This is a genomic window from Mesorhizobium sp. ESP7-2 (assembly GCF_020164715.1).
Taxonomy (GTDB): Bacteria; Pseudomonadota; Alphaproteobacteria; order Rhizobiales; family Rhizobiaceae; genus Mesorhizobium.
Map to the genome: position 1 here is coordinate 1 of NZ_JAIUGQ010000043.1, position 53,580 is coordinate 53,580.

Annotated in this window: 60 protein-coding genes and 1 tRNA gene; 40 read left to right on the forward strand and 21 right to left on the reverse strand. The window is 63.4% G+C overall.

Translation table 11 applies throughout. From position 1 onward, the window contains the following. Positions 1 to 145 precede the first annotated feature (145 nt). A tRNA-Arg gene (locus LB543_RS28345) sits at positions 146 to 222 on the reverse strand. Positions 223 to 660: 438 nt separating this feature from the next. Here LB543_RS28345 and LB543_RS28350 point away from each other — a divergent pair. From LB543_RS28350 to LB543_RS28375, 6 genes are all read left to right on the forward strand, one after another. After that, a complete protein-coding gene (locus tag LB543_RS28350; RefSeq protein ID WP_140757278.1) occupies positions 661 to 1,506 on the forward strand; it encodes a cytochrome c oxidase subunit II in 846 nt (281 codons plus the stop codon). Between the two features lie 54 nt (positions 1,507 to 1,560). Continuing rightward, positions 1,561 to 3,336: a cbb3-type cytochrome c oxidase subunit I gene (locus LB543_RS28355; RefSeq protein ID WP_140757280.1), complete on the forward strand. Its 1,776-nt coding sequence runs from the start codon at positions 1,561 to 1,563 to the stop codon at positions 3,334 to 3,336. Continuing rightward, positions 3,333 to 4,037, forward strand: a complete 705-nt coding sequence (locus LB543_RS28360; RefSeq protein ID WP_140757282.1) for a cytochrome c oxidase subunit 3 — start codon at positions 3,333 to 3,335, stop codon at positions 4,035 to 4,037. The genes LB543_RS28355 and LB543_RS28360 overlap by 4 nt, the downstream gene beginning before the upstream one ends. A 54-nt stretch (positions 4,038 to 4,091) precedes the next feature. Then, positions 4,092 to 4,814 (forward strand): heme-copper oxidase subunit III family protein, encoded by a 723-nt coding sequence (locus tag LB543_RS28365; protein WP_140757284.1) that lies wholly within the window; start codon positions 4,092 to 4,094, stop codon positions 4,812 to 4,814. Between the two features lie 9 nt (positions 4,815 to 4,823). Further along, the gene (locus LB543_RS28370; RefSeq protein ID WP_224591148.1) at positions 4,824 to 5,204 is read left to right on the forward strand and encodes a cytochrome C oxidase subunit IV family protein; all 381 of its coding nucleotides are present in this window, start codon (positions 4,824 to 4,826) and stop codon (positions 5,202 to 5,204) included. Between the two features lie 104 nt (positions 5,205 to 5,308). After that, a complete protein-coding gene (locus tag LB543_RS28375; RefSeq protein WP_140757288.1) occupies positions 5,309 to 5,779 on the forward strand; it encodes an aminoacyl-tRNA deacylase in 471 nt (156 codons plus the stop codon). Between the two features lie 49 nt (positions 5,780 to 5,828). Here LB543_RS28375 and LB543_RS28380 read toward each other — a convergent pair whose 3' ends face one another. Beyond that, positions 5,829 to 6,671 (reverse strand): DUF2189 domain-containing protein, encoded by an 843-nt coding sequence (locus LB543_RS28380; protein WP_224616519.1) that lies wholly within the window; start codon positions 6,669 to 6,671, stop codon positions 5,829 to 5,831. 327 nt (positions 6,672 to 6,998) lie between these two features. Between LB543_RS28380 and LB543_RS28385 the strand changes: the two genes are divergently transcribed. The 4 genes from LB543_RS28385 to xth all read left to right on the forward strand — a co-directional run bounded on the left by LB543_RS28385 (position 6,999) and on the right by xth (position 9,385). Further along, on the forward strand, positions 6,999 to 7,385 hold the full coding sequence (locus LB543_RS28385; protein WP_140812301.1) for a c-type cytochrome: 387 nt from the start codon (positions 6,999 to 7,001) through the stop codon (positions 7,383 to 7,385). 322 nt (positions 7,386 to 7,707) lie between these two features. Beyond that, on the forward strand, positions 7,708 to 8,043 hold the full coding sequence (locus LB543_RS28390) for a hypothetical protein (protein ID WP_140757294.1): 336 nt from the start codon (positions 7,708 to 7,710) through the stop codon (positions 8,041 to 8,043). Beyond that, positions 8,040 to 8,321, forward strand: a complete 282-nt coding sequence (locus LB543_RS28395; RefSeq protein ID WP_140757296.1) for a hypothetical protein — start codon at positions 8,040 to 8,042, stop codon at positions 8,319 to 8,321. Before LB543_RS28390 ends, LB543_RS28395 begins: the two co-directional genes overlap by 4 nt. 290 nt (positions 8,322 to 8,611) lie before the next feature. Further along, the gene (gene xth / locus LB543_RS28400; protein WP_224616520.1) at positions 8,612 to 9,385 is read left to right on the forward strand and encodes an exodeoxyribonuclease III; all 774 of its coding nucleotides are present in this window, start codon (positions 8,612 to 8,614) and stop codon (positions 9,383 to 9,385) included. A 101-nt stretch (positions 9,386 to 9,486) separates the two neighbouring features. Here the strand turns inward: xth and LB543_RS28405 are convergent, their stop codons facing one another. Together LB543_RS28405 and LB543_RS28410 are read right to left on the reverse strand one after the other, a co-directional pair. After that, positions 9,487 to 10,410 (reverse strand): DUF1003 domain-containing protein, encoded by a 924-nt coding sequence (locus LB543_RS28405; RefSeq protein WP_224616521.1) that lies wholly within the window; start codon positions 10,408 to 10,410, stop codon positions 9,487 to 9,489. 256 nt (positions 10,411 to 10,666) lie between these two features. After that, positions 10,667 to 11,560 carry a D-alanyl-D-alanine carboxypeptidase family protein gene (locus LB543_RS28410; protein ID WP_224591140.1) on the reverse strand — a complete coding sequence of 298 codons (894 nt, stop codon included), beginning with the start codon at positions 11,558 to 11,560 and terminating at the stop codon, positions 10,667 to 10,669. A 324-nt stretch (positions 11,561 to 11,884) separates the two neighbouring features. Between LB543_RS28410 and LB543_RS28415 the strand changes: the two genes are divergently transcribed. The 3 genes from LB543_RS28415 (at position 11,885) to LB543_RS28425 (ending at position 14,188) form a co-directional block, all read left to right on the forward strand. Continuing rightward, on the forward strand, positions 11,885 to 12,982 hold the full coding sequence (locus LB543_RS28415; RefSeq protein ID WP_140812303.1) for a hypothetical protein: 1,098 nt from the start codon (positions 11,885 to 11,887) through the stop codon (positions 12,980 to 12,982). A gap of 138 nt (positions 12,983 to 13,120) precedes the next feature. Then, on the forward strand, positions 13,121 to 13,732 hold the full coding sequence (locus LB543_RS28420) for a nucleoside triphosphate hydrolase (protein ID WP_224591139.1): 612 nt from the start codon (positions 13,121 to 13,123) through the stop codon (positions 13,730 to 13,732). Positions 13,733 to 13,846: 114 nt separating this feature from the next. Beyond that, positions 13,847 to 14,188, forward strand: a complete 342-nt coding sequence (locus tag LB543_RS28425; protein WP_224591137.1) for a hypothetical protein — start codon at positions 13,847 to 13,849, stop codon at positions 14,186 to 14,188. 28 nt (positions 14,189 to 14,216) lie between these two features. Here the strand turns inward: LB543_RS28425 and LB543_RS28430 are convergent, their stop codons facing one another. From LB543_RS28430 to LB543_RS28440, 3 genes are all read right to left on the reverse strand, one after another. Next, on the reverse strand, positions 14,217 to 14,921 hold the full coding sequence (locus LB543_RS28430) for a glutathione S-transferase family protein (protein WP_224591135.1): 705 nt from the start codon (positions 14,919 to 14,921) through the stop codon (positions 14,217 to 14,219). 244 nt (positions 14,922 to 15,165) lie between these two features. Further along, positions 15,166 to 16,374, reverse strand: coding sequence for a beta-ketoacyl-[acyl-carrier-protein] synthase family protein (locus tag LB543_RS28435; RefSeq protein ID WP_224616522.1), 1,209 nt, complete (start codon positions 16,372 to 16,374; stop codon positions 15,166 to 15,168). 4 nt (positions 16,375 to 16,378) lie between these two features. Next, positions 16,379 to 16,633 carry an acyl carrier protein gene (locus LB543_RS28440; RefSeq protein WP_027145432.1) on the reverse strand — a complete coding sequence of 85 codons (255 nt, stop codon included), beginning with the start codon at positions 16,631 to 16,633 and terminating at the stop codon, positions 16,379 to 16,381. A 196-nt stretch (positions 16,634 to 16,829) separates the two neighbouring features. Here LB543_RS28440 and LB543_RS28445 point away from each other — a divergent pair, with 196 nt between their 5' ends. From LB543_RS28445 to LB543_RS28465, 5 genes are read left to right on the forward strand one after another with little or no spacing between them, the layout of a single operon-like run. After that, complete coding sequence (locus LB543_RS28445; protein WP_224616523.1) at positions 16,830 to 17,672, forward strand: urease accessory protein UreD; 843 nt, start codon at positions 16,830 to 16,832, stop codon at positions 17,670 to 17,672. Between the two features lie 28 nt (positions 17,673 to 17,700). Next, a complete protein-coding gene (locus tag LB543_RS28450) occupies positions 17,701 to 18,003 on the forward strand; it encodes an urease subunit gamma (protein WP_224616524.1) in 303 nt (100 codons plus the stop codon). 8 nt (positions 18,004 to 18,011) lie between these two features. After that, positions 18,012 to 18,266 (forward strand): DUF1272 domain-containing protein, encoded by a 255-nt coding sequence (locus tag LB543_RS28455; protein ID WP_149906915.1) that lies wholly within the window; start codon positions 18,012 to 18,014, stop codon positions 18,264 to 18,266. Positions 18,267 to 18,290: 24 nt separating this feature from the next. Beyond that, a complete protein-coding gene (locus LB543_RS28460) occupies positions 18,291 to 18,878 on the forward strand; it encodes a HupE/UreJ family protein (RefSeq protein WP_224616525.1) in 588 nt (195 codons plus the stop codon). A gap of 6 nt (positions 18,879 to 18,884) precedes the next feature. Then, complete coding sequence (locus tag LB543_RS28465) at positions 18,885 to 19,190, forward strand: urease subunit beta (protein ID WP_224591126.1); 306 nt, start codon at positions 18,885 to 18,887, stop codon at positions 19,188 to 19,190. Between the two features lie 74 nt (positions 19,191 to 19,264). Here LB543_RS28465 and LB543_RS28470 read toward each other — a convergent pair whose 3' ends face one another. Beyond that, entirely contained in the window at positions 19,265 to 19,759 is a 495-nt protein-coding gene (locus LB543_RS28470) for a hypothetical protein (RefSeq protein ID WP_224616526.1), read from the reverse strand. 114 nt (positions 19,760 to 19,873) lie between these two features. Beyond that, a complete protein-coding gene (locus tag LB543_RS28475) occupies positions 19,874 to 20,251 on the reverse strand; it encodes a hypothetical protein (RefSeq protein WP_140757311.1) in 378 nt (125 codons plus the stop codon). Positions 20,252 to 20,418: 167 nt separating this feature from the next. Between LB543_RS28475 and ureC the strand changes: the two genes are divergently transcribed. The 9 genes from ureC to LB543_RS28520 all read left to right on the forward strand — a co-directional run bounded on the left by ureC (position 20,419) and on the right by LB543_RS28520 (position 27,300). Beyond that, positions 20,419 to 22,131, forward strand: a complete 1,713-nt coding sequence (gene ureC, locus LB543_RS28480) for an urease subunit alpha (RefSeq protein WP_140757312.1) — start codon at positions 20,419 to 20,421, stop codon at positions 22,129 to 22,131. Positions 22,132 to 22,258: 127 nt separating this feature from the next. Next, positions 22,259 to 22,747 (forward strand): DUF29 domain-containing protein, encoded by a 489-nt coding sequence (locus tag LB543_RS28485; protein ID WP_140757313.1) that lies wholly within the window; start codon positions 22,259 to 22,261, stop codon positions 22,745 to 22,747. Positions 22,748 to 22,795: 48 nt separating this feature from the next. Then, positions 22,796 to 23,389 carry a hypothetical protein gene (locus LB543_RS28490; protein ID WP_140757314.1) on the forward strand — a complete coding sequence of 198 codons (594 nt, stop codon included), beginning with the start codon at positions 22,796 to 22,798 and terminating at the stop codon, positions 23,387 to 23,389. Positions 23,390 to 23,433: 44 nt separating this feature from the next. Then, positions 23,434 to 24,069, forward strand: a complete 636-nt coding sequence (locus tag LB543_RS28495) for a glutathione S-transferase family protein (RefSeq protein WP_318013018.1) — start codon at positions 23,434 to 23,436, stop codon at positions 24,067 to 24,069. A 68-nt stretch (positions 24,070 to 24,137) separates the two neighbouring features. Further along, the gene (gene ureE, locus LB543_RS28500) at positions 24,138 to 24,713 is read left to right on the forward strand and encodes an urease accessory protein UreE (protein WP_224616528.1); all 576 of its coding nucleotides are present in this window, start codon (positions 24,138 to 24,140) and stop codon (positions 24,711 to 24,713) included. Next, positions 24,706 to 25,377: an urease accessory protein UreF gene (locus LB543_RS28505; RefSeq protein WP_224616529.1), complete on the forward strand. Its 672-nt coding sequence runs from the start codon at positions 24,706 to 24,708 to the stop codon at positions 25,375 to 25,377. Before ureE ends, LB543_RS28505 begins: the two co-directional genes overlap by 8 nt. Then, positions 25,374 to 25,814, forward strand: coding sequence for a DUF3995 domain-containing protein (locus LB543_RS28510; RefSeq protein ID WP_224616530.1), 441 nt, complete (start codon positions 25,374 to 25,376; stop codon positions 25,812 to 25,814). The genes LB543_RS28505 and LB543_RS28510 overlap by 4 nt, the downstream gene beginning before the upstream one ends. Further along, positions 25,811 to 26,452 (forward strand): urease accessory protein UreG, encoded by a 642-nt coding sequence (gene ureG / locus LB543_RS28515; protein ID WP_224616531.1) that lies wholly within the window; start codon positions 25,811 to 25,813, stop codon positions 26,450 to 26,452. Before LB543_RS28510 ends, ureG begins: the two co-directional genes overlap by 4 nt. A gap of 80 nt (positions 26,453 to 26,532) precedes the next feature. Continuing rightward, positions 26,533 to 27,300 carry a class II aldolase and adducin N-terminal domain-containing protein gene (locus LB543_RS28520; protein ID WP_140508265.1) on the forward strand — a complete coding sequence of 256 codons (768 nt, stop codon included), beginning with the start codon at positions 26,533 to 26,535 and terminating at the stop codon, positions 27,298 to 27,300. Positions 27,301 to 27,303: 3 nt separating this feature from the next. Here the strand turns inward: LB543_RS28520 and LB543_RS28525 are convergent, their stop codons facing one another. After that, positions 27,304 to 27,936 carry an HAD family hydrolase gene (locus LB543_RS28525; protein ID WP_224616532.1) on the reverse strand — a complete coding sequence of 211 codons (633 nt, stop codon included), beginning with the start codon at positions 27,934 to 27,936 and terminating at the stop codon, positions 27,304 to 27,306. A 243-nt stretch (positions 27,937 to 28,179) separates the two neighbouring features. On the opposite strand from LB543_RS28525, the gene LB543_RS28530 reads away from it, so the two are divergent. After that, positions 28,180 to 29,139 (forward strand): sugar-binding transcriptional regulator, encoded by a 960-nt coding sequence (locus tag LB543_RS28530; protein ID WP_140757321.1) that lies wholly within the window; start codon positions 28,180 to 28,182, stop codon positions 29,137 to 29,139. Positions 29,140 to 29,164: 25 nt separating this feature from the next. On the opposite strand, the gene LB543_RS28535 is transcribed toward LB543_RS28530, so the two are convergent. Continuing rightward, complete coding sequence (locus LB543_RS28535) at positions 29,165 to 29,350, reverse strand: hypothetical protein (RefSeq protein WP_224616552.1); 186 nt, start codon at positions 29,348 to 29,350, stop codon at positions 29,165 to 29,167. Positions 29,351 to 29,460: 110 nt separating this feature from the next. Here LB543_RS28535 and gcvA (LB543_RS28540) point away from each other — a divergent pair, with 110 nt between their 5' ends. From gcvA (LB543_RS28540) to LB543_RS28580, 9 genes are all read left to right on the forward strand, one after another. After that, the gene (gene gcvA / locus LB543_RS28540; RefSeq protein ID WP_224616533.1) at positions 29,461 to 30,366 is read left to right on the forward strand and encodes a transcriptional regulator GcvA; all 906 of its coding nucleotides are present in this window, start codon (positions 29,461 to 29,463) and stop codon (positions 30,364 to 30,366) included. Between the two features lie 235 nt (positions 30,367 to 30,601). Continuing rightward, positions 30,602 to 31,912: an ABC transporter substrate-binding protein gene (locus LB543_RS28545; protein WP_224616534.1), complete on the forward strand. Its 1,311-nt coding sequence runs from the start codon at positions 30,602 to 30,604 to the stop codon at positions 31,910 to 31,912. A 122-nt stretch (positions 31,913 to 32,034) separates the two neighbouring features. Further along, positions 32,035 to 32,907 carry a carbohydrate ABC transporter permease gene (locus LB543_RS28550; RefSeq protein ID WP_140757325.1) on the forward strand — a complete coding sequence of 291 codons (873 nt, stop codon included), beginning with the start codon at positions 32,035 to 32,037 and terminating at the stop codon, positions 32,905 to 32,907. A gap of 11 nt (positions 32,908 to 32,918) precedes the next feature. After that, entirely contained in the window at positions 32,919 to 33,743 is an 825-nt protein-coding gene (locus LB543_RS28555) for a carbohydrate ABC transporter permease (protein ID WP_224616535.1), read from the forward strand. A 50-nt stretch (positions 33,744 to 33,793) separates the two neighbouring features. Beyond that, the gene (locus LB543_RS28560) at positions 33,794 to 34,798 is read left to right on the forward strand and encodes an ABC transporter ATP-binding protein (RefSeq protein ID WP_224616536.1); all 1,005 of its coding nucleotides are present in this window, start codon (positions 33,794 to 33,796) and stop codon (positions 34,796 to 34,798) included. Between the two features lie 11 nt (positions 34,799 to 34,809). Then, a complete protein-coding gene (locus LB543_RS28565) occupies positions 34,810 to 35,580 on the forward strand; it encodes an L-iditol 2-dehydrogenase (RefSeq protein ID WP_224616537.1) in 771 nt (256 codons plus the stop codon). Positions 35,581 to 35,745: 165 nt separating this feature from the next. Beyond that, positions 35,746 to 37,224, forward strand: a complete 1,479-nt coding sequence (locus LB543_RS28570) for a mannitol dehydrogenase family protein (protein WP_224616538.1) — start codon at positions 35,746 to 35,748, stop codon at positions 37,222 to 37,224. Between the two features lie 15 nt (positions 37,225 to 37,239). Next, a complete protein-coding gene (locus tag LB543_RS28575; RefSeq protein ID WP_224616539.1) occupies positions 37,240 to 37,923 on the forward strand; it encodes an HAD family hydrolase in 684 nt (227 codons plus the stop codon). After that, positions 37,920 to 39,506, forward strand: a complete 1,587-nt coding sequence (locus tag LB543_RS28580) for an FGGY-family carbohydrate kinase (RefSeq protein WP_224616540.1) — start codon at positions 37,920 to 37,922, stop codon at positions 39,504 to 39,506. The genes LB543_RS28575 and LB543_RS28580 overlap by 4 nt, the downstream gene beginning before the upstream one ends. Positions 39,507 to 39,515: 9 nt before the next feature. Here LB543_RS28580 and LB543_RS28585 read toward each other — a convergent pair whose 3' ends face one another. The 6 genes from LB543_RS28585 to LB543_RS28610 form a co-directional block, all read right to left on the reverse strand. Then, on the reverse strand, positions 39,516 to 40,601 hold the full coding sequence (locus LB543_RS28585) for an ABC transporter ATP-binding protein (RefSeq protein ID WP_224616541.1): 1,086 nt from the start codon (positions 40,599 to 40,601) through the stop codon (positions 39,516 to 39,518). A gap of 2 nt (positions 40,602 to 40,603) precedes the next feature. Then, a complete protein-coding gene (locus tag LB543_RS28590) occupies positions 40,604 to 41,650 on the reverse strand; it encodes an NAD(P)-dependent alcohol dehydrogenase (protein WP_224616542.1) in 1,047 nt (348 codons plus the stop codon). Between the two features lie 16 nt (positions 41,651 to 41,666). Then, positions 41,667 to 42,479: a carbohydrate ABC transporter permease gene (locus tag LB543_RS28595; RefSeq protein ID WP_224616543.1), complete on the reverse strand. Its 813-nt coding sequence runs from the start codon at positions 42,477 to 42,479 to the stop codon at positions 41,667 to 41,669. Continuing rightward, positions 42,476 to 43,342, reverse strand: a complete 867-nt coding sequence (locus tag LB543_RS28600; RefSeq protein WP_224616544.1) for a carbohydrate ABC transporter permease — start codon at positions 43,340 to 43,342, stop codon at positions 42,476 to 42,478. The genes LB543_RS28595 and LB543_RS28600 overlap by 4 nt, the downstream gene beginning before the upstream one ends. Before the next feature lie 138 nt (positions 43,343 to 43,480). Further along, the gene (locus tag LB543_RS28605) at positions 43,481 to 44,752 is read right to left on the reverse strand and encodes an ABC transporter substrate-binding protein (protein ID WP_224616545.1); all 1,272 of its coding nucleotides are present in this window, start codon (positions 44,750 to 44,752) and stop codon (positions 43,481 to 43,483) included. Positions 44,753 to 44,993: 241 nt separating this feature from the next. Beyond that, positions 44,994 to 45,911 carry an AraC family transcriptional regulator gene (locus tag LB543_RS28610; protein ID WP_224616546.1) on the reverse strand — a complete coding sequence of 306 codons (918 nt, stop codon included), beginning with the start codon at positions 45,909 to 45,911 and terminating at the stop codon, positions 44,994 to 44,996. Positions 45,912 to 46,143: 232 nt separating this feature from the next. On the opposite strand from LB543_RS28610, the gene LB543_RS28615 reads away from it, so the two are divergent. After that, positions 46,144 to 47,547, forward strand: a complete 1,404-nt coding sequence (locus tag LB543_RS28615) for an MATE family efflux transporter (protein ID WP_224616547.1) — start codon at positions 46,144 to 46,146, stop codon at positions 47,545 to 47,547. A 43-nt stretch (positions 47,548 to 47,590) separates the two neighbouring features. Here LB543_RS28615 and LB543_RS28620 read toward each other — a convergent pair whose 3' ends face one another. From LB543_RS28620 to speB, 4 genes are all read right to left on the reverse strand, one after another. Next, positions 47,591 to 48,238, reverse strand: coding sequence for an amino acid ABC transporter permease (locus LB543_RS28620; protein WP_224616548.1), 648 nt, complete (start codon positions 48,236 to 48,238; stop codon positions 47,591 to 47,593). Further along, on the reverse strand, positions 48,235 to 48,891 hold the full coding sequence (locus LB543_RS28625) for an amino acid ABC transporter permease (RefSeq protein WP_140812338.1): 657 nt from the start codon (positions 48,889 to 48,891) through the stop codon (positions 48,235 to 48,237). Before LB543_RS28625 ends, LB543_RS28620 begins: the two co-directional genes overlap by 4 nt. Before the next feature lie 6 nt (positions 48,892 to 48,897). Further along, a complete protein-coding gene (locus tag LB543_RS28630) occupies positions 48,898 to 49,707 on the reverse strand; it encodes a transporter substrate-binding domain-containing protein (RefSeq protein WP_224616549.1) in 810 nt (269 codons plus the stop codon). Between the two features lie 83 nt (positions 49,708 to 49,790). Further along, the gene (gene speB, locus LB543_RS28635) at positions 49,791 to 50,852 is read right to left on the reverse strand and encodes an agmatinase (protein ID WP_140812339.1); all 1,062 of its coding nucleotides are present in this window, start codon (positions 50,850 to 50,852) and stop codon (positions 49,791 to 49,793) included. A gap of 209 nt (positions 50,853 to 51,061) precedes the next feature. On the opposite strand from speB, the gene gcvA (LB543_RS28640) reads away from it, so the two are divergent. Both gcvA (LB543_RS28640) and pncB read left to right on the forward strand, forming a co-directional pair. Continuing rightward, entirely contained in the window at positions 51,062 to 52,033 is a 972-nt protein-coding gene (gcvA, locus tag LB543_RS28640; RefSeq protein WP_224616550.1) for a transcriptional regulator GcvA, read from the forward strand. Between the two features lie 119 nt (positions 52,034 to 52,152). Next, entirely contained in the window at positions 52,153 to 53,457 is a 1,305-nt protein-coding gene (pncB, locus tag LB543_RS28645) for a nicotinate phosphoribosyltransferase (protein WP_224616551.1), read from the forward strand. The last annotated feature ends 123 nt before the right edge of the window (positions 53,458 to 53,580 follow it).

Sequence of the window (53,580 nt, forward strand, 5' to 3'; positions counted from 1 at the left end):
GCTCCGAATCATGGGACCCCCATGGAATCAGATCAGCCGCAATCCCCAAAGCGCGTTAACCCGAGTTCGCAGCCCTGGCCCATACCGCCATCCGGTTGATCTTAAATCAGAATATAAGATATATTGTGCGGCTGTCGGCGGAACGTGGCGCACCCGACAGGATTCGAACCTGTGACCTCTGCCTTCGGAGGGCAGCGCTCTATCCAGCTGAGCTACGGGTGCTTTCAGGACGAAGGGTCCGGAAAACGAACCAGCCGGTGAACCGGCAAGTCACGGCTTCTTAGCGGAAGCGGGGGCGGGCTTCAACGGGCAATTGAGGATTGGAGATTTCCCTTCGTGAGGCGAGGACTCTGTCGAGCATGACGCTCCCGTCTCCATGTCCGCTTCGCCGAGCCACCTTGCCGGGCGAACCACGGGTCTCGCCCGTCGAGGAATCCGAGCCTTTCCGAGGGCGCCGGCAGCCCGCTTCGTCCGGTCGATCCGCGCTGTCCCTCACTGCCCCGCCTCGCTCTCCACCGTCCGTCGCGCGCGCGTCGCCCCTGCAAAGTATGACGTTCCCCCCGCCAGCCACGTGCCCTAGTATTTCCGAAGTAAGTCGCGCATAATGGGCGCGGCCTTCCTGCGGGACAGAGTCCCTCGGAACGCCGGGAGGAACCGAGGATGGCCGTTGTGCTCGTACTCGTTCTGATTGTCGTCGGCTCGGTGCTGTTCCATGTGCTGAGCCCTTGGTGGTGGACGCCGATAGCCTCCAACTGGGGCTATATCGACAGCACTCTCGTCATCACGTTCTGGATCACCGGGACGGTCTTCTCCGCTGTCGTGCTGTTCATGGCATATTGCGTGTACCGCTTCCGGCACAAGGAAGGGCAGAAGGCGCACTACGAGCCCGAAAGCAGGAAGCTCGAATCCTGGCTGACCGTGGTCACCGCTGTCGGCGTCGCGGCATTGCTGGCGCCCGGGCTGTTCGTGTGGAGCCAGTTCGTCACCGTTCCCAAGGACGCGACCGAGATCGAGGTCGTTGCGCAGCAATGGCAATGGAGCTTCCGCTTGCCTGGCGCGGACGGCAAGCTTGGCACCTCGAACGCCCGGCTCATCGGTTCCGAGAACCCGCTTGGCATCAACCCGCAGGACCCGAACGGTCAGGACGATGTCGTCGTCGTGGCGACCGATCTGCATCTGCCGATAGGCAAGCCGGTCAAGGTGTTGCTGCGCTCGATCGACGTGCTGCACGATTTTTACGTGCCGGAGTTCCGCGCCAAGATGGACATGGTTCCCGGCACGGTCACCTATTTCTGGTTCACCCCCACCAAGACAGGGAGTTTCGAAGTTCTTTGCGCCGAGCTTTGCGGCGTCGGTCACGCCTTCATGCGTGGCGTCGTGAAGGTCGACACCCCAGAGGATTATCTGGCCTGGCTGCAGCAGCAGTCGACCTTTGCCCAGATGTCGGCACCCGCCAAGGTGGGCGTGCTTGCTGCGCCGGCGACGGCACGGGCGAAGGCAGAGTAAGGCATCGATGAAACCGGCCCCGAGGAGGACCGGAAAGAGCGGAGAGGTTCAGGGATGGTCGACGTCACGCCTCATGGAGCAGATTTCATTCCGGCCGCGGAAGTGGCGGAGGTGGAACTCTATCACCCGCACAGCTGGTGGACGAGATACGTCTTTTCACAAGATGCCAAGGTCATCGCCATCCAATATGCCGGCACGGCGCTGTCCATCGGGCTCGTCGCGCTGGTGCTGTCCTGGCTGATGCGCCTGAAGCTTGGCTTTCCCGACACTTTCGCGTCCATCTCGCCGGACATGTATTATCAATTCATGACCATGCACGGCATGATCATGGTGATCTACCTGTTGACCGCGCTGTTCCTTGGCGGCTTCGGCAATTATCTCATTCCGTTGATGGTCGGCGCGCGCGACATGGTGTTTCCCTATGTCAACATGCTGAGCTACTGGATCTATCTGCTTGCCGTTTTGGTGCTCGTCGGCAGCTTCTTTGCGCCGGGGGGACCGACAGGCGCCGGTTGGACGCTCTATCCGCCGCAGGCCATTACCTCGGGCACGCCCGGCGGACAGGATTGGGGCATCATCCTGATGCTCGTGTCGCTGATCCTGTTCATCATCGGTTTCACCATGGGCGGCCTCAACTATGTGGTGACCGTGCTTCAGGGTCGCACGCGCGGCATGACGCTGATGCGCCTGCCGCTGACCGTCTGGGGTATTTTCACCGCCACGGTCATGGCGCTGCTGGCCTTCCCGGCGCTCTTCGTCGCCTGCGTCATGATGCTGTTCGACCGCGCGATCGGCTCGAGTTTCTTCATGCCGGCGATCGTGGAAATGGGCACCACCCCACTACCGCACGATGGCGGCAGCCCGATCATGTTCCAGCACCTGTTCTGGTTCTTCGGCCATCCTGAAGTCTACATCGTGGCGCTGCCTGCCTTCGGCATCGTCTCCGACCTCATCAGCACGCATGCGCGCAAGAACATCTTCGGCTATCGCATGATGGTGTGGGCGATCGTCAGCATCGGCGCCCTCTCCTTCGTCGTCTGGGCGCACCACATGTATGTCTCGGGCATGCATCCCTATTTCGGCTTCTTCTTCGCCACCACCACGCTGATCATCGCCATCCCCACCGCCATCAAGGTCTACAATTGGGTGCTGACATTGTGGCGCGGCGACATCCACCTGACCATCCCGATGCTGTTTGCGCTCTCTTTCATCGTCACCTTCGTCAATGGCGGGCTGACCGGGCTGTTCCTCGGCAATGTGGTGGTCGACGTGCCGCTGTCGGATACGATGTTCGTCGTCGCGCATTTTCATATGGTGATGGGCGTGGCGCCGATCATGGTGGTATTCGGCGCAATCTATCATTGGTACCCCAAGATCACCGGCCGGATGCTCAACGAGGCGATGGGCCGCTTCCACTTCTGGGTGACCTTCATCGGTACCTACATGATCTTCTTCCCGATGCACTATATCGGGCTGGTCGGCGTGCCGCGCCGCTATCCCGAGCTCGGCGATACGGCCTTCGTCCCGCCTTCGGTGCATACACTGAACGAGTTCATCACCGTGGCCGCGCTGATCGTCGGCTTCGCCCAGATGGTGTTCCTGTTCAACCTGCTGTGGAGCATTCGCCATGGACGGCCAGCAGGCGACAATCCGTGGCGGGCGACGACGCTCGAGTGGCAGACGGCCGGCACGCCGCCGCCACACGGCAATTTCGGCAAGGAACTGCCGGTGGTCTACCGCTGGGCCTATGACTATAGCGTGCCCGGCGCGCCGGAAGACTTCATTGCACAGAACGATCCGCGTCCATTGACGCAAGGCGGCCCCGCATGATCGCGATCCTGATCTTCCTGGCCGCCGTAACCGGCGTTGTCGGCTGGTGGCTGTCGCGCCAGCGGCTGATGTCCAAGCCGTGGCTCGAGGCCGGGCCGGTCACGGCGTTTCCGCAGACGGAAGCGTCGCTCATGCATCCGGCCAAGATCGGGCTCGGCGTGTTCCTTGCCGTGGTCGGCGCGCTGTTCGCGCTCATGATCAGCGCCTATGTCATGCGCATGGACTATGCCGACTGGCAGGCCGCTCCAGCCCCGAGGCTGCTGTGGCTCAACACCGCCATGCTGGTGCTGGCGAGCTTGGCGCTGCAAGGCGCGGTGTCTGCCGCGCACAAAGCCCAACTGGACAATCTCCGGCTTGCCCTTCTCGCCGGCGCCCTGGCATCGTTGGCGTTTCTGGCTGGGCAATTGCTCGCCTGGCGCGATTTCGCCGCCGAAGGCTATTTCGCGACAGAGAACCCGGCTGCCAGCTTCTTCTATCTCCTGACCGCGATGCACGGCCTTCACATCATCGGCGGATTGGTGGCGCTCGGCCGGGTCAATGTGCGCGCATGGCGAGGCGTCCGGTCCGGAAGCCTCGTTCTGTCGACCGAGCTCTGCGCGATATACTGGCACATCCTGCTTGCCGTCTGGCTGGTGCTTTTTTGCGTGCTCATGGGCTGGGCGGATAACGTGATCGACATCTGCCGGGGGCTCTTGACCTAGACGGCCGCGCGCCGGGCCGTACCCACGGAGGCCGTACCCAAGGAGGAAATGCTCATGGCCGAGACCACGCTGCAACACGCCGCACCGGTCGCTCCGCGGCCGCCAGGCCTGCGCGGCATCGCGGCCGACTGGTCATCCGACCAGAGGGCGTTCAAGAACGTCTCCTGGGGCAAGGCCATGATGTGGATCTTCCTGCTCAGCGACACGTTCATCTTCGGCTGCTTCCTGTTGTCCTACATGACCGCGCGCATGTCGACGACGGTGCCTTGGCCCAACCCGAGCGAGGTTTTCGCGCTGCACATGTTCGGCCAGGACATTCCGCTGATCCTGATCGCGATCATGACCTTCGTGCTGATCTCGTCGAGCGGCACGATGGCCATGGCGGTCAATTTCGGCTACCGGCACGATCGCAGGAAGACCGCGGCGTTGATGCTGCTCACCGCCGCTCTGGGCGCGACCTTCGTCGGCATGCAGGCTTTCGAGTGGACGAAGCTCATCACCGAGGGCGTGCGGCCCTGGGGAAATCCCTGGGGTGCCGTGCAATTCGGTTCATCTTTCTTCATGATCACCGGGTTCCACGGCACCCATGTGACCATCGGTGTGATCTTCCTGTTGATCACCGCGCGCAAGGTGTGGCGCGGCGACTTCGAAGCCGGCGCGCGCGGGTTCTTCACCAGCCGGCGCGGCCGGTACGAGAGCGTCGAGATCATGGGGCTCTACTGGCACTTCGTCGATCTGGTGTGGGTATTCATCTTCGCATTCTTCTATCTTTGGTGAGGTGGAGCGATGGCACAGGCAGAAGCGCAGGAACGAGGGCTGCAAGGACACGCTCCCTCGCAGGCGGTGGGACACGCGGAAGGCCAGCAGCACCCGATCAGGCTCTATCTCGTCGTCTGGGGCTGGCTGTTCATCCTCAGCGCCGGCTCCTACAGCATCGACTATTTCGGCCTCCAGGGCCATCTCAGATGGGGCCTGATCATCACCTTCATGATGCTCAAGGCCGGGCTGATCGTCGCCGTGTTCATGCACATGGCCTGGGAGCGGCTGGCGCTTGCCTATGCGATCCTGGTGCCGCCGCTGCTGATCCTGGTGTTCGTGTGGATCATGGTTCTCGAGTCCGGTTACACCGAACTGACCCGTGTCCTGTCATTCGGCATGGGGCCATAGACGACTCGTCGGATCGCGTTTCTTCGTTGACAGGAAAAATGACGGGAGGACAATGGTTGCCACGTTCTCAGACGCGTCCCACCTCCAACAGAAAGGCGCCTACGATGACGATCGCAAGGAAACTCCAGGACTATATTGCCGGCAGGGGCATCGCCTACGATACCGTTGCCCACCACCGAACCGCGACCAGCAGCCAGACGGCGCAGGCAGCGCATGTTCCGGGCCGACGACTCGCCAAATCGGTGCTGGTCCATCACGAGATGGGTTATGCGCTGGCGGTGGTTCCGAGCAGCCACCGGGTCGAGTTCAATACGTTGCAGGACGTGGTCGACAGACGGCTTGGCCTCGCTTCCGAAGATGAAATCGGCGAGGTGTTCAGCGACTGCGACATTGGCGCCGTGCCGCCCCTGGGCGCCGCCTATGGCGTGCCGGTCATTCTCGACGAAAGCTTTGGCGCCGAAGACGATGTCTATTTCGAAGCCGGCGATCACAAGACGCTGGTGCATGTCACGGGCGGCGACTTCCGCAATCTGTTGAGGGATGCGCGGGTCGCTCGCTTCAGCCATCCGGCGTGAACCAGGAGCGCCCGCCTCTTTACGGGGTGGGCGCCTCTCCTTCGTCGGATCAGCTCCCTTTGCGTGTTTTTGCCTTGGCTGGGGCAGGGGCTGGCGCCGGTTCGATCAGCTTGCGGTAAAGGTGCCAGGTCGAATGGCCGAGCACGGGCAGCACCACGGCCAGCCCGACGAGCAGCGGCAGCGAGCCGAGACCCAGCGCAACGGCGACGATGAGACCCCACAGCAGCAGCGGCACCGGGTTCGTCATGACCGCTCGCGCCGAAGTCTCGACTGCCGCGTAGGCGCCGATGTCGCGGTCGAGCAGCAGCGGGAAGGCGACGACCGTGGTGCTGAGCACGACAAGGGCAAACAGAAAACCGATGAGGTTGCCCAGAATGATCAGCGTCCAGCCGCGCTGCGTGGTCAGCACATCCGCGATAAAGCTGAAGAACGATGCCGGCGCGGCATCGCCATAGAGGTAGGCATAGAGCGCGCGCGCGGTTACCAGCCAGGCGATGAACAGCACCCCCAGCATGATCCCGAGAGCGGCGATAGCCGGCATGGCGGGCGATTTTCGGACGTCGAAGGCATGTCGCCACGACGCGTCGAGTTGCTGTTCGCGCCGGCGGCTGATCTCGTAGAGGCCAAGCGCGGCGAAGGGGCCTAGAAGCGCGAAGCCGGTCATCAGTGGATAGACGAGCTGAAGCGCGTTGCCGCCGGAGCTCCAGGTGATCAGCACGATGCCGGCAACCGGATAGATCAGGCATAAAAAGACGTAGTGCGAGGGTTTTTCCCAAAAATCGTCAAATCCCCGGCGAAGCGCGTCAAGAACATCCGCAACCCCTATCCGGCGGATAGCGGGATGTTCGAGCTTGCTGCCGGTGCCTGCTGCGTAGACATGGAAATTTGCCATGACCATTCCCTCCAGGATCGGGCCCGGTTCGGTCGCGGTTTTCGGTGCTGCCGTCTGCGTGACTGGCCACGCGAAACCGCGACCTGCACCGCCGGTATCATAGCATTGTTCCCCGGCCTTGTCGCGTTCGGCCGCCCGGTCTGCAACCTAAATACCACTTGATGCGTTACCGTGCGCGGCATTGAAGCGCGTGGCGTCGAAAAGGGGGCGTGCGGCCCGCTAATTTTAGCCTTATCCATGTCGCTGTACCAAAATCGAGGTTACTTTCGGGCGACATGCGCTAGCATCCACGGCGCGGACGGCGCCGATTTGAGGGAGGAGAATGCCATGAGACTGAACGCGGCCCTTCTTGCGATTTCATTTATCGCGACCACCCCGGCCTTTGCAGCGGGCGATGCCGACGCCGGCAAGAAGATCTTCACCAAATGCATGGTCTGCCATGAAGCGACGACCGACAAGGACAAGATCGGTCCATCCTTGCATGGCGTCATCGGCCGAAAGGCAGGTTCTCTGCCGAGCTTCCAGGCAAAATATTCCGACGCGATGAAGAAGGCAGGTGCGGGCGGCCTGGTCTGGGACGAGGCCAATCTCGCTGAATACATCAAGTCGCCGAAGACAAAGGTGCCCGGCAACAAGATGCCCTTCGCCGGGCTCCCGAACGATGCCGACGTCGCCAATGTGATCGCCTACCTGGAAGCCGCCGCCAAGCAGTAGAGGCCGGCGGAACTGGGATGCGTGAGCCTTTGCTGGACTCGGAGGCGGGCGATGCTTGCCGAGGCCGTAGCGAATTCATGCCAGACTGATACGAAAGTTGCCGCACCCGAGGCGATCGGGGCGGACCTTTTCGAAGGGCTTCGCAACACTCCCCAATGCGCCCCGATGTTCCGTTTTTACGCGGGGCAAAGCGCGCGCGCGGCCTCAGACACAATTCAGAAATAAACCAGAAAAACTCCAGAAATCGTTCGGGCGTAGAATTGGCTGGAGAGGGTTTCATCGGCTGCCGCACTGCGGCACTTGTTCGGATTGGCGACAAGCGATGCAAAGGTTCTCGATCAGCTTGATGAGTGCGTTGCTCGGCATTTCGCTCGCTACCAGTCCGGTCGAAGCTGGCGAGGCAAAGGTTGCGGCGACCCGAACCGAGCGCTGCACCAATCTCAGCCGCCAAGTTGACGAAGCCCTCGAAACCCATGCCGCGTCAACGCAGGTCACCGCGGCGAAAGCGCTGCAAAGAAAGGGAAATCGGTTCTGCGCCAACAAGAAGCAGGCACAGGGAATCCGAATGCTCGCAAATGCTGTGAAGCTGCTTGGCGTGACGCCGATCGATCCGGATGCAGTGAAAACCGACCTGCATAGCAAGGAGAAAAAACCATGAACAAGTCCCTTCTCTCCGCCCTCGGTCTCGCCGTTGCGCTGGCTTTGTCGATGCCAGCTCCCGGTACCGCCGCCGCCACCAAGACGACCGCTCCAGCTGCGACCGCAACGACCACCATGACCAAGGCGGCAACGACTGCGAAGCCGCACGCGAAGAACGTTACGACCAAGAAGGCTTGCAAGCCGACGAAGAAGCACAAGTGCCCGGTTAAGCACAAGAGCCCGGTGAAGCACAAGAAGCACACCGCGAAGACCGCGGCATCCAAAAAAGCCTATTAACACCGCTATGCCATGAGAAGGCTGTTCCATCTGCATTCGGTTGGAGCGGCCTTTTCTATGGCGGCCGACGCGGAGCGGCCCATTGGCTCCTCGGCTGCTTCGGGGGACGCCCTTTGCGAGTTGCTCACGGCGCCTCCTGGGCCGATTTGACTGGCTCAGGGGCATTGGATCGTCAGACGCCAAGAAACAACTGCATCCGGTTCCGTTGAACCTCCCGATTTTGCACTTAGACCGGGATCGTAGTGAACGGTCCGGCGTTGAGAAGCGCTGCCTAGCCTACGGAAAGTCCAATGACTCGCATCGCAACGTTCAACGTGAACGGCGTCAACAGCCGCCTGCCGGTGCTGCTCAAATGGCTGAGTGAAACCACGTACGACATTGTCTGCCTTCAAGAGCTAAAGACATCCGACGACAAGTTCCCTGCTGATGCGATCCTGGACGCGGGTTACGGCGCAATCTGGCAGGGGCAGAAGTCTTACAACGGTGTAGCTATCCTAGCTCGAGGGACAAAACCACTAGAACGTCGGCGAGGTCTGCCCGGGGATCCAGACGACACGCATAGCCGCTACATCGAGGCCGAGGTGAATGGGCTTGTCGTGGGTTGTCTCTACCTGCCCAATGGCAACCCGGCGCCAGGTCCAAAATTCGACTACAAGCTCCGCTGGTTCGATCGCCTGATCAGCTACGGTCGGCTGCTGGTCACAGACGGCGCTAGCATTCTCTGCGGCGACTATAACGTCGTTCCAACCGCAATCGACGCCGTGGTGCCCCAACGATGGCTGGGGGACGCGGTGTACTTTCCGGAGAGCCGCCAAGCCTACGCCGAAATGCTGGGGAATGGTTGGATCGACGCCGTCAGGTGCATCCACCCCGAGAAGGGCATCTACACATACTGGAACTTCTCATACCGGGGCGGCTACGATCGAAGTTCCGGCCTCCGAATGGACCACCTGCTCGTGAGCCCTTCCCTTTCGGACAAACTGCGCAATGCCGGGGTGGACGTCGAATTGCGCGCCTGGGAGAAGCCAAGCGACCATGCGCCAGCTTGGATCGAGCTCGATTGAGTACTAAAGCAATTACAGGAATTATGCGTTTGCGTAACGCAAAGAGTTAGAGTGGTCGGGGTTTGGTGGTAGAGGCCTCGTCCGCTGCGCGGCACCGCCCCTCACTCCCCCGCCGGGCTCTTCACCGGCCGCCGCGCGCGCGTCGCCCGCTTCGCCTTCTTCGCACTCGCCAGTTCATGCATGGCATCGAGCTGCATCTGCTGCATCTCCGCCAGCCGCGTCCATTGGCGCGAGATGAGGTAGTCGAGTTTTTCGTGCAGATGGCGCACTTCGAGCTCGGCCTTGAGGTTGACGCGGTAGTCGTTGAAGGAGCGCAGGCGGTCTTTCACCTCCTGGCGCTTCTGGCTCATCATGATGATCGGCGCCTGGATGGCGGCGATGCAGGAGAGCAGCAGGTTGAGCAGGATGAAGGGGTAGGGATCGAAGGCGCCGGTCGTGCCTTCGAACAGGTTGATGCCGATCCACACCAGAAGCACGCTGCCGAACGAGATCAGGAACCACCAGCTGCCGCCGAAGGCGGCCATGCCGTCGGAGACGCGGTCGGCGAACGTCCGGTGCTCCTCGAATTCTTCTTCGCTGTTTTCCGAAATCGTGTCCTGCCGGGCGATCGATTCCACCACCTGCCGGTCGAGCTCGGAGAATTCGCCGTGCTCCTGCTGCAGCAGCTCCTCCATGTAGCGCATGCGGTAGCGGCCGAGTTCCTCGCGGCTGATGCGGGCGCCTTTGGGCAGGTCGGGGTGGTCCGAGTGAATGCGGTCGGCGAGACTCGGGCGCAGCGTGTCGATGCGCACGAGGTCGCGCTTGCGGAATTTACGGCCCGAGATCGCCGACGGCTTTTTCTTCGGCTTCAGCCGCGATGTGCCAGGCCCTGACGGTTCGGAATCCGGCACTTCGGGCGTGTCGAAATGCTCGTCGGAAACGCCGTGCAGATCCGCATCGGTGGTCGGTGCCTCGAAATATTCGCCACCGCTGTCGTTCTCATTGTCGGCCGACTTCTGCTCGGATGCCTTGGGAACGGTGCTCATGATGGGCTCCTGCTGTCGTGCTTAGTTTAGAATACGCCATCGCGGTGGGGCATATCCACCGTCGGATTCCGCAGCCTATGCCACGTCTTCCGCACGATTGCGTGACAGTCGCAAGACAATAGCCGGCTGCGGGTGCAGCGGAGGATCCGCACCGTCGCGGCGCCCCGAGGTCGCGGCATGGATCCTCGGGTCTGCGCCACATCGCTTCGCTCCTTGCTCCGCCGTGGATGACGAAGAGATGGGGAGGCTCCCCACCTCACTGCTGTTCGGCGAACATCAGCCTGGTTTTGGTGTCGGCCATGGTGGGCGACAGGCTGCGCTGGATCAGCGCTTCGACATGGTCGTTGCGCTGGCGGGCGCTGTCGGCGCCCATCACCACCACGATCAACTGGCGGCCGTCGGCGTCGTAGGAGGTGACGATGTTGAAGCCGGAGGCCCTGATATAGCCGGTCTTGATGCCGTTGACGCCGCGCACGCGACCGAGCATGTCGTTGTGGCCGCGTACCAGCCTGCCACGGAACATGAAGTCGCTTTCGGAGAAATAGTGGAAGTGCTGCGGGAAGCGTCGCTGCAACGACATGCCGAGCACCGCCATGTCGTGCGCGGTCGTCATCTGGCCGTCGTCGGGCAGGCCCGACGCGTTGCGGAAGGTAGTGCTGCTCATGCCGAGCTGGCGCGCCTTGGAGGTCATCATGGCGGCGAACTGGTCCTCCGAGCCGCCGAGATATTCGCCCACCGCCACCGCCACGTCATTGGCCGATTTGACGACGATGGCGCGGATGGCGGAATCGACGTCGATCGTCTCGCCACGCCGGAAGCGCATCTTGGTCGGCGGCTGCGAGGCGGCGTGGTCGGAAACCGGGATCTGCGTCTCCTTGGTGACGCGGCCGGTGTCCATCGCCTCGAACAGCAGGTAGAGCGTCATCATCTTGGTCAGCGACGCCGGATAGCGCGGCGCCGTCGAATTGACCTCGAACAGCTGCTTGCCGCTCCGTCCATCGACGACGATGGCCGCGTATTTCTGCGGCGGTGCCGGAACGGCCAGCACGCTGTCGGGCGGGGTTATGGTCGAGCAGCCGGCAACCATGGCCGCCAAGGTGAGGGCAGCCAGGATTTTCTGGAGGAGCGGAAAGAGACGCGAAAAGGACAAGGGCTGGACTGTTCTGGCAATGCTGTTGCTGAGATAAGGCGAAGCTAACGTAACGCGGCGGATGCGTCCATTTGGTTAATGCCGGTTAGCCCTGGGAATGTCGAGTGCAGCACGACCTGGTTTCCTCGCCCCTGCCGAAGGCGGGGGAGAGGTGGCCGCGTAGCGGCCGGAGAGGGGGCTTCGTAGGGCGCTAGCCTCGAAAGGAAATCCGCTTCACGTTCGACAATACATCCCTCCACCCTGATGCAAAATGCCTGACGCTGCGCTTGCGCAATCCACACGGAACGGGTTCTGTTCGCACCGTCAGATTCGGGTGAGAGCGCCATGGATACAGTCACGATCAACGCCAAGGGCATCTCGGTTTCGCTCGACCTCACGGTCGGCCACATCGCCGACATGGTCATTGAAAGTAACGGGCGCAAGCTCAGGCCACTGCACCGCGCACCTTGGGTCGACGCCGGCGAGACGCTGCCTCCTGACCTGCCGCAGGGCACCGTCCGGCTCTCCGGCGACTTTCTCTGCGCGCCGTTTTCGCGCAGCGATGTCGAGGAGGCACCGCTGCATGGCTGGCCGGCCAACAGTGCCTGGGATGTGGTCGACAGCGGCGCCACGGATGGCGGATGGCGCGCTGTCTTCCGGCTGCGCCACAAGGTGATGGGTGCCGGCGTCGACAAGATTTTCACGCTGCGCGACGACCATCCCTTCCTCTACCAGGAACATGTGTTTTCCGGTGGGTCCGGCGCGATCTCGGTCGCCCACCACCCGATGACGGCGATGGAAGGCGGCGGCAGGCTGGCGTTCTCGCCGAAGCGGTTTGCCGCCACCCCGGCCGATCCGCTGGAGCCGGACCCCGGGCGCGGCCGCTTCATGCTGGCGTATCCGGCGCGGTCGTCCGACCTCGCGCATTTTCCCGCTGCCGGCGGCGGCACGCTGGATCTCACGAACTACCGCATAGAGCACCGGCGCGAGGATTTCCTCACTCTGGTCGAGGCCGACCATGGCGGCCCGGGCTGGACCGCGCTTGCCCGCCACGCCGAGGACGATCTGGTGCTGGTGCTGAAGAACCCGGCCGAACTGCCGGTCACCATGCTGTGGTTCAGCAATGGCGGGCGCGACTACGCGCCGTGGAGCGGCCGCCATCTCGGTGTGCTCGGCATCGAGGATGGGCGCACGGCGATTGGCCACGCCGCCTCGCTCGGCGACAACTGGCTGAAGCGCGAAGGCGTGGCGACGGCATTCGCGCTTGGCGAGGACCGCGGCGTCTCGTTCCGCCATGTCATCGGCGCGTTACCGCTGTCGGGCGGCGAGCCACCACGGGAGATCACCACGGCGGATGGCCGTCTGCGGTTGGCTGGCGCGGCGGCATCGGAGGTCCCGTTCGACAGCGAATTCCTGCGCATCGGCCTGCCAGCGGCACGCTGAAGGGCAAAGCCGTAAGGATTAATCGCATTCGCCAGCGCTGACTTCCACGCCTGTTCGCTCTAAATCGTGCAAATCGCGGTTTGAAATTTCCAGCGACCGCCGACAAGATGCGTCTGAAATCGTGCGGAAGGAGCCAAAATGTCCGAAATCGCCCACCTCGCCGCCACCATCTTCAAGCGCGCCGGCAAGGCGAAGCGCTTCATCGTCGCCATTGCCGGGCCGCCGGGCGCCGGCAAGTCGGCATTATCGGCAAGTCTGCATGATCTTTTGCCGGAAGGCGCGGTGGAAGTCGTGCCCATGGATGGCTTCCACTATGACGACATCGTGCTCGAGCAGCGCGGCCTGCGCGCGCGGAAGGGCGCGCCCGACACGTTCGACTTCGGCGGCTTCGAGGCGCTTCTGAAGCGCATCCGCGCCGGCGAGCCCGAAATCGCCATACCGGTCTTCGACCGCGGTATGGAATTGTCGCGCGCCGCCGCGGCGATCGTCGGCGCCGAGACCAAGTTCATCCTGGTCGAAGGCAATTACCTGTTGCTCGACGAGGAGCCTTGGTCGCGGCTGGCGCCGCTGTTCGATTTCTCGATCTTCGTCGACGTGCCGCGCAACGAGCTCGAACGCCGCCTGATGGAACGCTGGCACGAGCATGGCCGTTCCGAGGCGGATGCGCGCGCCTGGATCGCCTCCAACGACATGCCCAACATCGAACGCGTGCTGGCACGGCGCCGGGCGGCCGACCTGGTCATTGGTTAACGCGGGTTAATCTCGATCAACCTGTTTAATTTTCGGTATTTTTCGACGGGAACCTTAAGACTTACAAGGCGTTATCCCGATCAGGCAATCATGCCAGAAGAGGGATTCCGTCCGATGGCAACCAAAGCAAAAAAGCCCGCCAGGGGCAAGTCAGCCCAACCGAAAGCGCCGCAATCGACGGCCGGGGCTGGCCCGGCGGTCGCCCAGCGCTCCAAGGATACAAAGGCCTTCGGCAAGGCGCCGCCGAAGAAGGTCGTACCAGGTGGCGCGCCGAAAGTGACCGCGCCAAAAGCGGCTGCCAAGACAGCCCAAGCGAGGAAGCCGGCCGCAGGCGGCTCGAAGGTTCGCACGGCGGCCAACATTGCCGCTGGAGCGGTCGTGGCCACGGCGCGAGGCGTGGCGTCCCTCGCCGCCTCCGTGGTCGGCAAGGGCGGATCCAAGGCGAAAGCAAAGTAGGGCCTTGTCCCCGTGGGGCCGGCGGGGTTCAGCTCCGCGCCGGAATGGTCAGGCCCTTCTGCACTGCCGGCCGCGCCAGACCGCGCTCCAGCCACGCTGCCAGATTGGTGAAATCATCGAAGCCAACCAGATCGCGCGCCTCGTAAAAGCCGATCAGGTTGCGCACCCAGCCGAGCAGCGAGATGTCGGCGATGGTGTAGTCATTGTCCATGATCCACTTGCGGCCCTTCAGCCTGACGTCGAGAACGCCGAGCAGGCGGCGCGATTCGTCGCGGTAACGCTCCAGCGGCCGCTTGTCGGCGATCTCGCGGCCGGCGAATTTGTGGAAGAAACCGACCTGGCCGAACATCGGCCCGACGGAGGCCATCTGGAAGAAGACCCACTGGATCGTTTCGTAGCGCCGTGCTGCATCCGCTGGGATGAGCAGGCCGGTCTTTTCAGCGAGGTAGAGCAGGATGGCGCCGGATTCGAACAGGCCGATCGGCGCGCCGTCAGGGCCGTTGGGATCGATGATCGCCGGAATCTTGCCGTTGGGATTGAGCGACAGGAATTCCGGGGTCCAGCTCTCGTTCTTGCCGATGTTGATCAGATGCGGCTCATAGGGCAGGCCGAGTTCCTCCAGCGCGATCGATATCTTCACTCCGTTCGGCGTCGTTGCCGAATAGAGCTGAATCTGGTCCGGATGCTTCGCTGGCCAACGGGTTGCGATCGGAAAGGCGGACAAGTCGGCCATCGAGAACTCCTGAGCGGGGGGATTTGCGCCAAGCGGCGCGGGGGCGGCGGGTCTGCCAAGAATTAGCTAGGGCTGCGGTCGGATGGGATCAATATGGCGGCGACGCTTTCACCATGCACGGATAGTCAACCGTTCCGGACCGCCTGGGGCAGGTGGTGACCGACCGGGACGGTGGTGACTGCCCGGGGAGGTAGTAACCGCCCGGGAGGTAGTAACCGCCCGGGGCAGGTAGTAACCGCCAGGATTAGATGGCCTTGAAGGCCAGCACCGCATTGGTGCCGCCAAAGGCAAAGCTATTGCTGATGGCGGCGCGCACCTTGCGCTCGCGCGCGACATTCGGCGTCACGTCAAGATCGCAGTCGGGATCGGCCTCGCGGTAATTTGCCGTCGGCGGCACAACGCCTTCGCGGATCGCCATGACGCAGGCGATCATCTCCAGCCCGCCCGAGGCGCCGAGGCAATGCGCATGCATCGACTTGGTCGAGGAGACGGAGAGCGCCCGCGCATGGTCGCCGAAGACGCGCTTGATCGCGGTGGTCTCGATCTGGTCGTTGGCCTTGGTGCCGGTGCCGTGCGCGTTGAGGTAGTCGACATCCTGGGGATTGAGCCCGGCATCGGCCAGGCAGAAGCGCATCGCCGCTTCCGGTCCCTCGACGGTAGGCGCGACTATGTCCGAGGCATCGGCCGAAAGGCCGGCGCCGGCGATCTCGGCCAAAATGGTGGCGCCGCGCGCCATCGCATGGTCGTAGCTTTCCAGAACCGCCATGCCGGCACCCTCGCCCAGCACCAAGCCCTGGCGGTCGGCAGAAAATGGCCTGCACGTGTCGGGCGACAACACACGCAGTGCCTCCCAGCCCTTCAGCACGCCCCACACCAGCGGCGCCTCGGTGCCGCCGGCCACCATGACGTCGGCGCGGCCGAGCCTGATCTGGTCGACCGCCGATGCGATGGCATGATTGGCCGACGAACAGGCCGACGTGACGCCGAACACCGGTCCGCGCAAACCCAGATGCATGCTGATCTGGCCGGAGGCGGCGCCCGGCATGACCCTGGGAACGGTGAAGATGCCGGCGCGATTCTTGCCCTCGATCAGGATGGCGCGATAGTTCTCCTCGACCGTCTCGAACCCGCAGACGCCAACACCGACAATGGTTCCCATCCGATAGGTATTGTCCGCATGCGGAGCCAATCCGGACTGCCGCATGGCTTCTTTCGCCGCGAGCACCGCCAGCAGGCTGAAGCGGTCCATCGACACCAGTTGCTTGCGCTCGATGCCGTGATCCGGCAGCGCCTTGATCTCGCAGCCGGTCTTGACCTTCAGATCGTGCAGGAAGGGATTGTCGATGGGCCCGATCGCCGATCGGCCGGCCCGCATCTCGGCCCAGATTGCCTGTGCATCGGTGCCCAATCCGCACAGCCCGCCGATGCCGGTAATGACGACGCGCTTCAGCATTCGGTCAGGCTTTTTTCGCGATCAGAGCGCGAACGGCCTCAACCATGTCGCCGACATTCTTCAGATTGCTCCAGGCGTCGACCGTGTTCATCTCGATCTCGATGCCATATTGCTCCTCGAGGTCGAAGATGATCTCGGTCAGCTCCAGCGAATGGATGCCCAGCGCCGTCAATTCGGTCGTGGTGGTGATTTCCTCGCCGCCCGGCTCGGCATGGGCCTTGATCTTCTCGATGATGTCCGTTGCCAGCTGGTCAGCCATTCGGTTTCTTCCCCACTTGTCGTTTCCGACGCTGAACAGCGTCTTCTTGTCCTCGATAGCAGGCCGCGATCTTCGCCTTATACCCCCGCCAAGCGTCGCCTGACCGTACCAAGGTGGTTCCCTCTATAGAAACGGAAACGTCATCAAGCAACAAGCTATATGTCGACAAAAGCGCCACAGTGCTTAACCTGACGGCGTGGATACGATCGAAAATACGAAGTTCTCGGGTAAGCTGGCCCAGCGTGCGGCCGGCAAGGCGCAGCTTGGTTGCGCCAGCATCGACGGACACACGCGGCTGCGGCGCCTCTATCAGGACGGCTCCGCCAAGATAAGGCTGCCGGCCGTTTCGGCCGGTCCGCTGGAGGCGGTCCTGATCAACACCGCCGGCGGGCTGACCGGCGGCGACCGCCTCGGCTGGGATGTCGATGTCGGCGCGGATGCCAGCGCCACGATAACGACCCAGGCCTGCGAAAAAGTCTATCGCGCTGCGTCGGACCATGCCGAAGTGCGGGTCAAGCTGACCGTCGGTCAGAACGGCAGCATCGCCTGGTTGCCGCAGGAAACCATCGTCTTCGACCGCGCCGCGTTTGTTCGTACGTTGGATGTCGAGCTTGCCGTGGGGGCCGAGGCGCTGGTGCTGGAAGCGGCCGTTTTCGGCCGCCTGGCCATGGGCGAACGTGCCGCGCAGGGCACTTTTCGCGACCGCTGGCGTATCCGCAGGGAAGGAATTCTCATTCATGCCGAGGATTTCCGCATCGGACCCGATATCGCCGACACTCTGGCCCGTCCGGCGACATCAGGCGGCGCGATCGCCGTGGCTACGCTGCTGCTGGTGTCGCCGCGCGCGGAAGCCTTGCTCGACCCGGTTCGGGAGATCATTGGCGACCGGGGCGGCGCCAGCGTCTGGACAGTGAAGACATCTGGCAAGCTTCTTGCGAGGCTTTACGCCGGGGACGGCTACCACCTGCGCCAGCGGCTGGTCCCGCTCGTCGAATTGCTCAACGGAAGGGCGGGGTTGCCCAAATTATGGTCACTGTGACTGTGGCCGCATCATTTCAGGAAGACGCATGAACCTGACGCCAAGGGAAAAGGACAAGCTGCTGATCGCCATGGCGGCGATCGTGGCGCGCAAGCGGCTCGAGCGCGGCGTCAAGCTCAACCATCCGGAAGCCATCGCGCTGATCACCGATTTCGTCGTCGAGGGCGCCCGCGATGGCCGCCCGGTCGCCGAGCTGATGGAGGCCGGCGCTCATGTCGTCAGCCGCGCGCAGGTGATGGAAGGCATCGCCGAGATGATCCATGACGTGCAGGTGGAAGTGACTTTTCCCGACGGCACCAAGCTGGTGACCGTGCACGAACCGATCCGGTGAGGAAAAAAATGCTTGAGCTGCGCCCGAACTGCGAATGCTGTGACAAGGATCTGCCGCCGGAAGCGAAGGATGCGCTGATCTGCACCTTCGAGTGCACCTTCTGCGCCGGCTGCGTCGAAAACGTGCTTGGCGGCGTCTGCCCAAACTGCGGCGGCAATTTTACAGCCCGGCCGATTCGCCCGGCCGCGATGCTGAAGAAATATCCGGCTTCGACCAAACGCGTGCTCAAGGCCGAGGGCTGCGGCCCCCGCAGGGCCGCCTGACACCGCAAACGAAAGGCAAGTAAAATGATCCCTGTCAAACGCCTGTGCCTCTCGGCGACACTGCTCGTGGCGGCAGCCATGCCTGCCTACGCCCATGTCGGCATTGGCACGACATCCTCCTTCATGGCCGGCTTCACGCATCCGCTGTCCGGCCTCGACCATATGACGGTGATGCTCGCTGTCGGTCTGTGGGCGGCCCTCAAGGGCGGCAAGGCGATCTGGGCCTGGCCTGCGGCGTTCGTCGCCGTCATGCTCGGTGGCGCGGCCCTTGGTATGGCTCATATGCCGTTGCCGTTCGTCGAGCCGGGGATACTGGCCTCCGTCGTGGCGGTTGGACTGCTGGTGGCGTTGGCGGTCGATCTGCCCGTTTCGGCCAGTGTCGCCATCATCGGTCTGTTCGCGCTGTTTCACGGCCACGCCCATGGCACGGAAGTGCCGGAAAATGCCGGCGGGCTCGAATATATGACCGGCTTTGCCATCGCCACCGTGCTGCTCCATGCCATCGGCATCGCCGCTGGTCTGAGCCTCGGCCTGAGGTTCCGTGGTGTGGCCCGTATCGCGGGTGCCGCCTGCGCGGCGATCGGCGTCGGCCTCGCCTTCGGCGTCGTGTGAGGTCCCATGATCCCCGGCGAAATCATCCCTGCTCGAGGCGACATCGAACTCAACAAGGGTCTGCCGACCGTCACCCTGAAAGTCGCCAACAGTGGCGACCGCCCGGTCCAGGTCGGCAGCCACTACCATTTCTTCGAAACCAACGAGGCGCTGAAATTCGACCGCGAGCGCGCGCGCGGCATGCGCCTCGACATCGCCGCCGGCACCGCCACGCGCTTCGAACCGGGGCAGGAACGCGACGTCACGCTGGTGCCGCTCGGCGGCAAGCGCGAGGTCTATGGATTTCAGCAGAAGGTGATGGGCAAGCTGTGAGGGCGTCTCATGCCTGGTGCGCAAGGCCGGCCAACGGCTTCGGGGCAAACCTGAAAGCAAACGATGCCTTCGGCTCAGCCAGACGGTTTGGCGGCCGCATAGATGACGATCTTTCCGGGATCGTCGAACTCGACGGCGAGAACGTCCTCGGCAAGCACGCGCCGCGACTCGATGGCATTGAAGAGCAGGGCGTTGGCTTCGATCTCCTTGCGCAGTTCGGTAACATCGTCCTGATGCTGCCGAACCTTGTTCTCGATGGCCGGTGGCGGGCCGCCCTCGCTGCGCGCCGCGTCGGTCAGGAACACGATATCGACCTTGTCGAGCTTGGATGTCTTGCGCACCGTGCTGATATTTTCACGCGTGCGGTCGATCGCCGAATTGACCTTTCCAATCTCGGCGGTCGTCTTGGCCTCTTCCTGGTTGACGTGCGAGCCGACGATGCGGTCGACGGTCTCCGGACTTTGAAGGCCCTGCGCGTTCAGCGCCGCCGGGGGGAGACTCACCACCAGAAACGCAGCTGCGGCAACGGCGTGCAGCCAACGGACATCGGGCAAGTTGGTGTCGGTCATCGTCCACTTTCGCGGTTTGTTTCGACGCTCAGGAAACGAAACGACTCCGGCTCTGCCACGGTTCCCGTCACGATTCGGCGGGCGGACCGGATACCGGCCCGCCACGCCGGGTCTTTAACTCGCTTTCTTGGTGATCAGGGTCAGCGCGCCATTCGGCTCCATGCTGGCCGCGACCACTTGAGCCGAGGTCATTCCCTTGGCCTGGAGGGCGGATTTCACCTTGGGGGTGGCGTCGATCGAACTGCGCAGTTTCTGCAGGCCTGCGTCGCCACGCTGCGCGATCACCTGGTTGACCTGCGTCTGCGTGTCCTTCGGCAACTCGCTGATGTCGATGACGTTGACGCTCTGGATCGCCGGCGCGGCCTGCTGACCGCCAGGGGCGGCTGGAGCCGGCGCGCTTGGAGCGGGCTGTTGCGCGGGCTGCTGCTGGGCACTGGCGGCACCAACCAGCATCAGGGTGGCGGCAGTTGCAAGAACTATCGTTTTGCGCATGGATTTTCCTTCCATCGTTTTGGCAAACGGTCGTTTTGGGGTGGCGCCCCAACCTCAACCGCCAAATGGGTTCAGAAGGTGTCGCCGAGCGGGTCATTGCGTGACTATTGGATGGCGACAATGTGTAGCTGGGCTTCGATCACACCGCATTTCGGGAGCAATCGCTGATGGCCAGACTAACCCGTGCCGCCTACGCCCAGATGTATGGCCCGACCGTTGGCGACAAAGTGCGGCTTGCCGACACCGAGCTGATCATCGAGGTCGAGAAGGATTTCACCATTCATGGCGAGGAGGTGAAATTCGGCGGCGGCAAGGTCATTCGCGACGGCATGGGCCAGAGCCAGGTTTCCCGTGCTCAAGGCGCGGTCGACACCGTCATCACCAACGCGCTGGTGATCGATGCCAGCGCCGGCATCTTCAAGGCCGATATCGGCCTCAGGGATGGCCGCATCGCGGCAATAGGCAAGGCCGGCAATCCCGATACGCAGGATGGCGTCACCATCATCATCGGTCCCGGCACGGAAATCATCGCCGGCGAGGGCAAGATCCTCACCGCCGGTGGCTTCGACGCGCATATCCACTTCATCTGCCCGCAGCAGATCGAGGAGGCGCTGATGTCGGGCATCACCACCATGCTCGGCGGCGGCACCGGCCCGGCGCATGGCACGCTGGCCACCACCTGCACGCCGGGGCCATGGCACATGGCGCGCATGATCCAGTCCTTCGACGCCTTCCCGATGAATATCGGCCTGTCGGGCAAGGGCAACGCCTCTCTGCCTGCAGCACTCGAAGAGATGGTGCTGGGCGGCGCTTGCTCGCTCAAGCTCCACGAGGACTGGGGCACGACGCCGGCGGCAATCGACTGCTGCCTGTCGGTCGCCGACGACTACGACGTGCAGGTCATGATCCACACCGATACGCTCAACGAATCCGGCTTTGTCGAGAACACCGTGGCGGCCATCAAGGGCCGCACCATCCACGCCTTCCACACCGAGGGCGCCGGCGGCGGCCATGCACCGGATATCATCAAGGTCTGTGGCCTGCCCAACGTCATCCCGTCCTCGACCAACCCGACACGGCCCTACACGGTCAACACGCTGGCCGAGCATCTCGACATGCTGATGGTCTGCCATCATCTGTCGCCGTCGATCCCCGAGGACATCGCCTTTGCCGAAAGCCGCATCCGCAAGGAGACCATCGCGGCCGAGGACATCCTGCACGACATAGGCGCCTTCTCGATCATCTCGTCGGACAGCCAGGCCATGGGTCGCGTCGGCGAGGTGGCGATCCGCACCTGGCAGACCGCCGACAAGATGAAGCGCCAGCGCGGGTCATTGCCGCAGGAGACCGGCGACAACGACAATTTCCGCGTCCGCCGCTATATCGCCAAATACACCATCAATCCGGCCATCGCGCACGGGCTGTCGAAGGAGATCGGCTCGATCGCGGTCGGCAAACGCGCCGACCTGGTGCTGTGGAATCCGGCCTTCTTCGGCGTCAAGCCGGATATGGTGCTGATCGGCGGCATGATCGCCGCCGCCCCGATGGGCGATCCCAACGCCTCGATCCCGACGCCGCAGCCGATGCACTACCGGCCGATGTTCGGCGCCTATGGCAAAGCCCGGACCAACTCGTCCGTGACTTTCGTCTCGAAGGCCGCGCTCGAATCAGGTTTGCACGGCAGGCTCGGCGTCGACAAGCAATTCGTCGCCGTCGAAAACACGCGCGGCGGCATCGGCAAGCACTCGATGGTGCTCAACGACGCCACGCCGCATATCGAGGTCGATCCGGAAACCTACGAGGTACGCGCCGACGGCGAACTCTTGACCTGCGAGCCGGCGACCGTGCTGCCGATGGCGCAGCGGTATTTTCTGTTTTGATAGGATTATCGCGAGCCATGGCCTTCGTTAAATGCGGCGGTGAGTAGGTTGTGCGGGGCTGTCCGAATAGGCCCACTCGTTCTTCGCGGACTTGGAAATCGTACGCTTTGGGAGCAATATGTCCTCAATGAACAAGATATTCCGCAAACAGCAATTGACGCCCTACGAGGCCGACTATGCTCAGTGGTGCGCCGAACAGGGCGCGCTGCTGCGCGAAGGTCGTCTTTCCGACATCGATCGTGAGAATGTTGCTGAGGAGATCGAGAGCTTGGGGCGGAGCGACAAAAGGGAAATTGCGAGCAGGCTCGGCACTTTGGTCCTTCACTTGCTGAAATGGGAGTTTCAGCCTGAGCAGCGCAAAACGGGCTGGTTGCTGACAATTCGGGAGCAACGGCTTCGGATTGCGGGACTGCTTGATGAGAGTCCGAGCCTCAGAACATATCCTGCGCAGGTGCTCGATCGAGAGTTCAAGATAGCAAGATTGAAGGCACAGGACGAAACAGGCCTGAGGGATCGGGATTTCCCTGTCGATTGCCCCTATGGGATCAAGGAAATTTTAGACGATGACTATTTCCCAGGATCACCGTGGTCTTCGGACAACCTTATGCGAGAATAGACAGATAGTGGTTCTGACGGACGTTCCATCCCCCGGCGAGCGTTCGTCATGGCCACCGAAATAGCCTCCGCCCACGACATTTTCCCGCATATCCGCATCGTCATGGGCATGGTGATCGGGCTTGGCGTCGCCCGTTTGCTGTCGGGGGTGGCGCGCATCGTCCAGCATCCTGGCCAGTACCGGCTCTATCCCGTGCATCTGGCCTGGGTCGCCTCGGTGCTGTTGATGCTGGTGCATTTCTGGTGGTGGGAGTTCGGCCTCTACGCCATCGAAACGTGGACCTTCGGCAAATATCTTTTCATCATTTTCTACGCCATCACGCTGTTCCTGCTCTGCGCGATGCTGTTTCCGGACTCGATGCTCGACTACACCAGCTACGAGGATTTCTTCTATTCGCGCCGCGCCTGGTTCTTCGGACTGCTGGCGGCGACCTATCTGCTCGATATCATCGACACGCTGTTGAAAGGTCCCGAGCATTTCGCCCGCTTCGGCAACGAATATCTGTTCCGCACGCCGGTCTTCGTCGCGTTTTGCATCGCCGCGATCCTGGTGCGCGACCGCCGCTTCCACATCGCCTTCGTCGCGGCCGCGCTGATCTATCAGATATCGTTCATCCTGCGGCTCTTCGACACGATCGTATGAGATCGGCCGATGATCTAGAGTTCCGGGGAAAGGCAGGTTCAATGATGTACAAGGCCGTCGGATCGCGTGGCTCCCGGGTCAGTCGCGTCCTCTGGATGCTGGAGGAGCTCGGGCAGCCCTATGAATTCGTCGAGGTCAAGCTACGCTCGCCGGAAGCCTATGCGCTCAATCCGTCGGGCAAGGTGCCGATCCTCATCGACGGCGAGCTGACGGTGACGGATTCGGCGGCGATCTGTGTCTATCTCGCCGACAAGCACGCCGACAAAGGCCTGGGCGCCAATCCTGGGATCGCCGGCCGTGCCGAGATGGATTCCTGGATGCACTTCGCACAGTCGGAGTTCGAGGCGCCGCTGTGGAACAAATTGCGCCATCGCTTCCTCTTGCCCAGGGAAGTGCGGGTCGATGTCGGCCCCGCCGCGGCCTATGATTTTGCGTCGGAAGTCAAGGCGCTGGAGCGCAGGCTTGGAGACAAAACGTTTGCACTCGGCGACCGGTTCTCGGCCGTCGATGTGCTGCTTGGCGACATGGGCGGCTGGGCGCGTGCCGGCCGGTTCGCGATCGACTCCGACCGCGTCAACGCCTATTTCGACCGCGTGTTGTCGCGGCCTGCCCGTGCGCGGGCGCAAGCCAATGCATCGGCCCGAAAATCGGAATCGATTTTCGGAAAGCACGATGCATAGATTCAAAGTATTAGAGCGTCCTTTGCGCGTCCAAGAGGACGCGCGGCGCTCTAAGGAGGCTCCATGAAATGAAGCTCAACATCAACACCGACTTCACCAAATTTCCACGCGCCGTCTCGGTGCTGCCTGCTGGCAGTGTAGGAGCCACTGCACCATCCGGCCGTGCCGTTCTCGCCCATGACGAGCGGCATCTGCGCCGCCGCGCCATCGAACTTGCCGACGGCAGCAAGGTGCTCGTCGACCTGCCCGAACCTGTCGCCCTCAACGACGGCGACCGGCTCCTGCTGGAGGATGGCGGCCATATCGAGATCATCGCGGCGCCCGAAGAGGTCTATGACATCCGCGCCCGCGACGCCGTGCATCTGGCCGAACTCGCCTGGCATATCGGCAACCGCCATCTCGCGGCCGGCATCGAGGCGCACCGCATCCTCATCCTGCGCGACCACGTCATCAAGGCGATGCTGGAGGGGCTCGGAGCCACGGTGCGCGAGGTCTCCGAGCCGTTCAAACCGGTGCGCGGCGCCTATTCAGGAGGGCACGATCATGGCCATGCGCACAGCCATGCCGAAGCGCACAGCCATGGCCACGGCGAATCCCATTCGCACAGCCACGCGCATTCGCATCACGATCATCATCATGACTGACCAGCCCTCCGGCATCGCCCTGCTGCGGCTGATGGCATGGCTGTCGCCGGCCTTCCCGGTCGGCGGCTTTGCCTATAGCCATGGCCTGGAGCGCGCGGTGCATGATGGGTTGGTGACCGATGCCGCTGGCCTTGCCGGCTGGCTGGAGACGCTGGTCGAAATGGGTTCGGGCTGGAACGACGCCGTGCTGTTCGCAGAGAGCTGGCGCCGCGCCCGCGAAGGCGGCGATCTGACCGAAGTCGCAGCATTGGCCGAGGCATTGGCCGGCTCGCGCGAACGCCACACCGAGACCATGCTGCAAGGTGCGGCCTTCCTCAAAGCGGCCGGCGCCTGGCCCAATGCCGCGCTGGAGCGCTTGCCGGCCGAATGCGCCTATAGCGTCGCTGTCGGCACTGTCGCCGGCGGCAATGGCATTGCGCTGCGGGACGCGCTGTCCGCCTTCCTGCAGGCCTTCTTCTCCAACCTCGGCCAGGCTGCGATCCGGCTCGGCGTCATCGGCCAGAACGAGGCCACGACGCTGCTTGCCGGCTTCGAGCCGCTGGCGCTCTCGACCGCCGCCCGCGTATCCCGCTCGACATCGGACGATCTCGGCGGCTGCGCCTTCGTCTCCGACATCATGGCGATGATGCACGAAACCCAGTATTCGCGACTGTTCCGCTCATGATCCTCCTCGCCTTCGTCCTGTCATTGGTCCTGCTGCTGATCACGGCACTGCATGTCTATTGGGGCATCGGCGGCATCTGGCCGGGCAGGGATGCCGCGTCCTGCGCCCACGCCGTCGTCGGCTTTCGCGGCGTCGACGAAATGCCGACGCCGTTCGCCAGCTTCGCCGTTGCCGCTTGCCTTGGCCTGGCAACGCTGTGGCCGCTGGCGCTCATCGGTTTCTTTGCCTCGCCCTTTCCAAAGGAGGGGCTTGCCGCCACCTCGATGCTGATCGGTCTGGTGTTCCTGGGGCGCGGCATCGCCGGTTTCACGCCCTGGTGGCGCCGGCTGGCGCCGCAACAGCCTTTCGCGCGGCTCGATACCATTCTCTATTCGCCGCTGTGCCTGCTGATCGGGCTTAGTTTCGCGGTTCTCGCCATCACGGAGTTTCCGACATGACACAAGCTAACGGTCCTCTTCGCATCGGCATTGGCGGCCCCGTGGGTTCCGGCAAGACGACGCTCACCGAAAAACTCTGCAAGGCGCTGCGCGACGAGTTTTCCATCGCCGTCGTCACCAACGACATCTACACCAGGGAAGACGCCATGATGCTGGCCCGGCTGCAGGCGCTGCCCGAAGAGCGCATCGTCGGCGTCGAGACCGGCGGCTGTCCGCACACGGCCATCCGCGAGGACGCGTCGATCAATTTGCAGGCTATCGCCGAGCTGAACCGCAAATTCCCCGATCTCGACATCATCTTCATCGAATCCGGCGGCGACAACCTGGCCGCCACCTTCTCGCCTGATCTCGCCGACCTGACGCTCTATGTCATCTCGGTCTGCCAGGGCGAAGAGATCCCGCGCAAAGGCGGCCCGGCGATCACGCGCTCCGATTTCCTCATCATCAACAAGAGCGACCTTGCGCCCTATGTGAACGTCAATCTCGACGTCATGGAGAGCGATGCCGGACGCATGCGCGGCAAGCGGCCGTTCGGCTTCACCGATCTTTCGCGCGGCAAGGGGTTGCAGGAGGTCATCGATTTCATCGTCGAGCATGGCGGATTGCGGACCGTGGGCGCCGCAAGCACGGCGGCATAACTGGCCTTCTGCACCAAGCGAAAGCGGTTGCGGGCACCAGCGGAGCGCGGCATTCTTGCCGAAACCGGAGGATTTTTAAGATGAGCATTGCCCGCCTGCAGAAGGAGACGCTGACCAACCTGCCCTTCTACGAAGAGCGCGTCGATCTCGCATGCGCCTTCCGTTGGACGGCGCGGCTCAACATGCACGAAGCGGTGGCCAATCATTTTTCGCTGGCAGTCAATGATGACGGCACCAGGTTCCTGATGAACCCGAACCAAGTGCATTTCTCGCGCATCAAGGCGAGCGACCTGATCGAAATCGACGCCAACGACCCCGACACGCTTTCGGGGCCGAATGCACCAGACCCGACGGCATGGGGCCTGCATGGCGCCGTCCATCGCAATGTGCCGCACGCGCGCTGCGTCATGCATGTCCATTCGATCCACGCCACCGTGCTGGCCTCGCTTGCCGACTCGACTCTGCCGCCGATCGACCAGAATTCGGCGATGTTCTTCAACCGTCACGTCGTCGACGCGCATTATGGCGGGCTGGCCTTCGAGGAAGAGGGCGAGCGCTGCTCGCAGCTTCTCGCCGACCCCAAGGTCAAGGTAATGGTCATGGGCAACCATGGCGTGCTGGTCATCGGCGACACCGTCGCCGACGCCTTCAACCGCATGTTCTATTTCGAGCGCGCCGCCGAGACCTACATCAAGGCGCTCTGGACCGGCCGGCCGTTGCGCACGCTCTCCGACGCGATCGCCGAGAAGGCGGCGAGCGAGATGGACGATTATCCAGGCCAAGCCGAACGTCATCTCGCCGAGTTGAAGGCGATCCTCGACGAACAGGAGCCGGCGTACCGGAACTGAGGGCTACAGTCCGAGTTGAGCCCGCAATTCCGCGGCGCTGTTGATGACAATTGCCCCGGGCGGTCCTTCCATCGGCTTTTCAGGCCAGAAGATGGTCTTCATTCCCGCCGCCAGCCCCGCCATGGCGCCCGGCCAGCTGTCGTCGACCGCGACGGCGTGTGCGGGATCAACGTCGGCCAGATAGGCGGCACGCAGGAAAGGCTCGGCGTGCGGCTTGCCTTCCCGCACGTCGTTGCGGCTGATCGTCTTCATGCCGGGATAGGTGAGGCCGACCATGCGCAGGTTGGCGTCGACGATCATCCGGTCCGAATTGGAGACCACTGCCTGCTGTACGCCGAGCGCGCGCAATTCGTTGAAGACCTCGATCGCGCCAGGGCGCGGCTTCAGTCCCTCGACCAACGGCAGGTAATGCTCATATTTGTGAACGATCCATTCGTCGAAGGGCAGTTGCAGCCCGAACTCGCCGCGCATCATTTCGTAGACCGGCCAGGCGGCGACGCCGAGCACACGCTCGTGCAGATCGTCAGGCGGCGTGAGGCCGGCATTGCGCATCGCTGCAATGAGGGCCGCCGCGTGCAGCGGTTCGCTGTCGACCAGCGTGCCGTCCATGTCCCAGAAAACCGCCTTCGGTGTCATGCAGCGCTCCTTTTTGCGATCCCTTAAAGGGTTTGCGCCGGGAGATAAACCTTTGCCGGGCATGGAACATGCCTTCTGGTGGATACGGAACCAGCCGCGCTTGCCCTGGCCTGATGTTGGCGGAGAAAACCTCGGGTGCATCGGCGCAAGCATTTGCTCTTGAGATTGACAATTGCGCAGGCGGCCATTCCCTGCGAAAGTGATATGGACCGCCTGGTGACCGGCGGGTTCGGGAGGCAGGACGTGAATACCCGGCAGGATGGCGGCAGCAACAGGCTGGACGACGCGGCGCGCGCCGGCTGGCTCTATTATGTTGCCGGCAACACACAGGACCAGATCGCCGCCACGCTCGGCATATCGAGGCAGACGGCGCAGCGGCTGGTATCCCTGGCGGTGTCGGAAGGCCTGATCAAGGTTCGCGTCGATCATCCGATCGCCAACTGCCTGGACCTTGCCGCGCGGCTGAAATCGCGCTTCGCGCTCGACCTTGTCGAGGTGGTGCCGAGCGACCCCAATTCATCCTCCACCACCATCGGCATCGCCGAAGCGGCGGCCGCCGAGATCGAGCGGCGGCTGCGGTCGCCGACGCCGATCGTCATGGGCATCGGCACTGGGCGCACGCTGAAGGCGGCGATCGAGCAATTGCCGCCGATGGAATGCCCGCAGCACAAGGTGGTGTCCTTGACCGGAAACATCTCGCCGGACGGTTCGGCCGCCTTCTACAACGTCATCTTCACCATGGCCGACAGGGTCAAGGCGCGGTCCTTCCCGATGCCGCTGCCGGTCATCGCATCCTCGCCGCAGGAGCGCGAGATGCTGCTCAACCAGCCGATGATCCAGCCGACGCTGGCGCTTGCCGCCGAGGCCGATGTCACCTTCATCGGCATTGGCGACCTTGGCCCGAAGGCGCCGCTCTACGAGGATGGCTTCATTTCCGAAAGCGAGCTGAAAGCCTTGCAGAAAGCCGGCGGCGTCGCCGAAATCGTCGGCTGGGTGTTCGATCGCGAGGGCCGCATGATCGAAGGCATCACCAATGACCGGGTGTCGTCGGCGGCGCTGCCGTCACGCGAGAAGTCGCTCGTCATCGCGCTTGCCATGGGCGAGCGCAAGCTGCCCGGCATCCTGGCGGCCGTCAACCGCCGGCTGGTCAACGGGCTCATTACCGATGAGCGCACGGCGGCCGCCCTGCTGGCCAGCATTTGACGGCTTGGCGATAAAGCCAGCAAGGCTATTGATGCCGGCCGAAAGGGTCGTTGCCGTCGAGAAAACCGAGGTCGCGCAGCAGATGCGGCGACAGGTCCCTGATGTCGAGATGCGGCCTTTTTCTAACCGCGAACCAGCCAAATCCGTCCGCGAGCCACGAAATCCAGCGATGATCGGGAGCGGGAGTGCATTTTTGCTGCGCCATGGTCATGATCGTCAACCTTCGTTATCCTGAACCCGAATGACGGGTTGAGCATCAATGTCGGCCTTGCCGGTCGCCTTTGCCAATCGAACGTCGATAACGACCCATAAGGAGGCTTTATGCCTGACCTCAGCGCGCCGCAGGTTTCGCAACTGCCGCCGTTGCAAGCGATCCGGGTGTTCGAGGCGGTGGCGCGGCATCTTTCCTTCACCAAGGCCGCCGGGGAACTCGCCATGACGCAAGCGGCGGTCAGCTATCAGATCAAGGTGCTGGAGGAGCGCGTCGGCGCACCGCTGTTCCTGCGCCGGCCGCGACAGATCGAACTGACCGAAGCGGGCCAGCGCCTGGCGCCGGCTGTCAGCGAGGCCTTTGCCATTCTTGGCCAGGCCTATGCCGCCGCGCGCGGCGGCGCGGAGGGGCTGTTGTGTGTCACCACGGTGCTGACCTTTGCCTCCAACTGGCTGGCGCATCATCTCGGCGCGTTCCAGATCGCGCATCCGTCGCTTGCCGTGCGGCTCGAGACGTCGAGCCGGCTGACGGATTTCGCCCGCGAGGATGTCGATCTCGCCATCCGTTCGGGCGGCGGCAAATGGCCGGGGTTGGAAGCTTACAAGCTGCTCGATGCCGACTTCACGCCGATGCTGAGCCCCAAGCTCGCGGCGAGCATCGGCGGCGTCAACGAACCGGCCGATCTGCTTAAGCTGCCGATCCTCGATCCCAGCGATATCTGGTGGACGCAATGGTTCGAAGCCGCCGGCGTGCACAGTCACGACCTTGCCAAGCGTCCCGGCAGCAGCATGGGCGCCCAGGCCTATGAAGCCAACGCGGCCATATCGGGCCACGGGGTGGCGATCCTGACCAGGGCGCTGTTCAAGGCCGAACTCGCCGACGGCCGGCTGATCCAGCCGTTCGATCTGGTCGGCGACGACGGGCACGCCTACTGGCTGGTCTACCCCGAGGCGCGCCGCAACGTGCCCAAGATCCGCGCCTTCCGCGACTGGCTGCTGGCCGAGATCGCCTGCTGACCGGCAGACAAGCAGACCAAGACCGGCCAAGAAAACCACATATCGTTTGAGAGGCTTTGGGCCCGTCGCCTGGACTCCAGGGGGCGGCAATCCGAGCCCTGTCGCCAATCTCCGTCGCCATTCGCCGGTAGCGTGCTGCGCTGCAGCATCGAATCCGGCTTGACATAATTAAGACTAACTGAGTAATTGCTCACAGCCAAGGCAAATGCTCATCTTGGTTTATGGGAGGAATTTGATGAAACTTCGCACGCTCACCCTGGGCTTGTTGTCCGCCAGCGCGCTTGCGTTCGCCGCACACGCCGAATCCATCACCATCGCCACCGTCAACAATGGCGATATGGTCCGCATGCAGAAGCTGACCGACGACTTCACCAAGGCCAACCCCGACATCCAGCTCAACTGGGTCACGCTCGAAGAGAACGTGCTGCGCGAGCGCGTCACCACCGACATCGCCACCAAGGGCGGCCAGTATGACGTGATGACCATCGGCACCTACGAGGTTCCGATCTGGGCCAAGCAGAGCTGGCTCTTGCCGCTCGACAAGCTCGGCGCCGACTACGACGTCAAGGATATCATCCCGGCCATCGCCGGCGGCCTCTCGGTCGACGGCAAGCTCTATGCCGCGCCCTTCTACGGCGAAAGCTCCTTCGTCATGTACCGCAAGGACCTGATGGAGAAGGCTGGGCTCAAGATGCCCGACGCGCCGACCTGGGACTTCATCAAGCAGGCCGCCGACAAGATGACCGACCGCGCCAACGGCGTGAACGGCGTCTGCCTGCGCGGCAAGGCCGGCTGGGGCGAGAACATGGCCTTCCTGACCGCCATGTCGAACTCGTTCGGCGCCCGCTGGTTCGACATGGACTGGAAGCCGCAGTTCGACCAGCCCGAGTGGAAGAACACGCTGCAATTCTACGTCGATCTGATGAAGGCCGATGGCCCCGAGGGTGCGTCCTCCAACGGCTTCAACGAGAACCTGGCGCTCTTCCAGCAGGGCAAGTGCGGCATGTGGATCGACGCCACCGTCGCGGCGTCCTTCGTTTCCGATCCGAAGGCCTCGCAGGTCGCCGACAAGGTCGGCTATGCCCTGGCGCCGGATAACGGCCTCGGCAAGCGCGGCAACTGGCTGTGGGCCTGGTCGCTGGCCATCCCCGCTGGTACGCAGAAGGCTGATGCGGCCGAGAAGTTCGTGTCGTGGGCAACCAGCAAGCACTATGCGGAGCTCGTCGCGTCGAAGGAAGGCTGGGCCAACGTTCCTCCGGGCACGCGCTCCTCGCTCTACGCCAATCCCGAGTACCAGAAGGCGGCGCCGTTCGCCAAGATGACGCTGGACTCCATCAACGCCGCCGACCCGACGCATCCGACCGTCAAGCCGGTGCCCTATGTCGGCGTGCAGTTCGTCGCCATCCCTGAGTTCCAGGGCCTTGGCACCACCGTCGGCCAGCTCTTCTCGGCGGCTCTCGCCGGTCAGTCGAGCGTCGACGATGCGCTGAAGCAGGCCCAGGACGCCGCGACCGCGACAATGACCGAGGGCGGTTATATCAAGTAAGGCTCCTCCCGGTGCCGAATGCCGGCCGACGACCATGACCGGCAACGGCCGCCCGAAACCCAGTTCGGGCGGCCGCCTTCAACGCCTCTGAAATTCAGTTTGATCCTTGAAGGGTGACCGTCATGGCTACTCAGCAGACCCGTTCGCTTGCCCGCTTCATGATGGCGCCATCCGTGGTGCTGCTGCTGGTCTGGATGGTTGTTCCGCTCGCTCTCACGCTGTGGTTCTCCTTCCAGCAGTACAACCCGCTCAATCCGGTTCGCGATGGCTTCGTCGGCCTCTCGAACTACGCGCTGTTCTATTCCAATCCGGCTTTCCTGCAATCGATCCTCAACACGCTTGTCCTGGTGGTCAGCGTGCTGCTGATCACGGTGATCGGCGGCATCCTGCTGGCGCTGCTCATCGATCAGCCGATGTGGGGCCAAGGGATCGTGCGCATTCTCGTCATTTCGCCGTTCTTCGTCATGCCGCCGGTGGCAGCACTGGTGTGGAAGAACATGATCATGCACCCGCAATATGGCGTCTTCGCCGACATAGCGCGCTTCTTCGGGGCACAACCGATCGACTGGTTCGGGCAGCATCCGATGACGGCGATCATCATCATCGTCGCCTGGCAGTGGCTGCCTTTCGCGACATTGATCCTGCTCACCGCTCTGCAGTCGCTCGACGCCGAGCAGAAGGAAGCCGCCGAAATGGACGGCGCCGGCTTCATCAGCCGCTTCATCTATCTGACGCTGCCGCACATGTCGCGCGCGATCACCGTGGTCATCCTGATCCAGACGATCTTCCTGCTCTCGATCTATGCCGAGATCCTGGTCACCACCAATGGCGGCCCCGGCTACGCCTCCACCAACCTGCCCTTCCTCGTCTACCAGAAGGCGCTGCTGGAGTTCAAAATCGGCCAGGCATCCGCGGGCGGTGTGATCGCCGTCATTCTCGCCAACATCGTCGCCTTCTTCGCCATGCGCGCCGTCGGCAAGAACCTGGACAAGTAAGGGAGGATAAGATGGCACGCGCAGTCACCACCCAGCACAAGACAATCGCGACCGTCGCCGCCTGGATCGTCGCCCTGCTGATCTTCTTCCCGATCCTCTATACGATCATCACCTCGTTCAAGTCGGAGCAGGAAGCGATCCAGGGTTTCAACCTGATCCCGTCCGGAACCTTCGAGAGCTATGCCGAAGTCCAGGCGCAGAGCGGCTATTTCAAGTTCTTCCTGAACTCGGTGCTGCTCTCCGTCGGTTCGACCATCCTGGCGCTCCTGGTCGCCATTCCGGCGGCATGGTCGATGGCGTTTTCGCCGACCAAGCGGACCAAGGACATCCTGATGTGGATGCTGTCCACCAAGATGATGCCGGCGGTCGCCGTGCTGTTTCCGATCTACCTGATTTTCCGCGATCTCGGCCTGCTGGACTCGCGCATCGGCCTGATGGTCATGCTGATGCTGATCAACCTGCCGATCGTGGTGTGGATGCTCTACACCTACTTCCGCGAGATCCCCGGCGAGATCCTGGAAGCGGCCCGCATGGACGGCGCGTCGCTGTGGAACGAGATCATCTACGTGCTGACGCCGATGGCGGTGCCGGGCATCGCCTCGACCATGCTGCTCAACATCATCCTGGCCTGGAACGAGGCGTTCTGGACGATCCGGCTGACCACCACGGACGCAGCCCCGCTCACCGCCTTCATCAGTTCCTTCTCCAGTCCGCAAGGCCTGTTCTGGGCCAAGCTTTCGGCGGCCTCGACGCTGGCCATCGCGCCGATCCTGATCATGGGCTGGTTCAGCCAGAAGCAACTGGTGCGCGGCCTGACCTTTGGTGCGGTGAAGTAACGGAAATTGCCTGAAGCAATCGGCAAAAAACAGCTCTCCGGGAGGAAACCATGGGAAACATCACCCTCAAGAACGTCTCCAAATCCTTTGGATCGACGTCCATCATCCCCGGTCTCGACCTGGTGATCGAGAATGGCGAGTTCGTCGTCTTCGTCGGCCCGTCGGGCTGCGGCAAGTCGACATTGCTGCGGCTGATCGCCGGGCTGGAGGACACCAGCGGCGGCACCATCAACATCGATGGCCGTGACGTCACCGGCGAGGCGCCGGCCAAGCGCAAGCTCGCCATGGTGTTCCAGTCCTATGCGCTCTACCCGCATATGACCGTGGCCAAGAACATCGCCTTCCCGCTGAAGATGGCGGGCGAGGACCAGGCGACCATCGATAGGAAGGTGAAGGACGCGGCGCGCGTGCTGAACCTCACCAACTATCTCGAACGCCGTCCCGGCCAGCTCTCCGGCGGCCAGCGCCAGCGCGTCGCCATCGGCCGCGCCATCGTGCGCCAGCCCTCGGCCTTCCTGTTCGACGAACCGCTGTCCAACCTCGACGCCGCACTGCGCGGCACCATGCGGCTCGAAATCAGCGAACTGCACCATCAGCTCAAGACGACGATGATCTACGTCACCCACGACCAGGTCGAGGCCATGACCATGGCCGACAAGATCGTCGTGCTCAACGCCGGCAACATCGAGCAGGTCGGCTCGCCGATGGAGCTCTACAAGACGCCGCGCAACCTGTTCGTCGCCGGTTTCATCGGCTCGCCGAAGATGAACCTGATCGAGGGCGCGCCGGCTGACAAATACCGCGCCAAGACGATCGGCATCCGGCCCGAACATATGCAGATCTCGACGACAGCTGGCGACTGGAAGGCGACGGTCGGCGTTGCCGAGCATCTGGGGTCCGACACGTTCCTGCACGTTCAAGCCGATGGCGTCGGGCCGCTGACGGTGCGCGCCGACGGCGAACTCAGCGTCCGCCATGGCGACACCATCTATCTCACGCCCGACAAGGCCAAGTTGCATCGCTTCGGCGCTGACGGAAAAGCGATGGCCCAGTGAAGGATGCGACGGTGAGGCTGCAAGGTAAATCGGCGCTGATCACGGGATCGGCGCGTGGCATCGGCAGAGCCTTCGCCGAAGCCTATGTGCGCGAGGGCGCCACGGTGGCGATTGCCGATATCAATCTCGACGCAGCGCGCAAGACCGCGGCTGAAATCGGCGACCATGCCTATGCGCTAAAGCTTGACGTCACCGACCAGGCATCCATCGATGCCGCGGTCAAGGCGGTGGAGAGCAGGACCGGCGGTCTCGATATCCTGATCAACAACGCCGCTCTGTTCGACCTAGCGCCGATCGTGGAGATCTCTCGGGCAAGCTACGAAAAGCTGTTCTCCGTCAATGTCGCCGGTACGCTGTTCATGCTGCAGGCAGCAAGCCGCTCGATGATCGCGCGCGGCAAGGGCGGCAGGATCATCAACATGGCGAGCCAGGCCGGGCGTCGCGGCGAGCCGCTGGTCGCGGTGTACTGCGCCACCAAGGCCGCCGTCATCTCGCTGACCCAGTCGGCCGGGCTCGACCTGATCAAGCACCGCATCAACGTCAACGGCATCGCGCCCGGCGTCGTCGACAGCGACATGTGGGACGAGGTCGATGCCTTGTTCGCCAAATACGAGAACCGGCCGAAGGGCGAAAAGAAACGGCTGGTCGGTGAGGGTGTGCCGTATGGCCGCATGGGCAGGCCGGAAGACCTCGCCGGCATGGCCGTGTTCCTCGCCAGCGACGAGGCCGAATACATCGTCGCCCAGACCTACAATGTCGATGGCGGCCAATGGATGAGTTGAAAGGGATGAATTGAGGGGGAAGGCGCTTTTCTCTTTTCCTCCGGAGAAGGCGCCGCGGGGGCGGGTGAGGGGCAGCATACTGGAAAACCAGCTGCGGCCCCTCACCCTCGCCCTCCCGAAGGAGGCGAAACAGTCGGGCTGCAAATCGGCCAAAGGGTAAAGCAGATGACCGTGAAACTCTCTTCCTCCAGCCTCGCCAGCCTTCCGTCCAAGGTCACAGGGCCGAACTATGACCGGTCGGCGCTGAAAGCCGGCATCGTGCATTTCGGCGTCGGCAATTTTCACCGCTCGCATCAGGCCGTCTATCTCGACGACCTGTTCGGTCAGGGCATCGGCCATGATTGGGCGCTGGTCGGCGCCGGCGTCTTCGACGGCGAGAAGATCGGCCGCGGCAAGCTAGAGGAGCAGGACTGGCTGACCACCGTGGTCGAGCAGGACGAAGGCCACATGAGTGCCCGCGTCACCGGCGCGATGATCGATTTCCTGATGCCGGGCGACGCAGCCGTCATCATCGACCGGCTTGCCGACCCGGCGATCAGGATCGTATCGCTGACCATCACCGAAGGCGGCTATTTCATCGACCCGGCCTCCGGCGTCTTCAATCCGACCCATCCCGACATCGTCGCCGACGCGCAGCCGGGCGCCACACCAAAGACAGTGTTCGGCATCATCCTGGCTGGACTGGTGCGCCGCCGCCAGGATGGCATCGTGCCGTTCACGGTCATGTCCTGCGACAACATTCCCCACAACGGCCATGTCACGTCGGATGGTGTGATCGGGCTCGCCCGCCTGATCGACGAGGACCTGGCGAGTTGGGTCGGCGACCACGTCGCCTTCCCGAACGCCATGGTCGACCGCATCACGCCGGCGACCAGCGACCGAGAGCGCAGGATCCTCGCCGACGATTTCGGCCTCGAGGACAATTGGCCGGTGTTTTGCGAGCCGTTCCGGCAATGGGTGCTGGAAGATCATTTCACCGATGGGCGCCCACCGCTGGAAAAGGTCGGCGTGCAGTTCGTCAGGGATGTCGCCCCTTACGAGCTGATGAAGATCCGCATCCTCAATGGCGGCCACGCCACCATCGCCTATCCGGCCGGGCTGATGGACATCCACTTCGTCCATGAGGCGATGCAGGAACCGCTGGTGCGCGGCTTCCTCGACAAGCTCGAACATGACGAGATCATCCCGACCGTGCCGCCGGTGCCGGACACGGTGCTGGAAGACTATTACCAGCTCATCGAGAAACGCTTCTCCAATCCCAAGATCGGCGACACGGTGCGCCGCCTCTGCCTCGACGGCTCCAACCGCCAGCCGAAATTTATCATCCCGACCATCGCCGATCGGCTGAAGGCGGGCAAAGGCGTTGCCGGTCTGGCGCTGGAATCGGCGCTGTGGTGTCGCTACTGCTTCGGCACGACGGACAGCGGAGCGGTCATCGAGCCCAACGACCCGAGCTGGGACCGGCTGCAGGCAACGGCAAAAGCGGCAAAGGACGCGCCCGCCGCCTGGCTTGCGATGGACGATATTTACGGCGATGTCGGCCGCGCGACCGCCTTCGTCGAGGCTTTCGCCCACGCGCTCAACGCGCTCTGGGCTAATGGCACGCGCGCCACGCTGACGCGCTACCTCGCCGGCAAGCTCTGAGAGCCAGCCGGCACCATGACGCCTGAACTGGTCATCTTCGACTGCGACGGCGTGCTGGTCGACAGCGAGGCGCTCTCGGTCTCGGCGCTGCTCGGCATGATCGAACTTGCTGGCGGCAGTCTCAGTGAAGACGCCGCCTACGAGCATTTCCTCGGCAGGAGCATGAAGAGCGTGCGCGAGATCCTTGGCCGCGACTTCGGCCTGGAGATCACCGATCAGCATCTCACCGCCATGCGCGTCGACCTCATGCGAAAGTTCCATGAGGAGCTGAAACCGATCCCTGGCGTCAAGCAGATGCTGCCGAAGCTCGGCCTGCCCTACTGCGTCGCCTCTTCCGGCACGCTGGAACGGATTCGTTACGCGCTCGACGTCACCGGCCTGCTCACGCTGATGGAGCCGCATCTGTTCAGCGCCGCCATGGTTGCCAGGGGCAAGCCGGCACCGGACCTTTTCCTCCACGCGGCTGTCGCCATGCGGGCGCAACCGCGAAACTGCCTCGTCATCGAGGACAGCCCGACCGGTGTCGCTGCGGCGCGCGCGGCCGACATGCGTGTCTTCGCCTTCACTGGCGGCGCGCACGCCGGCAATCCGGGATTGAAAGCGCGGCTTGCGTCGACCGAACCGGACTTTATATTCGCTGACATGCTGCAATTGCCCGATCTGATTGCAGACCTGGGAGCGAGAGTTAGAGCATCTTGACGAAACAGTTTGTCTGCGCGGTCGATGTCGGCACCGGGAGCGCTCGCGCGGGCATTCTCGACGCCAGTGGCACCTTGCTGGGCCGTGCCGAGCGGCCGATCGCCATGAACCAGCCGAAGCCCGATCATGCCGAGCATGATTCACGCGATATCTGGTCCGCTGTCTGCGCCGCCGTGCGTGCCGCGCGGGAAAAGGCCGGCGTCGCCGCCGAGGATGTCGCCGGTATCTCCTTCGATGCCACCTGTTCGCTGCTCGTGCGTGACAGGCAAGGCGGCCAGCTCAGTGTGTCGACCACCGGCGACAAGCGCTGGGACACCATTGTCTGGCTCGATCACCGCGCCATTGCAGAGGCCGACGAATGCACGGCCAGCGGCCACGAGGTGCTCAATTACATCGGCGGCGTCATGTCGCCCGAGATGGCGACGCCGAAGCTGATGTGGCTGAAGCGCAATCTGCCCGGCACGTGGAATGAAGCCGGCTATTTATTCGACCTGGCAGATTTCTTGACCTGGCAGGCAACGGGCTCGCTGGCCCGCTCGCAATGCACGCTGACTGCGAAATGGACTTATCTCGCGCACCAGGAAACCGCGTGGCAACGCGATTTCTTCGAACTCGTCGGCCTCGACGATCTTTTCGAGCACGGCAATCTACCCGAAAAAGCAAGCCCGGTTGGTGCTGATATCGGCCCGTTGACGGCCCGGGCAGCGGCAGAACTCGGCCTGACCGAAAACTGCCGCGTCGGCGCGGGCGTCATCGATGCCTATGCCGGCGCGCTTGGCGTGCTCGGCGGCTTTGCCGGCGACGACCGGAATATCGGCCGCCATCTGGCGCTGATCGCCGGCACATCGAGCTGCGTCATGGCGATGTCGCCCGACCCGCAGCCTTTCGCCGGCGTCTGGGGCCCCTACTATGGCGCCGCACTGCCGAAGCTCTGGCTGTCGGAGGGCGGCCAGTCGGCGACCGGGGCGCTGCTCGACCACATCATCCGCTGGCACGGCGCCGGCGGCGAGCCAAACGCCGCCATGCATGCCAGGATCGCCGCGCGCGTCGCCGAACTGCGCGCCGCCGAGGGCGATAACCTTGCCCCCAGGTTGCACGTGCTGCCGGATTTCCACGGCAACCGCTCGCCGCTCGCCGACCCGCATGCCGTTGGCGTCGTCAGCGGGCTGACGCTGGATTCGTCCTTCGACAGCCTGTGCAAACTCTACTGGCGCACCGCCGTCGGCATCGCGCTCGGTGTGCGCCATGTGCTGGAGGCGCTGAACGAGAATGGCTATCTGATCGATACGCTGCATGTCACTGGCGGCCATACCAAGAACCCGCTCTTGATGGAGCTCTACGCCGACGCCACCGGCTGCACGGTGGTCGAGCCGTTGGCCGACGAAGCGGTGCTGCTCGGTACCGGCATGGTGGCGGCGACCGCGGCCGGGATTTTCCGCGATCTCAACGCCGCCTGCCTCGCCATGCAGCAGGGCGGCAGGACACGCGCCGCCAACCCGGCCGCTAGCGGCCGCTTCGATCGCGACTACCGGATTTTCCTCGAAATGCATCGGCAGCGGCAGATGCTCGACGCGATCCGGTAGACTTTTGCGCTATTGCTTGCGCAGGGACGCGCCCGATGTTGCGTCGAACAGGTGGATCGCCTCCTCCTCGAACATATAGCGGACGGGAGCATGCAGCACCGGGCAGTCGCGCGCCGGAACCAGTGCGCTGATCTCCTTGCCGCCGGAGCCAAATGTCACCAGCGCGTCATTGCCGTGGAATTCGATGAGATCGGCAGTGCCTTGCAATAGGCCGGTCGCGCCCGCACTGGCTGTCTTCAGGTCCGGGGGCCGGATGCCCAGCACGGCGCGATCGCCCGGCTGGAGATGAAAGCCCGCCCCGTCTATCGAAAGTACCGTTCCGGCGCCGGTCAGCGTCCAGCCGTTCCCGGCCCGGCCGACCGTCACTTCGACAAAATTCATGTTCGGCGTGCCGATGAAGCCGGCCACGAACATATTGCCCGGCCGCCCATAGATTTCCGCCGGCGAGCCGATTTGCTCGATGATGCCATCCTTGAGCAGCACGATACGGTCGGCGAGCGTCATCGCCTCAAGCTGGTCATGGGTGACATAGACGGTGGTGGTCTTGAGCGACTGGTGCAGCCGCGCGATCTCGACGCGCATATGGTTGCGCAATTTGGCGTCGAGATTGGACAAGGGCTCGTCGAACAGGAACACCTTGGGCGTCTTGATCATGGCCCGGGCGATCGCCACGCGCTGCTGCTGGCCGCCGGAGAGCTCGGCCGGCTTGCGGCCGAGATAGGGGTCCAGCCCCAGCGTCCTCGACACCGCTTCGACCCGCTTGCGGATTTCCGGCGCCGGCACCTTCTGGCGCCGCAGCCCGAAGGCGATGTTGTCGAAGATGCTCATATGCGGATAGAGCGCGTAGTTCTGGAACACCATGGCGATGCCGCGATCGCCCGGATCGAGGTCGTTGACCACCTTGCCGCCGATCGATACCTCGCCGCCGCTAATGTCCTCCAGCCCCGCCAGCATCCTGAGCAAGGTCGACTTGCCGCAGCCGGACGGGCCGAGGAACACGACGAATTCGTGCTCCTCGATCGAGAGATTGAGATCGCGGATCACCGTGGTGGCGCCATAGGCCTTGTCGACATGGGAGCAAACGATCGCGGACATGGTCAGCCCTTTTCGTCGGTCAGCAGGATCTGCAGCTTGACGTCTTGCGGGTTGCCTTCGGCCGCCCGTTCGAACGCCTTGATGCTGTCGGCGAAATCATAGGTACCGGTGATCAGCGGCTTGAGGTCGACCTTGCCGGAGGCAATGAGCTGCAGGGCGCGGTCGAAGATGTTGGCATAGCGGAACACCGTCTCGATGCGGACTTCCTTCGAGATCGCCGCCGGCACATTGAGGGCAACCGGCTCCACCGGCAGCCCGACCAGCACCACCGCGCCGCCCGGGCGCACGACGTCGAACAGATCGGCGAAAGCCTTGGGGCTGCCGCTCGCCTCGAAGACGATGTCGGCACCCCAATTGTCGGTCGCGGCCGCGACGGCATCGACCAGCGACTGCTCGCCAATATTGACCGGCACGATGCCGGCATATTGTGCGGCGATCTTCAGTTTGGGCGCGGAAAAATCGGAAATCAGCACTTTCGAACAACCGCCGGCAAGGGCGGCAAGCGCGATCATGATGCCGATCGGGCCGCAACCAACGACGACGGCGACATCGCCCGGGACGATGCGGGCACGGCTAGCCGCCTGCATGCCGATGGCGAAGGGCTCGACCATCGCGCCCTCGGCGAAGGAGACATTGTCCGGCAGCTTGTAGGTGAAAGCGGCCGGGTGCACGGCATAGGGAGCAAGGATGCCATGCACAGGCGGTGTCGCCCAGAAAGTGACGTCGGGGTCGACATTGTAGATGCCGAGCTTCGTCGCGCGCGACGACAGGTTCGGTACGCCTGGTTCCATGCAGACGCGGTCGCCGACCTTCAGGCTGGTGACATTGGCGCCGACCTCGACGATTGTGCCGGCGGCCTCGTGGCCGAGCACCATCGGTGCCCGCACGACATAGCTGCCGATGGCGCCATGCGTGTAATAGTGAACGTCGCTGCCGCAGACGCCGACCGTGTGGATGCCGATCCTGACGTCGTCCGGCCCGACATCAAGCGGCAACGCGATCTCGCGCAGCGAGAGTTCGCCTTTTTTCTCAAGCACCAGAGCCCGCATCGGGTAAGTCCTCACTTCAAGTCTTTTTTTGCCGGAAAACGGAATTCAGGAAGCCGCTCAGCACGCCGAGAAAAAGCAGCGGCGGCAGCGACAGCAGCACGACCGAGGCGTTGAGAATGCCCCATGGCACGTTCATGCCTTGCTGGGAGAGTTCGGAGGCGACGATAGGCAAGGTCTTGGCGTTGGAGCTCGACAGCATCAGGGCGATCAGGAATTCGTTCCAGACCAGCACGAAGCTGAAGGCAACCGCGCCGATCAGCGAGCGCGCAGCCACGGGCAGCGCGATCCGCCAGAACACCGAATAGGCGCCGTAGCCGTCGACGAAGGCGGCTTCCTCGATCTCCTTCGGCACTGCCTGGAAAGCGGGGATGGCGAGCCACATGATCACCGAGATGGTGAGCAGCGAATAGGTGACGATCAACGCCGGCAACGTGTCGTAGAGGCCGAGCTGCAGCCAGATCACCATAAGCGGAATGGCCACCGCCACCGGCGGCAGGAAGCGCAGCGACAGCACGAAGAACTGGATGTCGCCGGCCCAGCGGTTGGGGTAGCGCGCCACCGCGTAGGCCGCCGGCAGGCCGAGCACGACGCCGATCAGCACGGCCGTGCCACAAGCGACGACCGAATTGTAGAGCCCGGTGATGACGCTGTCGCGACCAAGTATGTAGCTGATATTGGCAAGCGTCGGCGTGAACACCAGGCGGGGAACGCGGGTGATGATGTCGACGCTGTTCTTCAGCGAGTTGAGCGCCGTCCACAGCAGCGGGAACACGGCGAGAAAACCGGCGAAGGCAAGGACGGCCTTGGCGATGATGCGGCCGGGCCTCATGCCTGCACCCGCTTCCACAGCATGGTGAAGGTGATGACGGTGGCGATCATCATCAGCACAGCCATGGCCGAGGCGTAGGAGACCTTGCCGGATTCGATGAAGCCTTGCGAGAAGGCGTACATGTCGAGCGTTTCGGTCGCGACCCCCGGCCCGCCGCGGGTCATCACATAGATCAGGTCGAAGGAGCGCAGCGACTCGATCATCTTGACGAACATCAGGCTGATCAGCGGCGCCTTCAGCATCGGCAAGGTGACATAGGCATGGATCTGCCAGCGCCTGGCGTGGTCGAGCCGGGCCGCCTCGATCGGCTGCGGCGGCAAGGTCTCCAGCAGCTTCAGCACGATGACGGCGAAGAACAGGCCCCACTGCCAGACATCGACCGAAGCGACCGCGAACAAAGCCGTCGACGGCTTGGAAAGCGGGTCGAAAATCAGCCCGCCGGTCAGCAGCCGGTATGGGTAGGTGGCGATGCCGTAGAGCGGATGATAGGCGAATTTCCACACGAAAGCCGCCGAGACGCGCGGCAGCAGCACCGGAATGATGAACAGCAGGCAATAAAGGTTACGCAGACGCGGCGAGGCGACCTCGAACATCAGCACGCCAAGTCCGATCGCGACGACCATCGTGGCGACGACGGTGACGACCTCCCACTTCACCGACACCCAGACGGCGTTGAGGAACCGGCGGTCGGAGAACAGGTCGATAAAATTCGAGAACCAGACCCAGGAATAGCCCGTCGAGCTCAACTCGCGGTTCTGCAGGGCGATGATGATCGCGTAGAGCGTCGGCACCATCGACAGGATCAGCAGAATGACCAGCGTCGGCACGACGAAGGTGACCGGCAGGGATGAACGTCGAGGCATTGGTCTCAGGCCTTGCTGTGTCTCTGATATCTGGACGTCACGCACCCTCGCGCGCGGGAAAGGGCGGGCCCTCCTGCGACGCACAGGTTCCCGCATTCCCAGGAATGCCGCGAACCGTGCGCCGCAAGAGGGACGTGCCTATTTCTTCACCAGCCCGTTGGCATAGGCCTCGAGCTCGTTGAGGCTGCCCTTGACGTCGGTGCGTGTGCCGGCAATCAGTTCCTCGAGGATGATGCCCCAGCGATCGCCGAGGTCCGGCCAGCGCGGATCCTGCCAGAAGTTGACCGCGGTGACCTTGCCGGTATCGGCAAGCGCCTGGCCGAGATCGGCGCCGTAGGTGTCGGCGAATTCCTTGCTGGACAGGATGCTGGTGCGGTTCAACTCGCCGAACTGATGGGCGTCGAGCCGGCGCTTCTCGTTTTCCTTCGAGGTTGCCCAGGCGATGAACAGGCCGGCGCACTTCTTCGAGGCGTCGTCGGCATTGGCTTTCGCAGCGATGGCGAGGCCATGGCCGTAACCGCCGCCGGTCAGCGGCGAGGGCGGCGGCAGGAAGCCGATCTTGCCGACCACTTGCGAGGTCTTCGGGTCGACCGCCATGCCCGAAAGCGGCGTCGATTCGACCAGGATCGCGACCTGGCCCGACAGGAAGGCGCCGGTCGATTCGTCCCAGCTGCCGGTCTGCGTGCCGGGTGCTGAATCCTTGAACAGCTTCAGATAGGTCTCGGTTGCCTTGACGGCGGCGTCCGAGTTGAAGGCCGGCCTGTCGCCGTCGAACCACTTGCCGCCATAGGCCTTGAAGAACGGCATCCAGCGCCAGACATTGGCGCCCGAGCCGCGCGCGCCGCGCAGCGCGATGCCGTACATGCCCTTGTCGGCGTTGGTCAGCTTCGGCACGTCGGCGATCAGCTCGTCAAGCGTCTTGGGAGGCTGGATGCCGGCGGCCTCCAGCACGTCCTTGCGGTAGACCATCAGGTCGCCGCCGCCGGTCAGCGGCGCGAACCAGACCTTGCCGTCATAGGTGGCGACCTTCTGGCGGCCCGGATCGAAGTCGGCATAGTCATAGTCAGCCGGATAATAATCGGTCAGCGGCACGATCCACTTCGACGAGGCGAAAAGCGCGACATTCGCTTCATCGACATAGTAGACGTTGTAGTTGCCGACGGTGGACGCGTCGGCGCGCGACTTGGCGCGGCGGTCGTTCTCGTTCAGATAATCGATCTTGAAGCTCGCGCCGGAGAGCTTCTCGAACTCGGCCTTGGAGTCTTCCAGAAGCGTCAGGCCGTCGCGTGGCTGCGCCAGCACCTTGACCGGTGCCGAGCAGACCGGCGCCTGCGCCAGGGCTAGGGTTGAAACGGTAGCGGAAAGCACGAAAGCTGCGCCAAGGCTGGCAGCGAGCCGAACTGGTTTCATGATTTTTTCTCCTCCAGGAATACGTCGCAGGCAGCGCAGGTCCTCGGGTTGCGCGATCCTCACCATCGCCCGAACGACATGCCACCCGTCGCCAAAATGCGCAGTTGCGTGGGGCGACGCTAGAAGCCCCGTTGCAGCAGACATGTACTTTTATGCATTGTGCAGCGCAAAAACCGGCATGCCCGTACGGAGCACGTCACACGAGTATCGATCGGGTCCAAAACGGTGATTCAGGAAGCGCTTATGCGCGCATCGCCAGACGCTGCCGCGACAGCTTGCGATAGGATGACGGCGTCATCTTGTGCTTGCGCAGGAAGGCGCGGTTGAAGTTGGAGATGTTCATGTAGCCGACCTGGAAACAGATGTCGGTGATCGGGATATCGGTGTCGGCCAGGAGCTTGCACGCCTGCCAGAGCCTGAGCTTGGCAAGATGGTCGCTGAAGGCATTGCCGGTGTTCTTCTGGAAGAACCGCGAGAAGGTGCTTTCGCTCATGCCGGCCAGCTCGGCCACGTCAGGCAGCTTCAGGTCTTCGGCGAAATGCTGGAACAGATAGGTCAGCGTGCGCTGGACGATGTCGAGCGAGGCGGCGTCGAGAACCGGCTGGAAGTCCGGCGATGACAGAAGCTCATACTCGTCGGTCCGGGCCAGCAGATCCACCAGTTCGAGGAACAGGCAGAACCGGGCCAACCCTTGCACCGTGCCCATCCGCTCCATGAGCGCGGCACCGTCGAGAGCCGCCCGGCCATGGAAGACGATGCCGCGCAGCGACCGCTCCAGGAACGGCTCCAGTTCGCGCAGTTCGGGCAGCATGTCAGCCGACCCACGCAGCCGCTCGGGATCGAATTGCAGCACGATGTCGCGGCCCTCGATCAGCTCATCGGGCCGTACCGCGGTGACCCAGTCATGCGGCAGGCCGCCGCCGACGATGGTGAGGTAGCCCGGCCCGAACTCGCCGATATGGTCGCCGACCAGCACGACGCCGGAGGATTTCCTGAGTAGATGGATCTCGTATTCCGGGTGGAAGTTCCAGACATTGCGCTCCCAGGGATAGTCGTCCAGCCGCCACAGGAAACTGTCGCTCGCCTCGGTGACGATATGCTCGAAGGAAGGCGCCGTGCGCGGGATCGCGGCCGTGTTCTTTCTGCGTCTGAACGCCATCCTGCCTCCCATATTCGCCGGTTGTCGATGTCTGATCCGTAGCAGTCCCCGGCCGGCAAGGGAACGAGGAAGGCTCCCGCGCAATGGCGCTGGCTCAATCTGTTCCGGCGCCTCCTCCCTTGCCTTCATGTCGCATTTCGTTCAATAGACGGCGCAAACGGCGCCATTTTGTGCCATTGCTGTGCGGCTTCCGGGTGTGGCCCGACGCGCCGTGTTCTGAAAGAGCAGGACAATGTCTGCGATCGAAGCCGGCGCTCGCGCGCCGGAAAATCTTTGGCGTCGGGAAATCAGGGCGACGCTGGCGCTGGCCTGGCCCATGGTGCTGACCAATCTCGGCCAGACCGCGATGACCGCCACCGACGTCATGATGATGGGACGCCTCGGCGCGGACACGCTGGCCAGCGGCGCGCTTGGCGCCAATCTTTATTTCATGCCGCTGATCTTCGGCCTCGGCCTGATGCTGGCGACCTCGCCGATGATCGCCACCGAGCTAGGCCGCCGCCGCCATTCCGTGCGCGATCTGCGCCGCACCGTGCGCCAGGGCCTGTGGCTGGCGATCCTGATCGCGATCCCGATCTGGCTCGTGCTTTGGCACGGCGAGGCCATTCTGCTCGCCATGGGCCAGGAGCCCGCGTTGGCGCGTCAGGCCGGCATCTATCTGCGTTGGCTGGAATGGGCGGTGCTGCCCTTCTACGGCTATATCGTGCTGCGGTCGTTCATCTCGGCGCTGGAGCGGCCGGGCTGGGCGCTGATCATCGTTTTCGTCGCCGTCGCCTGCAACGCTTTTTTCAACTGGCTGTTCATGTTCGGCAATCTCGGTGTTCCGGCCATGGGAATCGCAGGCTCCGGTCTTGCCACCACGCTGTCCAGCACACTGATGTTCGTCGGCATGGCCGTCGTGGTGATGCTGGAGAAGAAATTCCGGCGCTACCATCTGTTCGGCCGCTTCTGGCGTTCCGACTGGCCGCGCTTCAAGGGACTGCTGCGGCTCGGCCTGCCGATCGCCGGCATCCTGGCCTTCGAGGTGACGATCTTCAATGCCGCGGCACTCCTGATGGGCCTGATCGACGCCGATTCGCTGGCCGCGCACGCGATCGCCATCCAGATCGCCTCGATCTCCTTCATGGTGCCGCTCGGCCTCAACCAGGCGGTGACGGTGCGGGTCGGGCTCGCGCATGGCGCGGGCAACCCCGAGGGCGTGTCGCGTGCCGGCTGGACCGCCTTCGTCATGGGCGTCTCGTTCATGGCGCTGATGGGCCTGGTGATGGTGCTTTGGCCCCATCTCCTGATCAGCGCCTTCATCGATCTGGGCAATCCCGCCAATGCCAGGGTGATCGCGCTTGCCGTGTCGTTCCTGGTCTTTGCCGCCCTGTTCCAGGTCTTCGACGGCGCGCAGGCGGTTGCCTCCGGCATGCTGCGCGGCCTGCACGACACCAAGGTGCCGATGATCTATGCCGCCATCGGCTACTGGGGCGTCGGCCTGCCGCTCGGCGTGCTGCTCGCCTTCCATTTCGGCTTCCATGGCGTCGGCATCTGGATCGGCCTGTCCAGCGGGCTGGCCGTGGTGGCGGCCCTGCTTCTGGCCCGCTGGCTGCGGCGGGATCGGATCGCGCCGTCGCTGGCCTTCGGGCATTGAAAAACACGGCCGCCGGTAGCCTGGTGGCCGTCCTTGTTGGCTGTCAGTGGCCCGGCACCCGCTTCTCCAGCCGCCGCGCATACTGCGTCAGCGGAAAGCACATGACGAAGAAGATCAGCGCCACCAGCCCATAGACCTTGAACGGTTCGAAGGTCGCGTTGTTGATGGCATTCGAAGTCCGCACCAATTCCTCGAAGCCGATGATCGAGGTCAGCGCCGTCGACTTGATCAGCTGGACCAGGAAGCCGACGGTCGGCGCGCGGGTGATCGCGAACGCCTGCGGCAGGATGATCAGCCGCAGCTCCTGCAGATAGTGCAGGCCGAGGCTGGCGCCCGCGTCCCATTGGCCGCGCGGTAGCGCGTCGACCCCGCTGCGCCAGATCTCGGCGAGATAGGCGCTGGCGAAGAAGGTCAGGCCGAGCACCGCGGCCGTCCAGGGCTCGATGCGCAGGCCGAGCATCGGCAGGCCGAAGAACATCAGGAAAAGCTGCATCAGGAGCGGCGTCCCCTGGAACAGGGCGATGTAGCCGGAGGCAAGACGCCGGCTCCATTTATTCTTGGCGATCCTGAAGAACAGCACCGCCATCCCGACCAGCGCGCCGCCGACGAAGGCGGCCAGCGACAAAAGCACCGTCCAGCGGGCGGCAAGCAGAAGGTTGCGCACGATGTCCCAGAGCGTGAACTCGATCATGACACGCCAGCCCCGAGCGCGCGGCGCCCGCCTGTAACCAGCAGCCGCCGCAAGGCCATCGACATCAAGAGATAGACCAGCGTCACGACGAAATAGGTCTCGAAAGAGCGAAAAGTGCGCGCCTGCAGCATGTCGGCCTCATAGGTCAGTTCGCGCACCGCGATCTGCGACACCACGGCGGATTCCAGCATCATGATGACGATCTGGCTGGTCAGCGCGGGATAGATGATCTTGAGCGCCTGCGGCAGCACGATCTTGATGAACACTTGGCGTGGCCGCAGTCCAAGCGCCAGGGCCGCCTCCGTCTGCCCGTTCGGCACCGCGTCGAGCCCGGCGCCGACGATCTCGATGGTGTAGGCTGCCATGTTGAGCGTCATCGCCAGCATGGCGGCCAGGATCGGGTCGAGCCTGATGCCGAGGCTCGGCAGGCCGAAGAAGATGAAGAACAGCTGCACCAGGAACGGCGTGTTGCGCATCACCTCGACATACCAGGCGATGGCCCGGCGCAGCAGCGCGGGGCCGTTTCGCCGCCCAGCGGCGCCGAGGATGCTGAGCAGCGTTCCCGCCAGCGTGGTGACGGCGATCAAAAGGATCGTCGTCGCCGCGCCGTGCGCGATGTCGCCCACGGCACCTGGCAGCCAGCCGAAGGCCACGGCAACTCAATCCTTGAGGTTGTCGGGGTTGAGCGGCGTCTTCAGCCAGGCCTTCGAGCTTTCGTCGAGCTTGCCGTCGGCCAACATCTTGGCGACGGCATCGTTGACCGCCTTCTTCAGGCCGTCCTCATTCTTGTTGAGGCCGATATGCGAAGGCGAGGTCAGAAGCTGGAACTTCTGCTCCGGCTTGAGCACATCCTGCTTGGCCAGCACCTGGGCGCCGACGTCGTTGCCGACGACCATCAGCTGGGTCTGGCCGGAAATAAAGGCCTGGATCACCGAGTTGTAGTTGTCGAAGCGCTTGATGTCGGCCGACGCTGGTGCCGCCTCGGTCAGCGAGGTGTCTTCCAGAGTGCCGCGATTGACGGCGATCGACTTGCCGGCGAGGTCTTCCTTGCCTTTGACCGACATCGCTGCCGGACCGATCACCGCGATGTAGTAGGGCGCGTAGGCTGCGGCGAAGTCGATGACCTGCTCGCGCTCCTTGGAGTAACCGACGCTCATCAGGATGTCGACTCGGTGGTCGTTGAGGTAGGGGATGCGGTTCTGGCCGGTGACGGCGATCGGATTGAGCTTCACCTTGAGCGTGTCGGCGATGTACTGCGCGACGTCCATGTCATAGCCCTTGAGGCTCATATCGGCGCTGGCCGAGGAGAAGGGCGGGAAATCGGCGAAGACGCCGACATTGATGGTGCCGGCCTTGGTGATATCGGCCAGTGCGTCGGCCTTGGCAGCCTGTGTGGCGACGCCGAGACCTGCCGCGCCCAGGACCAGGACGGCGGCGATGGATGATTTGAATGTCGAGCGGATTGTCATTGTCATTCCCCTTCTGGAAGCTTTTTGTTTGTTTGGGTCGGCCGCCGGCTCCAGCGCGGCGGCCGCCTTTGCTTTTCTGAACGTCAGGCGCCCTTGCCGGTCACGGCCGGGCTGAACACCATCAGGCTCAGGATTTCGAACAGCACCTGGGCGCCGGCATGCGCGGTGTTGGTGGTCGCGTCATATTGCGGCGCCACCTCGACGACGTCGCCGCCGACGATGTTGAGGCCTTTTAGGCCGCGCAGCAATTCAAGCACCTCGCGCGTCGTCAGCCCGCCGACTTCCGGCGTGCCGGTGCCCGGCGCGAAGGCCGGATCGACGCTGTCGATGTCGAAGGACACATAGGTCGGGCCGTCACCAACTATTCTGCGCGCTTTCTCGATGATGGCGGGAATGCCGAGCCCGGTCACCTCTTCGGCATGGACCACCGTCATCCCGGATTCGTAGGTGAACTCCCACAGATACTCGGCCGCGCCGCGGATGCCGATCTGGATGGTGCGCGTCGGATCGAGCACGCCATCGAGCACGGCGTTGCGGAACGGGCCACCGTGGTGGAATTTGGTCAGGTCGAACAGGCCGCTTGTGTCGCAGTGGGCGTCGATATGGATCAGCCCGACCGGCGCCTTCTTGCCGACCGCTTTCAGGATCGGGTGCGTGATCGAGTGGTCGCCGCCGACCGACAGCGGGATGACGCCGGCGTCGACGATCTGATTGATGCGGCGTTCGATGTCTTCATGGCTGGTCTCCAGCCGGTAACGGCTCTGGAACGGAACGTCGCCGATGTCGGCCACCCTGAGCTCATGCGTCGGCGCGCATTCCAGCACATGGTTGTAGGGGCCGATGCGCTCGATGGCCCGCAATGCGCGCGGCCCGAAGCGCGAGCCCGGCCGGTTAGTGACGCCGAGATCCATCGGCACGCCAATAATCGCCACCTGCAGATCGCCGAAGTCCGGATTGTCCGCCGCGATTTCACGGTAGGGCGCGGTGAGGAAGGTCGGGATGCCGGAATAGGGCGCCAGCCGCGTGCCGCTCTTGGAGAAGATCTTGTCCGCGACCTTGCGGAATTTCGGGTCGAACATCTCGCCGCCATGGCTCTCGCCATATTTGCGACGCAACGCGTCGAGCTTGCCGCGATCGTATCCCATATCCGCTTCTCCTCAGCCGATGCAGCGTTGCAATTGGTGACCTCGGGCGAGCCGACCGTCATCCGGCCGGGCTGCTGTCCCGCTGGCTGTCTGCAAATTCAGGTCTTCATGTTGTCTTGGGGCAAAGTCTCCGGCAGCCGCTTTGAAAAAGCAATTGATATTGTTAGGGTGGTTTCTGTGAGAAAATCTCACAATGAAGCCGAGCATCCATGGCCAAGCGCTTGCCACCTCTCAACCCGCTGCGCGCCTTCGAGGCCACGGCGCGCCATGCCTCGCTGACCAAGGCGGCGAGTGAGCTGAATGTCACGCATGGCGCCGTCAGCCACCAGATCAAGGCGCTGGAACAATCGCTTGGCGTCAAGCTGTTCGAGCGGGTCGGCCAGCGGGTCAAGCTGACCCCACATGGCGCCGAACTTTTGCCGGCGGTATCGGTCGCGTTCGACGGCATAGCCGCCGCCACGCAGCGGCTGACGCGGCCGGCAAGCAGCGGCGCGCTGTCGGTGTCCTGCGTGCCGGCGCTGCTGCTTTTGTGGATGACGCCGAGGCTCGGCAGCTTCACCGCGCAATATCCCGATATCCAGCTGACGCTCATTCCCTCCAACGACCCCAGGGATATCCGGGCGCCGCATATCGATGTCTGCGTGCACTATGGCGATGGCAGCTGGGCCGATTGCTGGATGCGCAAATGGTCGGGCCTGGAGCTGTTCCCGGTGGTCAGCCCGACGCTGATCAACAACCGGCCGATCCGCAACGTTCGCGACCTCGCCGAGCATGTCCTGCTGCACGGTGACGATGGCCGCGAGTGGCACACCTGGCTGGCCGCCGCCGACGCGCTGGACCTCGAGCGCGGCCGGCGCCATCATCTCGGCGACGCGCGCATGACGGCGGAAGCCGCCGTCCATGGCCATGGCGTGGCGCTGGGCGATTCCGTCACGGCAAGCGCGCTGCTCGCCAGGGGCATGCTGGTCGCGCCGTTCAGCCTGTCGGTGCCGGCGGTCGATGATTTCTATGTCGTTTGCCGCAACGAAATGCGGGCGACGCCGATCGTGCAGGTGTTTATCGACTGGCTGTTCGCCGAGAAGGCCGGGGATGACAGCCGCGCCGACGCTCCGGTGGCGGGCCGCCTCGTCATCCGCCGCAAACGTCCCGCGCTCAAGGTGATGGGCGGCAAACCCTCGTAGCCGCACGCAGGACTTTCTTTTTGTCGGGCCAGCCTGAAAGCAAGCAGCGTTTTGGTCAATTCGATGCTATGAGGCCTGTCGCTATTGTGGTGGCAGGGCAGCGAAGGCGGTAACGAGACATGGCCAAGACCGATATTGCGCGGCGCGTCTATAACCACACCTGGAAGCTCGACCCGATCGTGCGCAGCCTGCTCGACACCGACTTCTACAAGCTTTTGATGCTGCAGATGATCTGGGGCATGTACCCCAAGGTCGATGCCACTTTTTCCCTGATCAACCGGACCACCTCGGTGCGGCTGGCCGACGAGATCGACGAAGGCGAGTTGCGCGAACAGCTCGACCATGCCCGCACGCTACGCTTCTCCAAGAAGGAGATGATCTGGCTGGGCGGCAACAATTTCTACGGCCGCAAGCAGATTTTCGAGCCGGAGTTCCTCGCCTGGCTGGAAGGTTTTCGGCTGCCGGAATACGAGCTGTCGAAGCGCGACGGCCAGTATGAGCTGACCTTCAGCGGCCCCTGGATGTACACGACGCTGTGGGAAATCCCGGCGCTTGCCATCATCAACGAATTGCGCTCGCGCGCCGCTTTGCGATCGTTCGGGCCCTTCGCGCTCGATGTGCTCTATGCTCGCGCCAAGGCCAAGATGTGGGCCAAGACCGAACGGCTGAAGGCGCTGCCCGGCATCCGCATTTCCGATTTCGGCACTCGCCGGCGCCATTCCTTCCTGTGGCAGCGCTGGTGCGTGGAGGCACTCAAGGAAGGCGTAGGCGAGGCGTTCACCGGCACCTCCAATGTGCTGCTGGCCATGGACAATGACCTCGAAGCGCTCGGCACCAACGCGCATGAATTGCCGATGGTGTTCGCGGCACTGGCCAATTCGGAAAAAGAGCTGAAGCAGTCGCCCTACAAGGTGCTGCAGGACTGGCAGCGCTACTATGGCGGCAATCTGCTGATCGTGCTGCCCGACGCCTTCGGTACCGCTTCGTTCCTGCGCGACGCGCCGGACTGGGTCGCCGACTGGACCGGCTTCCGTCCCGACAGCGCGCCGCCCATCGAGGGCGGCGAAAAAATCCTGTCCTGGTGGCGCGAAAAGGGCAAGGACCCCAGGCAGAAGCTGCTGATCTTCTCAGACGGGCTCGAGGTCGAAACCATCGAGGAGACCTACCGCCACTTCAAGGGCAAGGTGCGCATGTCCTTCGGCTGGGGCACCAACCTGACCAATGATTTCGAAGGCTGCGCGCCGACCGAGACCAACAGCCTCGACGCCATATCGCTGGTCTGCAAGGTCACCGAGGCCAATGGAAGGCCGGCGGTCAAGCTTTCCGACAACCCGGCCAAGGCGACCGGCGATCTCAAGGAGATCGAGCGGTATTTGAGGATTTTCGGGCAGAAGGATCGCGTGGAGCAACTGGTCAAGGTTTGAGGGATGGGCTCGCGGGATGGAAAACCTGGATAGGTCGAGTTCCGTCGCGCCCCCCTCTGTCCTGCCGGACATCTCCCCCACTTGGGGGGACATTGGCAGTTCGCTCGATCGGCGCCAGTCCTT

Excerpts from the sequence above, each read along its gene's own strand:
- LB543_RS28350 (WP_140757278.1), top strand. The coding sequence starts at position 661 with ATGGCCGTTGTGCTCGTACTCGTTCTGATTGTCGTCGGCTCGGTGCTG.
- LB543_RS28355 (WP_140757280.1), top strand. The coding sequence starts at position 1,561 with ATGGTCGACGTCACGCCTCATGGAGCAGATTTCATTCCGGCCGCGGAA.
- LB543_RS28360 (WP_140757282.1), top strand. The coding sequence starts at position 3,333 with ATGATCGCGATCCTGATCTTCCTGGCCGCCGTAACCGGCGTTGTCGGC.
- LB543_RS28365 (WP_140757284.1), top strand. The coding sequence starts at position 4,092 with ATGGCCGAGACCACGCTGCAACACGCCGCACCGGTCGCTCCGCGGCCG.
- LB543_RS28370 (WP_224591148.1), top strand. The coding sequence starts at position 4,824 with ATGGCACAGGCAGAAGCGCAGGAACGAGGGCTGCAAGGACACGCTCCC.
- LB543_RS28375 (WP_140757288.1), top strand. The coding sequence starts at position 5,309 with ATGACGATCGCAAGGAAACTCCAGGACTATATTGCCGGCAGGGGCATC.
- LB543_RS28380 (WP_224616519.1), bottom strand. The coding sequence starts at position 6,671 with ATGGCAAATTTCCATGTCTACGCAGCAGGCACCGGCAGCAAGCTCGAA.
- LB543_RS28385 (WP_140812301.1), top strand. The coding sequence starts at position 6,999 with ATGAGACTGAACGCGGCCCTTCTTGCGATTTCATTTATCGCGACCACC.
- LB543_RS28390 (WP_140757294.1), top strand. The coding sequence starts at position 7,708 with ATGCAAAGGTTCTCGATCAGCTTGATGAGTGCGTTGCTCGGCATTTCG.
- LB543_RS28395 (WP_140757296.1), top strand. The coding sequence starts at position 8,040 with ATGAACAAGTCCCTTCTCTCCGCCCTCGGTCTCGCCGTTGCGCTGGCT.
- xth (WP_224616520.1), top strand. The coding sequence starts at position 8,612 with ATGACTCGCATCGCAACGTTCAACGTGAACGGCGTCAACAGCCGCCTG.
- LB543_RS28405 (WP_224616521.1), bottom strand. The coding sequence starts at position 10,410 with ATGAGCACCGTTCCCAAGGCATCCGAGCAGAAGTCGGCCGACAATGAG.
- LB543_RS28415 (WP_140812303.1), top strand. The coding sequence starts at position 11,885 with ATGGATACAGTCACGATCAACGCCAAGGGCATCTCGGTTTCGCTCGAC.
- LB543_RS28420 (WP_224591139.1), top strand. The coding sequence starts at position 13,121 with ATGTCCGAAATCGCCCACCTCGCCGCCACCATCTTCAAGCGCGCCGGC.
- LB543_RS28425 (WP_224591137.1), top strand. The coding sequence starts at position 13,847 with ATGGCAACCAAAGCAAAAAAGCCCGCCAGGGGCAAGTCAGCCCAACCG.
- LB543_RS28430 (WP_224591135.1), bottom strand. The coding sequence starts at position 14,921 with ATGGCCGACTTGTCCGCCTTTCCGATCGCAACCCGTTGGCCAGCGAAG.
- LB543_RS28435 (WP_224616522.1), bottom strand. The coding sequence starts at position 16,374 with ATGCTGAAGCGCGTCGTCATTACCGGCATCGGCGGGCTGTGCGGATTG.
- LB543_RS28440 (WP_027145432.1), bottom strand. The coding sequence starts at position 16,633 with ATGGCTGACCAGCTGGCAACGGACATCATCGAGAAGATCAAGGCCCAT.
- LB543_RS28450 (WP_224616524.1), top strand. The coding sequence starts at position 17,701 with ATGAACCTGACGCCAAGGGAAAAGGACAAGCTGCTGATCGCCATGGCG.
- LB543_RS28455 (WP_149906915.1), top strand. The coding sequence starts at position 18,012 with ATGCTTGAGCTGCGCCCGAACTGCGAATGCTGTGACAAGGATCTGCCG.
- LB543_RS28460 (WP_224616525.1), top strand. The coding sequence starts at position 18,291 with ATGATCCCTGTCAAACGCCTGTGCCTCTCGGCGACACTGCTCGTGGCG.
- LB543_RS28465 (WP_224591126.1), top strand. The coding sequence starts at position 18,885 with ATGATCCCCGGCGAAATCATCCCTGCTCGAGGCGACATCGAACTCAAC.
- LB543_RS28470 (WP_224616526.1), bottom strand. The coding sequence starts at position 19,759 with ATGACCGACACCAACTTGCCCGATGTCCGTTGGCTGCACGCCGTTGCC.
- LB543_RS28475 (WP_140757311.1), bottom strand. The coding sequence starts at position 20,251 with ATGCGCAAAACGATAGTTCTTGCAACTGCCGCCACCCTGATGCTGGTT.
- ureC (WP_140757312.1), top strand. The coding sequence starts at position 20,419 with ATGGCCAGACTAACCCGTGCCGCCTACGCCCAGATGTATGGCCCGACC.
- LB543_RS28485 (WP_140757313.1), top strand. The coding sequence starts at position 22,259 with ATGAACAAGATATTCCGCAAACAGCAATTGACGCCCTACGAGGCCGAC.
- LB543_RS28490 (WP_140757314.1), top strand. The coding sequence starts at position 22,796 with ATGGCCACCGAAATAGCCTCCGCCCACGACATTTTCCCGCATATCCGC.
- LB543_RS28495 (WP_318013018.1), top strand. The coding sequence starts at position 23,434 with ATGTACAAGGCCGTCGGATCGCGTGGCTCCCGGGTCAGTCGCGTCCTC.
- ureE (WP_224616528.1), top strand. The coding sequence starts at position 24,138 with ATGAAGCTCAACATCAACACCGACTTCACCAAATTTCCACGCGCCGTC.
- LB543_RS28505 (WP_224616529.1), top strand. The coding sequence starts at position 24,706 with ATGACTGACCAGCCCTCCGGCATCGCCCTGCTGCGGCTGATGGCATGG.
- LB543_RS28510 (WP_224616530.1), top strand. The coding sequence starts at position 25,374 with ATGATCCTCCTCGCCTTCGTCCTGTCATTGGTCCTGCTGCTGATCACG.
- ureG (WP_224616531.1), top strand. The coding sequence starts at position 25,811 with ATGACACAAGCTAACGGTCCTCTTCGCATCGGCATTGGCGGCCCCGTG.
- LB543_RS28520 (WP_140508265.1), top strand. The coding sequence starts at position 26,533 with ATGAGCATTGCCCGCCTGCAGAAGGAGACGCTGACCAACCTGCCCTTC.
- LB543_RS28525 (WP_224616532.1), bottom strand. The coding sequence starts at position 27,936 with ATGACACCGAAGGCGGTTTTCTGGGACATGGACGGCACGCTGGTCGAC.
- LB543_RS28535 (WP_224616552.1), bottom strand. The coding sequence starts at position 29,350 with ATGACCATGGCGCAGCAAAAATGCACTCCCGCTCCCGATCATCGCTGG.
- gcvA (WP_224616533.1), top strand. The coding sequence starts at position 29,461 with ATGCCTGACCTCAGCGCGCCGCAGGTTTCGCAACTGCCGCCGTTGCAA.
- LB543_RS28545 (WP_224616534.1), top strand. The coding sequence starts at position 30,602 with ATGAAACTTCGCACGCTCACCCTGGGCTTGTTGTCCGCCAGCGCGCTT.
- LB543_RS28550 (WP_140757325.1), top strand. The coding sequence starts at position 32,035 with ATGGCTACTCAGCAGACCCGTTCGCTTGCCCGCTTCATGATGGCGCCA.
- LB543_RS28555 (WP_224616535.1), top strand. The coding sequence starts at position 32,919 with ATGGCACGCGCAGTCACCACCCAGCACAAGACAATCGCGACCGTCGCC.
- LB543_RS28560 (WP_224616536.1), top strand. The coding sequence starts at position 33,794 with ATGGGAAACATCACCCTCAAGAACGTCTCCAAATCCTTTGGATCGACG.
- LB543_RS28570 (WP_224616538.1), top strand. The coding sequence starts at position 35,746 with ATGACCGTGAAACTCTCTTCCTCCAGCCTCGCCAGCCTTCCGTCCAAG.
- LB543_RS28575 (WP_224616539.1), top strand. The coding sequence starts at position 37,240 with ATGACGCCTGAACTGGTCATCTTCGACTGCGACGGCGTGCTGGTCGAC.
- LB543_RS28585 (WP_224616541.1), bottom strand. The coding sequence starts at position 40,601 with ATGTCCGCGATCGTTTGCTCCCATGTCGACAAGGCCTATGGCGCCACC.
- LB543_RS28590 (WP_224616542.1), bottom strand. The coding sequence starts at position 41,650 with ATGCGGGCTCTGGTGCTTGAGAAAAAAGGCGAACTCTCGCTGCGCGAG.
- LB543_RS28595 (WP_224616543.1), bottom strand. The coding sequence starts at position 42,479 with ATGAGGCCCGGCCGCATCATCGCCAAGGCCGTCCTTGCCTTCGCCGGT.
- LB543_RS28600 (WP_224616544.1), bottom strand. The coding sequence starts at position 43,342 with ATGCCTCGACGTTCATCCCTGCCGGTCACCTTCGTCGTGCCGACGCTG.
- LB543_RS28605 (WP_224616545.1), bottom strand. The coding sequence starts at position 44,752 with ATGAAACCAGTTCGGCTCGCTGCCAGCCTTGGCGCAGCTTTCGTGCTT.
- LB543_RS28610 (WP_224616546.1), bottom strand. The coding sequence starts at position 45,911 with ATGGCGTTCAGACGCAGAAAGAACACGGCCGCGATCCCGCGCACGGCG.
- LB543_RS28615 (WP_224616547.1), top strand. The coding sequence starts at position 46,144 with ATGTCTGCGATCGAAGCCGGCGCTCGCGCGCCGGAAAATCTTTGGCGT.
- LB543_RS28620 (WP_224616548.1), bottom strand. The coding sequence starts at position 48,238 with ATGATCGAGTTCACGCTCTGGGACATCGTGCGCAACCTTCTGCTTGCC.
- LB543_RS28630 (WP_224616549.1), bottom strand. The coding sequence starts at position 49,707 with ATGACAATCCGCTCGACATTCAAATCATCCATCGCCGCCGTCCTGGTC.
- speB (WP_140812339.1), bottom strand. The coding sequence starts at position 50,852 with ATGGGATACGATCGCGGCAAGCTCGACGCGTTGCGTCGCAAATATGGC.
- gcvA (WP_224616550.1), top strand. The coding sequence starts at position 51,062 with ATGGCCAAGCGCTTGCCACCTCTCAACCCGCTGCGCGCCTTCGAGGCC.
- pncB (WP_224616551.1), top strand. The coding sequence starts at position 52,153 with ATGGCCAAGACCGATATTGCGCGGCGCGTCTATAACCACACCTGGAAG.